The sequence below is a fragment of the Streptomyces sp. ISL-12 genome, assembly GCF_018614415.1.
Taxonomy (GTDB): domain Bacteria; phylum Actinomycetota; class Actinomycetes; order Streptomycetales; family Streptomycetaceae; genus Streptomyces.
Window position 1 is genome coordinate 1 of sequence record NZ_JAGGOO010000020.1, and the last position, 56,212, is coordinate 56,212.

Consider the following 56,212-nt stretch of genomic DNA (forward strand, 5'->3'; position numbering starts at 1 on the left):
CCCGTACCGGCGCCCCTGCCGCCCCGACCCGACCCCCGCCCCCGATCCCCGATCCCCGGCACCGCCCCGCCGAGCCGGACTCGTTCGCGAGCATCCGGACTCATCCGCGAGTATGACGCCGGCCCCGGAAGGCCGGACGGCGATCCCGCCCCGGGACCGATGCGGCCGGCGGGGACGCCCGGCGAGACTCGGCGTGTGATTGACGTCCAGAACCTGACCAAGCGGTACGGGCAGCGCACCGTCGTGGAGGACCTCACCTTCACGGTGCGGTCCGGGGCCGTCACCGGATTCCTCGGCCCCAACGGGGCGGGGAAGTCCACGACGATGCGGATGATGTTCGGCCTCACCCGGCCGGACACGGGCTCCGTCCGCATCGGCGGCCACGCCTACCCCGAACTGCGCTATCCCGCCCGGCACGTCGGCGCCCTGCTGGAGACGTCGGCCCCGCACCGCGGCCTGACCGCCGCCGCCCACCTGCGCTGGCTGGCGCAGAGCAACCGGATCGCCCGGCAGCGGGTCGGCGAGGTCCTGGAGACGGTCGGGCTGACCGGGGCCGCCCACCGGCGGATCGGCACGTTCTCCCTCGGCATGGCCCAGCGGCTCGGCCTGGCCGCGGCCCTGCTCGGCGACCCGCCCGTCCTGGTGCTCGACGAGCCGGTCAACGGCCTCGACACCGAGGGCATCCGGTGGTTGCGCGAACTGCTGCGCCACATGGCGGCCGAAGGCCGGACCGTCCTCGTCTCCAGCCACCTGATGACCGAGATGTCCATGGTCGCGGACGACCTGGTCATCATCAACCGCGGCCGGCTCCTCGCCCAGACCGGCATGGCGGACTTCCTCCAGCGCCACGGACGGACGTACGTGCGCGTGCGGACACCGGAACCCCTGCGGCTCAACACGGAACTGGAACGCAAGGGAGCCACGCTGCGGCGCGCCCGCGACGGCAGCGTGGAGGTCGAGGGCCTGCCGGCGGCCGAGATCAGCCGGCTGGCCGCGGCGAGCGGGCTCCCGCTCGACGAACTCAGCACCCACACGGGATCCCTGGAGGACACGTTCCTCGAACTCATCGGCGACGCGGGAGGCACCACCCATGTCTGAGACCACCGCCGCCCTCCGGGCCGAGTTCACCAAGCTGCGGGGCGTCCGCGGCACGTTCACCGCGCTGCTGCTGTTCGCCCCATTCAGCGTCCTCATCGCCGCGCTGGGCGGCTGGTCCGCGAAGGGCGCGATCGAGTCCGACAGCCCGGGGCTCCGCTCCGACTTCACCCCCGAACAGGCCGGCCTGGACGGCATCCAGTACGGCCAGCTCGCCCTGATCGTGTTCGGAGTGCTCATCGTCGCCGGCGAGTACACCTCCGGCATGATGCGGGTCTCGCTGCTCGCCGTGCCCCGCCGCGGCCGGCTCTACGCCGCGAAGATGACGGCCACCGCCGTCGCCGCCGTGGCCGTGGCCATCCCCGTCACCGTCGTCAGCTACCTGGTCACGCAGGCCGCCCTCGGCTCCCACGGCGCCTCGATCGACGCCGGCGGCGTGCCCCGCGCCCTGGCCGGAGCGGTGGTCTACCTGACGCTGATGAGCCTGTTCGCGGCGGGCGTCGCGGCGACCGCCCGCAGTGCCGTCATCCCGCTGGCCGTCCTGCTCCCGATGGTGCTCGCCGGCTCCCAGATCCTGTCCGTCATCGGAGCGACGAAGGAGGTGGCGCGGTACTTCCCCGACCGCGCCGGCGCCCAGCTGCTCACCGTCGACTCGTCCGAGGCGTACACCGGAGCACTGGTGCTGCTCGCGTGGACCGTGGCGGCGCTCGTCCTCGGCTACCTCCGGCACCGGCGGTGGGACGCATGACGGGACGTCACTGAGGCGCCTGCCCCACGACCGTGGGACATGGCGGTCCGTAGGTTCCCAGGCAGATCACGGGCCGAACAGGTCGGCCCGAGCGATCCGACCCACTGGGAGGAACCATGTCCGCCATCTACGAGCCCCCCACCCTGATGGAGATCGGCGACTTCGACGAGCTCACCAAGTGCCTCGGCGTCGGGAGCTGCCAGGACTTCGCCGGCTGCGGTTACGCCATCGTCTGCTTCTGGTGATCGCACCGGTGCCGGTGCGCTCACGCGCACCGGCACCGCCCGGGGAACGAGGCGACATGGAATTCGTAGTTCTTCCGGACTGCCCGGCCGGTGCCCGCCTCGCCGCGGACCTGCGGCCGGCCCACCGGATCGACCACGCGTCGGGGCGGCCCTGGATCGTGGGTGACTGGTCCCCGGACGAGGTCACGGTGGTCGAAGCCGGACCGCGGCGGCTGGTGCTGCTGGGCCACACCCGGCTGGACGAGGCGGCCACGACGGCCGCGCTCGGCAGGATGCGCTCGCTGCACGACGTCGACACGGTCGCGTCCCGGCTGCCGGGCCTCTTCCACCTGACGGCGTCGATGGACGGCAGGACCCGGGTCCAGGGCTCGGTCGCCGGCGTCCGACAGATCTTCACCGCCGAGGTGGGCGGGGTGACGGTCGCGGCGAGCGGCATGGCACCGCTGATCCGCCTCACCGGCGCCGACCTCGACGAAACGGTGCTGGCCGCCCGCCTGCTGGCGCCCGGCGGAGCGCCCTGGCCGCTCTCCCTGCGCCCCGTCACCCGGGGCGTGGACCCGCTCGGCACCGGACACTGGCTGGAGCTCGACGCCGACGGCCGCTCGCGGCAGATACGTTGGTGGGAACTCCCCGAGGCGTCCCGCACGCTCGAACAGGGCGCGGAGGCCGTGCGCTCGGCGCTGTCCGAGGCGCTCGCCGCCCGGGTGCGTCCGGGCAGGACGATCAGCGCCGACCTGTCCGGCGGTCTCGACTCGACCTCCCTGTGCTTCCTCGCCGACGCGGCCGGCGCCGACCTGGTCACCTACCACGTCATGCCCCTCGACGGGGCCAACGAGGACAGCCTGTGGGCACAGAAGGCCGCCGCGCTGCTGCCGGGGGCCCGCCACCACACGCTCTCCTCGCACCGCGCCGAGAACCTGCTCGACGTCGGCTACACCGCCGAGTACGCCCGCACCGCCCCGGAAGGGCCCTCGACCTGGGCGTCCGGGCTCGCGCACGTCAAGGACCTGGCCGCACGGGCCACGGCGGAGGGCGCGTCGCTGCACCTGACCGGCTTCGGCGGGGACGAACTGTTCGGCCGGATGCCGGCCTGCGCCTGGTCCCTGGCCCGCGCCCACCCGGTCAGCGGCCTGAAGCTGGTCAACCGCTACCGCCTGGCCAACCGCTGGTCCTGGGGCGCGACCGTACGCGCCCTCACCGACCGGTCGACGTTCGCCCAGAACCTCACCGCCGTCGCCGCCCGGATCAGCGCCCCGCCCCCGCCCATCGACGAACCCGACTTCGGCTGGGTGTTCGCGCCCCGCATGCCCGCCTGGGCGACGCCCGACGCCGTGGCGGCCGTCCGCGAGCTGCTCACCACGGCCGCCGCCGAGACACCCGGCCCCCTGGACGCCGACCGGGCCCGGCACCAGGCGCTCGCCTCGATCGTCTTCGAGGGCAAGACGGTCCGCCAGGTCAACACGGTCGTGGCGGGCACCGGCATCGTCTGGGACGCGCCCTTCCTCGACGACCGCGTGCTGGAGGCGGCCCTGTCCACCCAGGTCGACCAGCGCCTGGCGAGCGGACGGTTCAAGCCGCTGCTGACCACCGCCGTACGGGGCGTCGTGCCCGCCGACATCCTGGGCCGCCGCGACAAGGGCGAGTTCAGCGCCGAGGCGTTCCGCGGCATCGAACGCAACCGCGCCCGGCTCCTGGAGCTGTGCGAGGACTCGCACCTCGCCCGGCTCGGCCTCATCGACCCGGCCGCCTTCCGGTCCGCGGTCCTCAACCCCGGCCCGATGTCCCACCACCTCCAGCCGATCGAGACCACCGTCGCGTGCGAGAGCTGGCTCCGGACCCACCCCCACCCCCTGGACAAGGGAGAACGCCGATGAAACTCAGCCTTGCCCGCGACGTCACCCTCACCTCCGTCGACTCCGGGGCCGTCCTGCTCGACGGCCGCCGGGGCCGCTACTTCCAGCTGAACGAGTCCGGCTCGACCATCCTGCGCCGGCTGCTCGACGGGCAGACCCCCGACGCGGCCGCCGCGAGCCTGTCCGCCTCCGCCCCGGTCAGCGAGGACCAGGCACGGCAGGACGTACGGGCCCTCGTCGACGCGCTCAGCGCGGCCCACCTCGTGGAGGTCGCGCAGTGACCACCCCCGCCGTCGCCGAACAGGCCCCCCGGCTCCCGCTGCGCCGGCAGCTCGCGCCCAGATGCGCGGCCGGGGCGGCACGCCTGCTGGTCCGCCTGCCCCCCGCCCGGCTGCAACGGGTGCTGCGCGTCGTCAGCAGGGGCACCCGGCCCGCCACGTACAGCGAGGCGGCCCGGGCGCGGCGGGCCGTCGTCTCGGTCAGCACGCGCTGCGCCGGTCTGGGCTGCCTCCAGCGTTCCGTGGCCACCCTCCTGCTGTGCCGGTCCCGGGGCAAGTGGGCCGACTGGTGCACCGGGTTCCGCACCCAGCCGTTCGGCGCGCACGCCTGGGTCGAGGTCGACGGCCGGCCGGTGGACGAGCCGGGCGAGCTGAGCGTGTTCCGGACCGTACTGGCGGTGCGCTGCCCGGACGGAAGGAGCCGCTCATGACGGCGATCCTGGCCGAGGGCCTCTACGCCTACTACGGCACCACACCGGCCGTGAACGGCCTGGACCTGACGGTCGCCGACGGCGCGACGTACGGCTTCCTGGGACCGAACGGCGCCGGCAAGACGACCACCATCAGCATGCTGACCACCCTGCTCAAGCCCACCGCGGGCCGTGCGGAGGTGGCCGGCTTCGACGTGGCGGCCCGGCCCGCGGAGGTCCGCCGCCGGATCGGCATCGTCTTCCAGGAGTCGACGCTCGACATGGACCTCACCGCGGTCGAGAACCTCCGCTTCCAGGCCGACCTGTGCGGGCTCACCCGCCGTGCGGCACGGGCCGCGATCTCCGGGATGCTCGACATGATGGAGCTGACCGAGCGCGGCGACACCCCCGTACGGCAGTTCTCCACCGGCCTGCGCCGCCGCCTGGAGATCGCCCGCGGACTGCTCGGCAACCCCCGCGTCCTCTTCCTCGACGAGCCGACGACCGGCCTCGACGCGCAGACCCGCGCGGCCGTCTGGGAGCACCTGAACCGGCTGCGGCGGGAAGAGGGCATCACGGTCTTCTTCACGACGCACCAACTGGAAGAGGCCGAGCACTGCGACCGGATCGCGATCTTCGACCGGGGCAAGGTGATCACCGAGGGGTCGCCCGCGGAGCTGAAGTCCATCATCGGGGCCGACCGCGTCGTCCTGCGCACCGAGGACGACGCACGCGCCGCGGGCGCGCTGTCCGAGCGCTTCGGCCTGGTCGCCGAACCCACCCCCGACGGTCTGCGCCTGCGGGTCTCGGACGGCGCCACCCTGGTGCCGCGGCTCTGCACCGACCTGGGCCTGGCCGTGCGCTCGGTGACCGTCACCTCGCCGACGCTGGACGACGTCTTCCTGCACCACACCGGTACCACGATCAGAGAGAGCGGATCGGGCGCCGGCACGCTCAGCAACATCGGGGAGGGACTGCGATGAGCCGGCTCGACACCGCCCTGGAGGCTCCCCCCGGCAAGGCGGCCCCGCCCGGCCCGCCGCCCGCCGGGCCGCCCAGGAACACCCTCAGGCCGTACACGCTGCTGTGGCGGCGGGAGATGACCCGGCTGCGGCACAACCCGGTACGCCTCGCCATGGGCCTGGTGACCCCGCTGCTGTTCCTCGTCGTCCTGGGCACCGGCCTCGACGCGGCCTCCTCCAGCCTCGGCAAGGCGCAGCTGAACGACTACCGGGCCTACCTGTTCCCCGGCACGCTCGTCATGTCCGTGCAGGCTCCGGCGATCGCGGTCGGCATCTCGCTCGTGTGGGACCGCCGGCTCGGCGTGCTCCGCCAGATGCTCGTCTCGCCGTTCCCGCGCTCCAGCATCGTGCTCGGTCTCGCCCTCGGCGGAGCCACCACGGGCGCGGTCTACGGCCTCATGCTCCTGTCGGTCGGCGGCATCGCGAGCATCCGGTACACGCCGATGCTGCTGGTCGTCCTGCTGGAGGTCCTGCTCATCTCCCTGATGTTCACCGCGCTCGGCCTGCTCGCGGCGGTCACGATCCGGCAGGTCGACACGTTCCAGATCGTGGTGAACCTGAGCATGATGCCGCTGATGTTCTTCTCCGGCGCGATGTTCCCGCCCAACGGGCTGCCGGGCTGGCTCGACACCGTGGTCAAGCTGAATCCCCTCACCTACGGCGTCGACGCGGTCCGCCGGACCCTGCCGGGGCCCGACGTCCTCACCTCCGAGCAGACCCGGCTGCTGCTCGGGGACTGGCACCCGCCGGTCGTCGCCGAACTGGGGCTGCTGGCCGCCATCACCGCCGCGGCACTCGGCCTCGCGACCTACCGGTTCTCCCGTACGCAGTGAGCCGAGGAGGAGTTCACACCGTGCACGTCACGAAGGCATGGGCGGGCACCGCGGCCCGGCTGCTGCTGGCGGCCGTGCTGGGCTACGCGGGCTGGGTGAAGATCCGGGACCTCACGGAGGCCGGCCGCACGGTCGCCCTCTACCGGATCGTGCCCGAGGACTCCGCCCAACTCGTCGGAGGCGTCCTGCCGTTCATCGAGGTGGCGCTCGCACTGCTGCTGATCGCCGGGCTGGCCACCCGCGCCGTGGCCGCCGCCACCGCCGTACTGATGGTGACGTACATCGCCGCCATCGCCTCCGTGTGGGCACGCGGGCTGTCCATCGACTGCGGCTGCTTCAGCAGCGGAGGGACCGTGACGAGCGGGGCCGAGCGCGGCTATGTCATCGACATCGCGCGTGACGTGGTCTTCCTCGCCGCGGCCGTCCTCCTCGTCCGCCATCCGCGGACCCGGTACGCGCTGGACCGCTGGGTCCTGGACACGAAGGAGCGATAGGCATGCACGCAACGGACGACATGGTGCGCGAGATGGTCCACAAGCGGCAACGCCGGCGGCGCGCCCTGGTGGTCTCGCTCGTGGCCGTGGTCGTGGTGGTCGGCGCCGCGCTGGTCGGCGCCGGCCTCGTCCGGGCCACCAACACCGCCCCCGACAAGGCGCCGAGCCGGGTCCCCGCCGACGTCACCGACGACAAGGCGGGACTGGCCGCCTCCACCGGCGACGTACGGATCGACCTCTACCTCGACTACCTCTGCCCGGAGTGCCGCAACACGGAACGGACCCTCGCCCCCGAACTGGAGACCCTCGAGAAGAGCGGCGACGTCAGCGTCGTCTACCACCCGGTCACCTTCCTCGACGACCGCAGCAGCCCCGAGGGCTACTCGACCCGCGCCGCCTCCGCCGCGGCCTGCGCGGCGGACCAGGGCAGGTTCGAGCAGTACTCCGCGGTGCTGTTCGACCAGCAGCCCCCGGAGGGAGGCCCCGGCCTCAGCGCGGCCCAGCTGATCGCCGCGGGCCGCGACGCGGGCATCACCGGAGACTCCTTCGAGTCCTTCGAGACCTGCGTCCAGGACAGGACGTACGCCCCCTGGGCGACGTACGTCTCCGACGTCGCCGCCTCCCGCAAGGTCGCGCTGACCCCGACCGTGACGGTGGACGGCGAACGCGTCGAGGTCACCGGACCGGACGCGGCCGACTCGCTCCGGCGCGCCGTCTCGGAGGCCCGCGGATGACCCGGCTGACCGTGGCCCTCTCCGGCGACTGCATGGCGACCCGGGGAGCGCTGATCACGTCCGACCCCGCCGCGCTCGAACTCCACGAGGTGCTGCGCGCCGCGGACTTCAGCCTCACCAACCTGGAGGTCGTCCCCGACGCCGGACGGGGTCACCCGGTACACAACGCGGCGAGCGGCGGCTGCCTCATCGCGGACCCCGGAGTGCTCGACGAGATCACGGCGGCGGGCTTCACGGTCCTCGGCTGCGCCAACAACCACGCGCTGGACCTCGGCGTCGAGGGCGTACTGGGCACCGTCGACCTGCTGAACACCCGGCGCGTCCCGTTCGCCGGCATCGGCGCCGACCTCACCGCCGCCCGGCGACCGGTCTACGTCGACCGGCCCGGCGGCAGCCTGGCCCTGATCTCGTGCAGCGCGACGTTCCTGCCCGGACAGGAGGCGGCCGCCCCGTCACCGGACCTGCCGGGCAGGCCCGGACTCAACCCCCTGAGGCACAGCGCGACCCTGCGGGTGACGCCCGCGCAGCTGGACGCGCTCCGGGAGATCGACGGCGAGACGGGACTGCGGGCCCGCCGGGCCGAGGCGCGCACACTGCTCGGCTTCGACCCCGCCATGCCCGCGCCGGACCGGCTCACCCTGTTCGGTACGCGCTTCCAGGCCGCGGACACCCCGGGCTTCACCACCACGTGCGACCCGAAGGACCTCGACGGGATCGCCCGCTGGGTGACCGAGGCCCGGCGCCGCGCCGACCTCGTCGTGGTCAGCGTCCACTCCCACGAACCCGGGCCGACCCCGGACACCCCCGGCGAGTTCCTCCGCGACTTCGCCCACCGGATGATCGACGAGGGCGCCGACGTCGTCGTAGGCCACGGCCCCCACCTCCTGCGCGGCGTCGAGCTGTACCGCGGCAAACCCGTCTTCTACAGCCTGGGCAACATCGTCAGCCAGATCGAACTAGCCGACCGCGTCCCCGCCGAGGACTACGCGAAACTCGCCCCGGGCGACCAGCGCACCCCCGGCCGCTACTTCGACGAACTCAGCGCCCACGGCCGCCGGTTCTTCGCCCCGCACCGCCAGTACTGGCAGTCACTCGTCCCGGTGCTCACCTTCGACGACGGCATCCTCGTCCACGCCCGCCTCCACCCCGTCGACCTGGGCTTCGGCGAGCCGGTCCACCGCCGAGGCCGCCCGCGGGCGGCGGACCCGGCCGAGGCCAAGGACATCCTCACCGGCTTCGCCCGCCTGGCCGAGCCGTACGGCGTCACGGTCACGACCGACGACACGGGAACGGGAGAACTGCTGCTCGCCCCCGCCGACCCCACTGACCCCCGCTAAACTCACCGCACTTGACGACCCGATGAGCAGCGTGCGAGGCGAGGAACACGGAATGGCTGAGGCGGTCCGGGTACTGATCGCGGACGACCAGGCACTGCTGCGCGGCAGCTTCCGCGTCCTCATCGACTCGACACCGGGCATGGAGGCGATCGGCGAGGCGGGCGACGGCGCGAGGGCGGTGGAACTCGCCCGCGAACTCAGGCCGGACGTCGTCCTGATGGACCTGCGCATGCCCGTCATGGACGGCATCGCCGCCACCCGGGAGATCTGCTCCGACGAGACGCTGACCGGCGTGCGGGTCCTGGCCCTCACGATGTTCGACATGGACGAGTACGTCTACCCGGCCCTGCAAGCGGGCGCGAGCGGCTTCATGCTCAAGGACGCCTCACCGTCCGACCTGGTCGCCGGCATCCGCGTCATCGCCACCGGCGAGGGCGTCCTGGCCCCCACGGTCACCCGCCGCGTCATCGCCGCCTTCTCCCACGACGAACCGCCCCGCCCGGCTCCCCGCCTCGTCGGCCTCACCAAGCGGGAACAGGAAGTGCTCGTACTGATCGCCAACGGCCTGTCCAACGCCGAGATCGCCCAGCACCTGGTGATCAGCCTCCCCACTGTGAAGACCCACGTGAGCAGCCTCCTCACCAAACTGTCCGCCCGCGACCGCGCCCAACTGGTCATCATCGCCTACGAGAGCGGCTTGGCGGAGCGGGGGATGCCGGGCTGACCGGGCGGTGACGACGGCGAAGAAGTCACCGGCTCCGACCGGCCGCCGACGCGCCGGAACTCAACCCGACCGCCGGGCAAGGGCCGCGAGCACGACCACCCGTGCCTCATCGACCGTGGCCACGAAGGCGTCCGGGTCCCGCCCGATCCGCTCGGCGCTCGCCCGCATGACGCCCGACAGCAGCTCCACCGTGAGCCGCACGTCGCCGACGTCGCGGAACTCCCCGCGCGCGATGCCGTCGCGCACGACGTCCTCCACCGCGGCCACGATGGCCTCGAACGGGTTGCCCGGCCCCTTCGGCACCTCGGCGACCAGCGGCCCCGAACCCGGCCGGAACATCAGCCGCAGGGCTTGGCCGGCGGAGGCTTCCAGCACGGCCTCGATGATCTCCCGCATCCGCTCCGCGGCCGGTTCCGCGGACCGCGCGGCGATCGCGGTCACGCGCTCGACCACGGGCCGGGCCCACCGGTGGGTCAGCGCGAGGACCAGCGCGCTCTTGTCGCGCGCGTAGTTGTAGAGCGTGTTGCGAGCGAGCCCGGCCCGAGCCGCGATATGGCCCATGGTGATCGCGTCGTAGTCACGCTCCAGCAGCAACTGCCGCAACGCCTCGCCGAGGTCGGCCCACACCATCTCGTGGTGCTCCTCGATGCTGGCTCCCCGGATCCGTGGCACCCGCTCTCCTTCCGTCCCGAAGCTTCGACGCCGCCATGCCGCTTGATTTTAACGACAGTGTGTCGTAAATTTCGCGACAGAGTGTCGTAATAAAACGCTGACGGAGTCGGCCCGAAAGTCCAAAAGCCCGAAGGCCCGAAGAAAAGAGCGCCGCATGAACCCGCCCACTGACCGCGACGAGCTAGTGGAACTGCTCAGCCGATACGCCGACATAGCCGACATGAAGGAGTACGACAAGCTCCCCGGCCTCGTCTTCACCGACCCGCTGACGCTCGACTTCTCCTCGGTCGCCGACATCCCGCCCATGACGACACCGCTGGCGCGGTACGTCGAGATCCTGCGCGGCTCCTTCGCGCCGTTCGCGGCGACCCACCACGCCATCACCGGCCACGTGATCACCGTCGACGGCGACACCGCGACGATCCACGCCCACGTCCGCGCCGAACACTGGGTCCCACGGGAACTCGCCGGCACCGGTCCCGACCGCTGGCTGGTGGTCGGCTTCTACGACAACGAGGCGGTCCGCACACCGGACGGCTGGCGCCTCAACCGGGTGAAACTCACCGCGACGCACCAGGAGAACACCCACCTGTCGAGCGCGGCCCTGGCCGCCCAGCAGGCCCACTGAGGACGAACGGCGGGGGCGGGCCCGAATCCCGCCCAGCGCCTCGCTTCGCTCTCAAGAGAGCGAGATGCTCATCCCCCCGTCGGCCATGACGACGGAGCCGACCAGGTGACTGGCGCGGTCGGAGGCAAGGAACGCGATCACTTCCGCGATCTCCTCCGGCTGCGCGGCCCGCCCGATGGGGGTGCCGCGTCCGTGTTCGGCGAGGTACTGCTGCCCGTCCGGCCGCGTGTCGTTGAGGATGTCGGTGACCACGTCACCGGAACCGACCGCGTTGACGCGCACCCCATGCTCAATGGCCTCCACGGCCGAGGCGCGGGTGAGCTGGGCCAACGCCCCCTTCGACGCGGCATAGGCGGCGATCGTCGGGAACACCTGGAAGGACGCGTACGAGGCGACGTTGACGATCGCGCCCGAGCCCTGTTCGGACATGACCCGTAAGGCGTCCCGAATGTGCAGGAAGGCGCCGACGGTGTTCACCGACAGGACGGACTCGAAATCCTCCCGGCTCATCTCGGCCACGGGCTTGTTGAGGATGATCCCGGCGTTGTTCACCAGCACGTCCAGCGACCCGAACTCGTCGCGGGCCAGCGCCACGGCACGCGCCGCACTGCCCTCCTCCGAGACATCGGCCACCAGCGGCACGATCCCTGGCCGCGCCAACTGCTCGACCTCGGGGTCACGGTCCTCGGCGACCACCTTGACACCCCGACCGTGCAGGAGAAGCGCGGTCGCCCGGCCCATCCCGCTCGCCGCTGCGGTGACGATCGCCGTCTTGCCGGCGAGATCGTTGTCGCCCATACAGGCTCCTTGATGGAACGAATGGCGTCTCCTTCCGGTGTTACCGATCGCAAGGAGGCCATTCCTCCGGTACGGACCGGCAGCTCTTCCCCTCCCGGCGAGGGCCGCGGACCACGTCCCAAAGCTCACCGCCCACGCACACCGGGACGGGCACCGACGCCTCGCCGCAGGCCCGCGTCCGGCTGCTGGCGGACCACCGCCACCTCCGGAACCGTCGGTCACGACCACGGGCAGGTCTATGGCCCCTTGCCGTGAACCGGGAGACGTCGGCGCGCGACTGGGACGGCACGGGCGTACGACAGGACCGTACTGGGCGCGGCGCGCGGCAGCTCCTACAGCAGGTGGTCGGCTTTGCCGGCCTTGATGTCGGTGATGAGAGTGCGCAGCGCTTCGAGGGAGTCGGTGAGGTAGTGCTCCTCTTGACCGTTGACGGCTATGTAGGCGTTGCCTTCGGTGTCGGTTCCGAGGCGGAAGCAGGAGCTTCCTTCGGCGCAGAAGGGCTCTTCCCAGGCGATGTCGGACACTGACGCTCCTCAGAGTTGGCGAACGAGTTCACGAATGAAGTCTCGGGACTGCTCTGGCGGCAGTGCCAGATTTTCCAACAGATCGAGTTGAGCCCGGTATTTCGCCAACTGCCCCTCGGCGTGGAGGAAGGTGGGACCGTGGGAGCTGTCTACCTGCACGGTATCGAGTGTCGGTACGCGGCCCTCCAGGTAGACGACGGTCTGCCCGGATCCCGGGAAGGAGCCGTGGCTGAAGGGAAGGACGAGCACGGTGACGTTGTCCCGCTCGGAGACCTCCAGCAAGTATTCCAACTGGGCACGGGCCACGTCGGTGCCACCGAACTGCATCCGCAGCGCCGCCTCGTGGATGACAGCTACGTAGGGGATCGCCGTGTCGCCGGTGATCACCTGCTGGCGCTCGGAACGCAGCGCGAGTCGTAGGGCAACCTCGTGCTCGGGCAGGGCAGGCACAGCGGCATGGAAGATGGCCAGAGCCTGTTCGGATGTCTGGAGCATGCCCGGCACGTGCACGGTGTTGGCGCCGCGGATGCGCACAGCGTTGCCTTCCAATTCTGCGATGTCGAGCAAGCCTTGGGGCAGGATGCCTCGATAGCGCTCCCACCAGCCTGTACTCGCCTGGGTCATCTCGACGAGCGCCTCGACGTACGCCTCGTCGGTCACATCGCAGTTACAGGCCAGGGTGCACAGGCGGTCAGCGCTGATTCCCCGGACACCCGACTCCATGTTGGAGATCTTGCCTCGGTCCACACCCAGCAGGCCCGCCGCGAACTCCGCAGACATGCCTGCCACGGTACGGATGCGCCGCAGCTCACTTCCCAGTCGCTTCTGGCGTTCCGTGGGAGTCGTTCTTGGGGGCATGAAGTTCCTCTCATCCGGCGGGCCGCTCGTCTGCATGCGGAGACCGCGTACCTCTCCGTGGTGAATCTTCCTGAGAGCGTGGAAAATTTACCACTCCCCGTTCTACTGTCAGTATCGCGCAAGTTACACACCGCGATGCCGGAAGCGCACCGCGCGAGCATGCCCATCCGCCCTGGGAGGGCTGTGCCCGCGTCCAGGGCGGCAGGCCACCGGCGACCACACAACCCCGCCACAGAGCCGAGGAGTTCGCCATGCCCGAGGTCCCTCCCGTTCCCGCCCACTGGCGCTTCCCCGCCCACCCCGCCTCCGTACGGCGAGCCCGGCACGCCGTCGCCGAAGCGCTCCCGCAGGTCCTCCGCCCCCATCTCGGCGACGACCTCAGCCTGTTGACCTCAGAGCTGGTCACCAACGCCATCCGGCACGGCGCGGTGAGCCGGGAGGACGAGGGCCTCGTCGAACTCGTCCTGTGGCCCGCCGACGGACACTACTGGCTAGCCGTCTCCGACCCGGGCAACGGCGAGCCGGCGGTGACCCACCCCGACACATACTCCGAAAGCGGCCGGGGCCTGTTCCTCGTCGACAACCTCGCAGCAGCCTGGACCATCCGCCCCCGCCCGGCACGCGGCACATCCGTGATCGCCGGCCTCTCCCTTCACCGCCGGGGCGGTTGACGAGACAAGGGGCTCGACCGGGCGTGCCGGGAACGGCAGGGAGCGGCAGGACCGGCAGGTCAAACGGTCCGATGCCCGGCACAGTGGTCGCGACTGGCGGCTCTGACACCGACGCGCGGGACGTGTGCCGCGGCGAAAGGCGGGCTACGGGCTTTCCAGTGCCGCCAGCACGAACGTCAACGGCAGCGTCGCGACAGCGAGGGCGATCCCCGCACCGGCCATCCCCGTACGTGTCGAACGCCCTGGCCGCCTCGGCCCACATCCCCATGAGCCGGACGGCCTGCGCCGCGGCCAGCGCAAACATGGCCACCGAGGCAGCCTGTCCGCCGACGGGGATCGCGTTGACGGCCTGGGCCGCGAGCAGATTGACCAGCCAGATGACGAGCAGGTCGCAGAACATCACCCGGAACGACTTGAGGAACTCGGCGAACTGGAATGCCAGCTGCGCCGCCCGCGCGTAGCAGGTCTGCAGGGACGTGAAGGACTCCTGGTTCTCGTCGAGCTTCTTGCCGAACTCGTCGAAGCAGACGAGGGCGGCGTTCGCCGCGTTGCCCTCCCATCTGGGCCCGAGGTTCTGACTGCCCTTGCACACTTGTTCCAGTCCCCGAACACCCAGTTGGTCACCTCGGCGAAGGGGGCGAAGCCGAAGAGCGGCTTGGACGCCTCCACCGCCATCGCCGACGGACTGCCCAGGTCCAGGGCGCTGCCCAGCGTCTTCTGCACCGGGTTCATGTTGTACTCGTCCACATGGCCCGAGCCGTACTTGACGAGCGGGTTGTCACTGTCGCCGCCCGGCGCTTTCAAGGCGTCCGTCACGTCGCCCGCGTCGGAGAAGTCCTGCGGGTCGCCCCCGGAGCCGCCGTCCGACACCTTCGAACCCGGATAGGTCGCGTCGAGTTCGGCAGTCTCGTTCCGGTCGGTCTCCCGGTAGTACCTGGCCGTGCCCGTCAGTTCCTTCCCGGAGGACTCCAGGACACTCTTGACCCTTTCCAGCACCTTCTTGGCCTCGCTCACATAGCTGTCGTGGTCACCCGCGACCAGGTCCCAGGCCTCTCCGTGCTCGGCGCGGAAGGGACAGAAAGCCTGGCAGGCACCCGTACGCATTTCCCGCTGGGGCACGCCGAAGGGGATCGGTACCGCGTGCGAGCGTCGATGCTCAGACCTTGATGACGGTGATGCGAGGGCCGCACAAGGCGGTCAGATCCTCGGGGTCTGAGGTGAGCACCGTCGTCGGACCGGGGGCGGCGAGGGCGGTGGCGCCGAGCATGGCGTCGATGGCGTACTTGTGGCCGTGCAGGCCGGCGCCGGCGAGGAGGGTGGCGGCGTGGCGGGCGATGGGCTCGGTGACCGGTTCGATGACGAGGCGGGAGAGGGTCCACTCTAGGGCCGGGCGGTTGATCCGGGGGTGGACCACTTCCACCAGGGTGGCCGCGGAAGTGATCACCCGCAGGTCGTCGGCGCGAGCGAGGGCGAGCCAGCCGGTGACGGCGCGGTCGCGAAGGACGGCCTTGGCCAGCCCTTCGCTGTCCAGGACCAGGGTGCCGCCGGGGGTAGCCGCGGAAGGGCGGGTCACGCGGCGTTCGCCCCGCCTTGCGTCTGCTGCTGTCGGGCCTGGTGGAGCTGGTCGCGCAGGGCCTGGATCTCTTCGTCGGTGATGGGCCCGTGCTCGGCCTCGGCGACGGCGATGAGCTCGTTGAGATTGTCCCGCTCGATCTGGCGCGCGACGGCGGCGGCGACGTAGGCAGACAGCCCCGAAGGGCCGCTGCGGGCCTTGGCGGCTTCGGCGATGTCGCGGGGCATGGTGATTGAGTACTTGCCGGTAGGGTCACTCATGCTATCCATCCTACCTTCAATCCTACCTGTGACGAGCGGGAGTGACACAGCGAACCAGTGCACCTTGTGATCTCCGGAAGACGCCATGGGCTTGCTCGCACTCCTCGACGAAGCGGTGACCGCTCTCAAGGCTCCTCTGGGCGAGGAGGACCGGGCACAGGGCCGGACCGATGATCTCCGAAGAGAAGTGCAGGAAGAGATCTCGATCAATCGCTCGATGCTCCGTCGCCACGGGACGGGCATGGTGCGGCACCTGCGTCCTCGCTTCGACGAGTGGATGGAACGCGAGGGCGTGCAGCCCGGAGGCGTCAGGGACCTGGTGGGCGACGTGCAGCGGTTGCTCGTGGAGGCTCGGGGCCATGGCGTGAGAACGCTGGCCGCCCCGGGTGTTCGTCGCCCACCGTCAGTCCACGACCAGCCCACGGCCCCCGACGTGCGGCTGCTCCGGGTGGCACACGCCTGCACATACGCGAAGACCCCGACCTCAGCGTTACCGCTGATGGCGGGGTCTTTGGGCACCTACTGAAAGGTGCCCCCGGCAGGATTCGAACCTGCGCACACGGCTCCGGAGGCCAGATGGGTTGACGGCACCCTCAGCCTCTGAGCTGCACCGGAGCCTCATCCCCTACCGTCGGCGCCAAGATCATTACGCCCCCATTACGCAGGTGCCCTGTCAGCCCCGGGTGGCGCCCCGTAAGGTCGGACCCATGATCTCGGGCAGCGACGGCGTACCGGAAGACGGCGACGAGACGGCCTTCACGGCGGAGGCTACGACCGCCATCCTCCAGGATGCCTGCCACGCCGCCGGCCTCGACCCGACAGGCGCCGAACTTCTCCGCCTCGGCTCGAACGCCGTGTACCGACTGTCCTCGGACCCGATCATCGTCCGCATTGCCCAGGACCGTACCGCCCTCCCCGAGATGCAACGCGCGGTCGGCGTTGCCCGCTGGCTGGAGACGTCGGACTTTCCGGCCAACCGAGTGCCGCGAGACGTCACCCAACCCACGACTGTCAGAGGGCGGATCGTCACCTTCTGGGAGAGCGTCCAGGAGCAGGTGGAGTACGCCACGCTGGGCGAAGTCGCCGACCTGCTGAGACGGCTGCACTGGCTGGAAGAGCCCGAACACCTCGGCCTGCCGTACTTCGACCCACACGCCAAGCTGGCCGCGTCCCTGACGGCCCTGGACGGCATCGCTGACCGGGACCGGGAGTTCCTGGAGGAGCGTGCGACCGAGGTGGGCAAGGCGTACGACCGCCTGGACTTCGTCCTCCCCTTCGGCCTGATCCACGGTGACGCGAACATCGGCAACGTCCTCCGCCACCGCGACGGACACGCCGTACTGATCGACCTGGACGGCTTCGCCCTGGCCCCGCGAGAGTGGGACCTCATCCTCACCGCGATGTACTACGACCGCTACGGCTGGCACTCAGAGGAGGAGTACCGAACCTTCGTCCACCACTACGGCTTCGACCTCATGAACTGGCCCGGCTACGAAACCCTCGCCGACTTCCGGGAACTGATGATGGTGGCGTGGGTCGGTCACCAGGCCGCGACGAGCGAGCGCTTCGCCGCCGAGTTCGAGAAGCGCATGCGGTCCCTGAGAACGGGCGAAGGACGCGACACATGGGGCGCCTTCTGAGCGCGCGGGCTGCGCGCCCGATGAACGACTCAGCGAGCGGCCGACCGACCGGCCTCCGCAGCCACCCATAGCCGATGCTCGCGAGCCTGCTCCGCGAAGACCCGAGAGGCCGCGTTGTCCCCGACGGCGAAGAGGTTCGAGCGGAACTCAGCCAGGTAGCTCACGCACCGCGCGGATTTCAGGTGCTCGCCGAGATCCAACGCGTCCAGGGCAACCCTGCACGCCTCCTCGATGTCGCCGGCACGGAGATGCGCGTCGGCCAGCACCATCGTGGCGAAGAAGTCACTCCGTACGTGGCTGCCGCTCATCGCGTTCTCCGCGTGGGCAACGGCCCGTCGGGCGCTGTTGACATCACGGAAGCAGTGCGCCGCCTCGGCCGCCAACTCCGCCTCATCGAAGTAGGTGATCCACTCTGGCTCCTCCTCGTCGTTCCGGCTTGCCAATGCACGCATGGCGGCCGTCAACGCAGCTTCACAGGCACGTACGTCTCCGGTACGAGCGAGCGCGCGGGCCTCCATCGCGTGGAACTGCGCCCGAAGGGTCGGGGTCGCCACCTGGGCGATGCCCATCAAGGCGGCGCGGGCGAGCGTGGCCGCTTCGGTGTACCGACCGAGGAACGTCGCCTGGTGGCTCATGGCAGAGAGGATGCTTCCGGCAAGCCGCCGGTCGTTGGCGTCCTGGGCGAGCCGGAGGGCCTGGAGGAAGTAGCGCTGCGCGAGACCGTGATGGCAGGCGTCGTACGACATCCAACCGGCCAGGAGAGTGGCCTCGGCGACGGTCGAGTACAGGGCCCGTCCGACGGCGTCGCTGTAGCTGCCGCGCAGGAGCGGAACGACATCGTTGCTGAGGTACTGGATCACGGACCGCCGAGCATGGTCCCCGCCGAACCGGTCATCGAGCTGGGCGAACATGTCGGCAGTGGTCTTCACCGCGGCCACGTCCCCCAGCCCCACGCGCAACGCCCCCGGGCGCCCGGACCGGGGAGCCGGCTCCGGGGCCACCAGCCACCGCAGGGAAGCCTCGTTCCACGCTGGTTCGGCGGCTTCCGACTGAATCAGGGGCTCATAACGGTTGAGGTCCGCGCTCCACAGCCGCTCCACCGTGCTGATAGCCGTGTCCGGACTGTCCGGGTAACCAGCGTCCAGGAGCGCAGCGTCTTCGGTGCCGCCACTGGTCAACCCGATCTCCTGGGCGGAGACGCCGTACACGTCGCCGATCAACGCCCCGTAGAACCCGTCCGGCGTGCTGTGCCCGTTCTCCCAGCTGGCGATACGCCGCTTGACGCTCTCGTCCGACGGCAACTGATGCCCGCGCTTTGTCGCTGCCTGACGTAGCTCACGCACGAGACGCGGCTGACTCCAGCCGCGTTCCGCTCGGAACTGTCGTAACCGCTCGTGGACGGGCTCGATGGGAGACGTGGCCCTTCCCTCCTCGTACCGTGCAAGGGGAGTGGTGCGAAGTCCTGTCTCATCCGAACTTACGCGTTCTGCGGCTCCCGTTGGCAGTGGTGAACACAAATCACCAGCGCCATCGGAGCTGACAGGGGATGACGCGACACGCGAATGACCGTCATCCCCCGTCACCTCTCGTCATCTGCCCAGGTGAGGGCCGTGCCCGGGAGTCTGTTGGCACTGCGGCAGAGGGGCCGTGGGCTAGCTGACCCGAGGTGAGATGACGTGCAGACGATGACCAGGAGAGGCATCGAATGGCTGTCGGCAGCAGCCAGTGACCCGGTGATGTGCCGAGCGCGGTGGGCGGATGACCCGCGTCAACCGGTCATGCTTCCCACCGGCCGCCTCTTCGACGTGGTGTCGGTCGAACAACGCCTCGGGATGGAGACCTTCGACCAACTCACCCGCCACGATCTGCCCCACGGACCGGTCATGATCGACCACAAGGCACGGAGGGTGGGTTTCTTCCTGACCTCCAACAGTTGGTACTGGTTCGCGTACTTCATCAGGCGCGAAGCCAAGAGGCCGGTCGACTACAGGTACCTGAGCGGCGACTCAGTGGTCGTGGTGCCCGGCCCGATGCCCCTGAGCGGCGACCGGTACGAGTGGCTCCGCGCCCCGATCAGGCGCCCGGAAGCGAACCCATGCCGCCCGATCGCCCTCGCGACCGTGCTGGGGGCCTCGGCCGAGCTGCTGGCCCGTGTCGACCGCTACGGGGAGAAGTTCGGTTCCCCGGCCGACGCGGTGGCCTCCTACCCGGAGGAGCCGGTTCCCGGTGCCTGACCCTTCCCACCACCTCGACGCCGCGCACTGGTCACCGCTGGACACGGACGATTGGTACGCGGCACGGAACGCGACCACGGCTCTGCGAGACGCTCTCGTTCGGGCAGGCTTGGAACGCGATTTCCCTTACTTGCGTGCCGACCTGAACGCCTTCGGCCACGGCCTGGTCGAGCTGGGCCGCGTCTCGCCGGCCACGGCGGAGCACCTGGCCGAGTTGCTGAGACTGGCCCTGGCAAGCGCGGCCGTGTCGCACCCGTCCACTGAAGCCGACCACGAACCGGGGGAGTGACCTGATGACGGACCGGCACGGAGTCATCGCCCCTCGCGCCGAGAACCTGACAGTCGGCGTGAACTATGTCCGGGGCTGGGCAGAGGCCCGACGCGGCGCCGAAAGCCTTGCCGAGCAGCTTGCAGCGTTCGGCCTGGAAACCGATTTTCCGGGCCTCGCCGCAGACGTGAACGTGTGGGGCGACGGCCTGGTACGACTGGGCGCGGTTCGCCCTGATGCGGCGCTACTGCTGGCACGGCTCATTGAGGCCGGCACGGCGGTACAGGAGCGTGAGACGCGCCCGCATCTCAGCGTCCGGAACTGATCGGCTCGAAGCCTTCTTCTCTGTGACTGAGCGGTCTGTGGTCTGCTGCCCGGCCGGGACCGGCGCCCCAGCGCCGCAGCCCGGATGGGCAGCAGACCACAACGCTGTTGCAGCCATCAGCTTGGGAAGCTGCGAGCGTTTGCGGCCAGTTGGGGTGCTGACCTGGGCGAACGTTCGGCCCGTGCGCCTTCTGGGTTGGACCCCTTTCACCGTGGTTCCCCGCTGTTCCCCGCTCGTTCTGGTGCGGTAGTGGTGCAGAGCTGCGCTGACCGTGGGGTGATCAGCTGGACACGTGCCATTCATCGAGGCGGATCTTCACCTGACGATTGTGGTCGGCGTGCCAGATCACCTCATCGGCGACGGTGGCGCCGAGGGCGGGCAGTTTCATGTGGTGAGGCATGGCAGTGATCTCGGCAAGGCCGATTGCATGCGGCGTGCCGTTGAGGAGGAGGAAGACGCCGAACGGCTGTCGGCCGATGACCCACCCGCTGACGTGAGATCCAAGGGGGAGTGCGGAGACGGTTACTGGCCAGCTCCGGTCGATGCCATCCGAGGCCGGCACCTGCGAGCGGTCCGGCCAACTGAACTCGGGCAATGGTCAATGATGGTCAGATCGTCCGAAGTTGTCGACAGGTGGCCGCTGTGCCGCACTGCGCAGGCCGCGAGATCAACACGCTTTCCAACTGTGGTGGTGGTCCCGGGAGCATCGGACGGGTCCGTTCACCTGCGTTCATGAGAGGTCGACTGGTGGGGCAAGCACCGTGAGCGGTCCCCGCTGAACGGCCGTGAACGTGACTGAATGAGACGGAAACTGAGACGGCTCGGCTGGCCACTGATACGGCTCCGTACCTCGTTCTGGTGCTGCCGCTGCATGGGAGTATGTGGGCGTGGATACCGTGGCGGACCTGCGAGTGATGCTTGAGTCGTTGGCCAAGGAGGACGGTGTCTTCGGCCGGGTCGAGAGCGAGGATGCGGGCTCCGTTGAAGAGCACGTGTACGGCTTGGTCCTTGTCGCCCAGAGAGCTTGGGCGCCTTATGCGATCGAGGGTTCTCGGGGGCCGACCCGCCCCGCTGACATCTCCGATGCCCTGACGGCCATCGACAGGGAAGAGGCGACAACCGTCATGACCTACCTGTCTGCGGGTGACCTGGTCTTTCCGGGTCGGCTGCGTCGTGATCGTGAGCACGCACATCGAGCGGCACAGCGAGTGGTGAAGCTGCTGGGACGGGACTCCACGTGGTGGACGAACATCGAACTATCGGGTGCGGGCCACGGGTGGAATCCGGTATCTCGGTTCTCCTTCGATGGAATGGTCGCAGGCACGGGCAACGGGTTTGTCGTGGCCCTGCTCCAAGTCGGAGAAGACTGACGCGTGGCGCTTCGCGGTTCTGAACACCGCTTTAGGAGAGAGGCGGGGTGATCTGAGGGCTGAGCTGCGACTTCGCCGGCCGAGGAAGCGGGCAACTACTCGACTGCGGGGCACCGGTTTTGACCCTGGCTGACCCCTGCATCTGGCACGGTTGTGGCACGAACCTCAGCCGACGGCAGCCAGCCACGACGGTGGGTGCGCCGGCGGACCAGGCGCGCGTGTGCCTCGCTGCACCCCCACCGGCCTCAGCCACGCTACCGCCTTATGTCGACGACTAGAGCCAGACGCGAAGCTTGGCCCGCAACGTAAATTGAGGGTGCGCTGGACCCTCTTGGGGTGCGAGTCAGCTCCGCTGACCTGGGATACGGCACTGGTGCAAGCTCAGTACATGCCCCACAGCAAGAGGTACGTAGATGCAAGGGTGCCATACCGGCCGATAGCGACTATTTTCAGCCATGCTTGGAAACTTCGCCTCCCACGTTAACAACCCTTGCCACGATGACAAAGATCGTAGTTGGTGAAGCAGAGGAGTGGGAGATGCAAGATCCCATGGAACGGGTCGAACTTACCGCTGCCGTCCAGGGGTTGAGAGACCAACTAATAGCGTCTGTCGACGCATCAGATGGGCAGCGCATCAAATTTGAGGTCGAGGAAGTAAACCTAGAATTCACGGTCGAACTACGTCGAGATGTCAATTCCAAAGCTGGCTTCAGGGCCTGGGTTGTTTCGGGTGATGTGCAGGCCGGAGCAACTAGGTCTTCCGTTCATAGAGTGTCAGTTAAACTGAAGCCTAAGGACTCCATTGATGGGAGGCCGGTAGAGGTGGGGAGCACGCGTGAAGTTGATATTAGTGACTTCGGAACTCCTCCCGCCGGAGGAAATAGCAGGTGAGTGTGCGAACTGCCGAGAGAATCGCGATTGTGCAAGCTGGGCGACAGGGTAGCGGTTTTCTGCTACATCCTCGCCTTATACTGACATCCGCTCACCTGTTTGACGGAATCAATACTGCCTGTGTCGCGGTACCCGGTGGCACAGGCACTCAAGTCTGCCGTATTGTCTGGTACCGGTATGACGAAATGTGTGACGCGGCATTACTGGAGGCAGATAAGGACCTAGTCGCGGATGTGTCGAAGTGTCAGGAGTCTGACCTCAAGTGGGGTCATATAACCGATTTGGCCGCCTGGGAGAGGTGTGAAGCAATCGGCTACCCGCTCATCTCGCTGCGAGAGGGAATGAGGCCAGATACTGAACAGCTAGTAGGAACCTTGAAGCCCGGGGCTTCGATCTTACGCCATCGCTATGTATTGGATAGTTCCCATTCAGCGCCCCCCAAGGGGGTTGGCGCATCTAAATCGCCTTGGCAGGGGATGTCGGGCGCCGCTGCCTTCATCGGAGAATATTTAATTGGTGTGGTCTCTGGTGACCCGACGCAATGGGGGCACGCGCGCGTAGAAGTTGTTCCCGCACACGTTCTAGTCGAGGATAAGTCGTTCAGGCTCGCGGTTCAATCAGTTACGGGGGCGCAGATTGATTTAGTGGACGTCGCAAGAAGCATTCCGTCTCCCATTTCCGGTCCTGTCAATACCTCCGAAATTCGATGGAACCCTGTTTCCGAGGCTGACGCGATTGGGTTTGGTGTTCATCGGGTTCCCGATTCTCCTGGGCACCCACCGGTTGTGGACTATATTTCACGCAGTGTTGATTCCGACTTGGATAGCCATCTCGAGTTGCTCGCAAGGGAAGGCGGTATGCTCCTTCTATCAGGAGACTCCGCAGCCGGTAAGTCTAGAGCTCTTTTCGAGGCTATGCGTCGGAATTTAGGCGATTGGTTAGTATGTAAACCAGACCCCGACGTAGATATCTCTTCCCTGCTGCACGTGCCGAGCGGTGGCAGGCGAGTGGTATGGCTTGACGATTTGCATGACTATCTGCGCTCCGGCGGGTTGACGCCTTCGTTGCTTGACGGGCTAACTAGTCGCCGGCTTGTCGTACTTGCTACGATTCGAACAGAATTTTACGAGCAATACACGGATGACAGAAGCCGCAAGTTCGCCACCCGAGGAAGCGGCACCCAATTGCCATCTTCCCCAGGTCGGGTTCTCCGTGCGGCACGCCACATCACTGTTGAGCGCATTTGGGACCCTATCGAGCGGCAAAGGGCTTCCCTCAGCGAGGACCCACGAATTGCTAACGCTTTGGAAGCAGATAGAGCTTACGGAGTCGCGGAATATTTGGCGGCAGGCCCTCAAGTGCTCAAGATGTGGCGATCCGCTTTTAGAGTGAGAGGAAATCCGCGTGGGGCGGCGCTTGTTGCAGCCGCAGTAGATCTCACACGTACCGGGGTTGGGTCTTCCTTGCCTCGTGCAGCGCTCGAGCGACTGCACGAGCACTACTTGGAGCAGGCGGGCGGTCCGGCTCTAAGGCCCGAAGGGTTGGATGATGCGTGGAACTGGGCAACTGATGTTGTGTTGGGGGTTACCGGTCCTCTAGTGCCAAGTAAGGGAGAAACATACAAGCCATTTGATTACTTGGTATCTGACATTGCACGCCGCTCTGGCCCCGACGAGCTTCCTGATCTAGTCTGGGATGAGGCATTGCGTGTTGTAGATAACTCTCGCCGTAGCCTGGTAGCAATGGTGGCTCGGAGCGCCGGCCAACTGGATGTAGCAAAAAATGCGCTTGTTCCTCTCGTGCAAGCAGATGACCAGGAAGCCTTGAATATCCTTGGGGCTCTTGAGGTATCGGAAAAGAATTGGGAAGACGCTAGGCGATACTTCGCGCGCGCTTCGAAGCTTGGTGACTCGACAGGCACTCATAATCTGGGGGTATTGTGCGCACTCAAGGATGACCTCCACGGTGCGCGTGAGTGGTACACGCTTGCTATTGAACGCGGCGAACTGCAATCAGTCGGCGCTCTCGGCGTGGTATACGAGAGACTTGGCAACCGAGATAAAGCGGTGGAACTCTGGAAGCGCGGGACCGAGGCTGGTGATCCAGGAAGCGCGTTTCACTATGCTGAGTGGTTGAGGGCAAAGTGGCAGTCGGACGAGTCAATAGAGGCGCTTAAAGTTGCGGCAGATGGAGAGATACCGTTTGCGACACTTTCTTACGCAGGTGTGTTGCTAAGGAAGAAAGACCACGAAACGGCTAATGCTTATGTAGCTAAAGCCTATAGTGAAGCAGTAAAGCAGGGAACCCTAGGGGATCCACTCGGCTCTTTGATGGCTGGCGTGACAGCCTATTCCTTTGGAAACGTTGACCTCGGGCGGAAGTGGTGGGAGCGGGCACGGAACAATGGATGTGAAATAGACTGGGCTCTATTTGAAGCTCCAGTTGATTTTCCAGGGCTGAGACACCTAGCGGTGAGTTGGGAGACTCTCGACAAGGTCGGGGAAGAGCAAGTTCGCCTACTGATGCAGACACTCTGGGCGGGTGATTGTCTCGACTGTGGATATCCGCTAGGCGGGGGAGTTCCTGCCCTTTATGTCGACGACATGCGCACTCATGCTGATGCGAAGATTTTCCACTTCGGTTTGTGTAGATTTCCGCATTGGAATGACTCCGCCTCAATCTCTATTGCTAAAGATGTGGGTATCAGTTGGAAATCTGCAAGTGCTCCGGTGGTAATAGGTAAGGATGCTTCCCATGTCATCCCTGCACTGTTTGTGAATCCCTCCTTTGAGGAAGCTCAGTTCGTCATGAATGACGATCAAACCTGGCAGGCAACCAGTCAGTACGGACCTCATTCGGTCTTGAGTTCAGCTCTCGACCTGCGGCCTCTATGGTCTGGCTTCCCATCCAAAAACGTCGACTCCAGTGCATTGGCTTTTGTGGGCGAGGAGGAGGTGGCGGTGGCGGCGCTACACCAGGTTTGGTCAGCTCCTGCGACAAGAGAGTTCCTTACGCTGGTAGGCCAGAGCGGTGGTGTTCTTCTTGTATTGAGCAGTGCGCTTGGGCCGGAAGATGTGTATACGATGGAAGCGTTAGCGGACGTGCTGCAATCTTGGGATGCGATGGTTCGGTGGGTTCCTCTTAGGCGCGAAATTGCGAATAACGCAACCTGACAACGGGTTGACTCTTTTTGCCTCGTGTTTCGTAGGTGGGTTGAGTGCCCTTACCAGAACGGCAGAACGGGTTTGAGACGTGTCATTGTGGTCCACATAGGCTCCGGCCACGTCTAGAGTTGCACGACACACCTCCCCGGTTTCAAACGGCTGCTTGCTTTGCGCGGCACGGGCGCCGGCCGGGCTGGAGCGGGGCGGAGACAGGAGCGCAGGCCCGGCCGGGGGCCGGGCCGCGCGTGGCGAGCGGAGCGAGCCGCCTTGATGAAGTAGAGAAAGTCTGAACCGCAACGCTGCTCCTGGAACTGCCGTTACAGCCGGAACGCAAGCTCCAAGTCATGCCCCGGAAGGTGGAACTCCTCCAGGGCAAGCGGCTTGTCAGCGGCCGTGAGCGTCACCCGCAAGACATGCAGCAGGGGCACCCCGTCGGCAAGCCGGAGCGCCTGGGCCTGGTCCGGCAGGGGCATGCGTGTGCGGACATACTCCGTGAAGTGCAGCTCGTGGCCCAACTCGGCCAGGGCGTTGTAGAGCTGCGGAGCCGGCGGCGGGGGCGTTTCCTCGTACTTGGTGCCGAGGAGCACCGAGAACGGCACGTAGGTGCGGTGCAGTTGGCGTAGGCGGCCCTGGTCCGCGGTCTGCAACGCGTCGTACGTGAACAGTGGCTCCCCCGGCGGGATGCGCAGCAGGTCGGCGAGTGCGAGGGGGGCGTCCGTGCGGGTGGCCGTGGGCTTCTCGGCGTCGGCCCAGCGGATGCCGTCAGCCTCTGTGTACTGACCGTCGGGCGAGAGGCGAACGCCCCGGGGGTAGGTGAAGCTGGGGCGGTTGTGGGGGGAGCGGGCGAACGTGCCCCGGCCCATGATGGCCTCGACCAGGCCGGATGCCCGTAGCTCGGTGAGTCCCTGACGGACTGTGGGGCGTGTCACGCCGAACTGCTTGGCCAACGCTTCCTCCGACGGGAGCGGCTGGCCGGCGGGGAAGGTGCCGTCAAGGATGCCTTCGCGCAGGTAGTCGGCAATCTGCCGGTACTTCGGCTGCGTGTTCTTCGGCGGCATGCCCTGTCCTCCGTGGCCTTGGCCTCTGCGGCCTGCTCGTCGTCGTGAACGCTCCATCCACGAACGTGGACAGCTTCTCCCATCCCCAACCCGGTTGACAACCCGTACTACGGGTCGCCAATCTGGACCCACGCCACCCGTACTACGGGTGGTCTAGCAATCCGTAGGGCTGTCCTGCGGTTGCTCGTCATTCAGATGTGAGGAGTCCAGAACTGTGGCAACCCTTCCGATCGACACCGCGAAGTACACGGGGATCATCTGCGCCGTGCCCCCGGCTCCGCGGCTCGTGAACCGTGAGTCCGGGCAGGTGCGGGTCGACCGTGACACCGGCAAGACGCTGTACCAGGTGGGTCTGTGCCTGATGGCCGGCACCTCGGCGGACGTGGTGAACGTGAGCGTCCCCGGTGAGCCGTCCGGCGTGCAGGTCGGCACCCCCGTCACCGTGCGGGACCTGGTCGCCGTTCCCTGGGAGAACGAGGGACGGCACGGCATCGCCTACCGCGCCGCCGAGATCCGTCCCCTCCACGCGGCTTCCGCCGCCAAGGGGGCCGGACAGTGATGATCCTGGCGTCCTCCGACCCGTCGGTCGGGGTCACCTGGCCGGGGTGGTTTCTCGTGGTCGCCGCCGTCGTGGTGTCGGGCCTGCTGATCGTGGGCCCGGCGCTGCGCCGGAGGTCCCCGGCGGCCTGGTGGTTGTTACTCGGTTACCCGGCGTCCGCCTTCCGCGTCGCCCGTACCTGGCGGGCGCTGATGGCCGGGTGCGGGCTTGCCGTGAGCCGTCGCCCGGCGCTGACCGTGGTGTCCGGGCTCGTCGGGAACGGCGCTCCTCCGCCCCAACCGCGCGTCCCCCGGCATGGGTTCATCCGACCGACGGCGGCAGGCTTCGAACTCGTGGCGCGGCTGCTGCCGGGGCAGTTGCCCGACGACTTCGTGAAGGCGGCCCCCGCTATGGCGGAGGACTGGCAGGTTCACGCGGTCCGCGTCACCTCCCTACGGCCCGGCGTCGTACGGATCGCCGCCCAGTACGCCGATCCACTCGCCGCACCTCGGGCACCCCGCACCCGGGGGCCGGGGCGACTGCTGCGGGTCGTCGTCGGGACGCTGGAAACCGGGGCGTCCTGGGTCATCGACCTCGGCCGCATCCCGCACTGGCTGATCGTCGGCGCCACGCGCTCCGGCAAGTCCACGCTGATCCACGCCCTCGTCGCCGGACTCGCCCCGCAACCGGTCGCCCTCGTCGGCATCGACTGCAAGGGCGGGATGGAACTGTCCCTCTACGGCCCCCGCCTCTCCGCCCTCGCGACTGACCGGGCACAGGCGGTACGGCTGCTGTCCGCGCTGGTGGACCTCACCCTTGCCCGCATGACGGTCTGCCGCACCGCCGGGGTCCGCAACATATGGGGCCTCCCGGAGAAGGAACGACCGGTCCCGGTCGTCGTCATCGTGGACGAGATCGCGGAACTCTTCCTCGTCGCCGGACGCCACGAGAAGGACGAAGCCCATGCGGCCGGCACCGCCCTGATCCGGCTCGCCCAGCTTGGCGCGGCCCTCGGCGTTTTCCTGGTCGTCGCCGGGCAGCGCGTCGGCTCCGACCTGGGGCCAGGCGTCACCGCGCTCCGAGCCCAACTCGGCGGCCGGGTCTGCCACCGCGTCGCCGACCCCGGCACGGCGGAAATGACCCTCGGTGACCTCAATCCGGACGCCCTCAAGGCCGCTCAAGCCATCACCCCCGAACAGGCCGGCACCGCCGTGCTCGCCTCCGGCGACGGCTGGGAACGAGGCCGGTCCCACCTGGTCACCGAGGCGGACGCCGAAGCCGTCGCCACCGCCCACGCGTACCTGACCCCCGCACTGCCCAAACTGTCCGCCGCCCTGGCCTGACAAGGAGCGTCACCGTGCTGGTCACCACCTCGGCCGTGCTGCTGCTCGGCCTCGCGATCTGGTTCCTCCTGCGCATCCGCTACCTGCGCTGGCTGGACGTGCTGCTCTGCGGCGCCTTCGGCTTCCTGCTCTCCCGCACCGTCGCCGCGCCGCTGGTCTCGCTCCTGCTCTCCGGGGTGAACGGCCTGCTCGGACAGATGCGCTTCTGAGCCCTCCACACCGCGCCGCGACGTGTCCCGACGAACGACCCGAACGAAAGGTATCCGTCCGTGTCCGACTACACGATCCGCTCCGGTGACCGTGCCGCCTTCCTGGCCGGCCTGCGGGAGCTGACCGACTTCCTGACCGCCAACCCGACCGTCCTCGTGCCGCGCCGCCCGTCCTTCGCCGTCCTGGTCGACGCGGACGACTCCGACGCCCGCCGGGCCGGGGTGGAGTCCGCTGCCTCCGCGCTCGGCGTCCCGGTCGCCGACATCGGCATGGGCTACTTCGACGCCCGCCGTGAGTTCGGCCCTATCTCGTACCTGGTCATCGGCGTTCCGCCCCAGGACCGGCAGTGACCACCCGTTCCGCGGGCTCCCGACGGGGCGCGAAGTCGCCAAACCCGACCCCGCCAGGAGCCCACTCCCTCCGCCACATGAGCAGTGAAAGGAGCACTCACACTGTGTCCACCGCCCACCGTCCGCGCAAATCCCACGCGCCGGACTGCGACCTCCGGGCTCCCGACGACCACCCGGCCATCTGCGCCGGCCACGAACCGGTCGTCCTGGTAGCCCTCGACAACACCGAACGCCGCCTCTGCCCCGGCCACGCCGCAGCGGTCTGGCTGACGGACCCGACGTACCGGTTCAGTGCCAAGACCCGACCGGAGACCATCGCCGCCGTCATGGGGTACGCCTTCGGCCCCGGGAACGGAGGGCGCCGATGAACGTGCCGCCGCCGCTCCCGCCCACCGTGGCCGCGCTGCTGGACCGTGCGGCCCGGCCCGACTTCCCCGACTGGCGCCGTTCCGTCATCCGCCTCGGCGGCTGCACCAACCCGGTCCACCTCGTCGGCTCCGCCTTCCTGGTCGATACGGCGACGGGGGAAGTCCTGACCGACGTCGACGGCTCCGACCCGAACGGCAGGCGTCTGCTGACCGCCTGCGGCAACCGCCGTGCCTCGGTCTGCCCCGCCTGCTCCCGCGTGTACCAGGCGGACACCTACCAACTCGTACGCGCCGGCCTCGTCGGCGGCAAGGCGGTACCGGATTCGGTGAGCGAGCACCCCCGGGTGTTCGCCACCCTCACCGCTCCCGGCTTCGGGCCGGTCCACACCCGCCGGGAGCAGTCGGGCCGCGTACGCCCGTGCCGTCCCCGCCGGGATGCGAAGAACTGCCCGCACGGCGTGCCCCTCGGCTGCTCCGAGCGGCACGCGCCGGATGACCCCCGCCTCGGCGAACCCCTCTGCCCCCGCTGCTACGACTACGCCGGGGCCGTGCTCTGGCAGTCCTGCGCCGGCTTGCTCTGGCACCGCTTCGGCATCGAGCTGCGGCGGGAGATCGCCCGCAGGGCCGGGCTGTCCCGTGCCGAGCTGGCGGACGTTGCCCGGCTCTCGTACGCGAAGGTCGCCGAGTACCAGCGGCGCGGCCTGGTCCACTTCCATGCCGTGGTCCGCCTCGACGGCCCGGACGGGCCGGACTCGCCACCGCCCTCCTGGGCGAGCGCCGCTCTGCTCGCCGATGCCGTCCCTGCGGCCGTCGCCCGGGTCCACTCCCAGGCGCCTGGCTCGGCGGTCGTCGGGATGCGTGTGCTGCGCTTCGGCACTCAGGTCGACGTACGCCCGGTCGCTGCCTCACCTGCGGGGGAGCGGCCTGCGTCGGGCGCGGTGGCCGGGTACATCGCCAAGTACGCCACCAAGGGCGCCGAGACGGCCGGCGCGGTCGACGGACGTATCCGGTCGGCCCGAGAAATGGTCCTTCTGCCGGTGCGGGCGCACGTGCTGCGCATGATCGGTACGTGCTGGTGGCTCGGCGGCCTCCCCGCCTTCGCGGGCCTCGGCCTGCGCCGCTGGGCGCACATGCTCGGCTACGGCGGCCACTTCTCCACCAAGTCCCGCCGCTACTCGACCACCCTCGGCGAACTCCGCCGGGCCCGCGCCGAGCACCGCGCCCAGGAGCAGCGCGCCGCCTTGGGCCTGGAGGGCCATCCCGTGGCCTATGTCGGTCAGTGGCGGTACGCCGGACGCGGCTACTCCCCGGAAGCCGCCCTCCTCGCGGCCTCGGTACGGGAGGACGGTGTTCCCCGTGGCGCGTGACCGGACCGGCATCGAGCTGCTCACCGTGCGCCAAGTGCTGGAGGAACTAGGCGGCGTCTCCCGCCGCACCTTCTACCGCTGGCGTGAACTCCACCTCGCCCCCGCCTGCATCCGGCTCCCGAACGGCGAACTCCGGGTCCGGCGTGACGCGCTCGACGCGTGGGTGGAGGAGCGCGCGGAGGACACGGGCGGTGGTATCCGGTGAAGTCGTACAAGGTCGTCATCTGGAAGCTGAGCGTCAACCGGTCCGCCAAGAAGCCGACCCACCTCGTGCGCTGGTCGGTCGACGGCGTGCCCTTCCACGAGTCGCACAGGACCAAGGCTCTCGCCGACCGCTTCCGCGCCAAGCTCCTACGCGCCGCCGACAAGGGCGAAGCCTTCGACACCGTGACCGGGCTGCCCGACTCCCTCCGGGGCGGCAAGATCGCGCTCAGCTTCGTAGAGCTGGCGGTGAAGTACCTGGATGCCCGGTGGGCGGAGGCGTCGGCGAAGCAACGCGACAGCATGACCGATGCGCTCTCCACCGTCCTGGCGGTGCCCGTCAAGGCTGTGCGCGGACGGCCGACGCCCGCGGTCCTGCGCCGCGCGGCACGGTCCTACCTGCTGCCTCCTCCTCGCCGGGAGAGGGAGCGCCCCAAGGAGATCGCCGCCGCACTGACGTGGCTGTCCAAGGCGTCCCTCCCGGTGGCGGAACTGTCGGAAGGGAGCCGCGCACAGGACTTGGTGGACGCCCTGACCCGTCGCCTCGACGGCAAGCCGGCCGCGACACAGACCTACCGGCGTCGCCGGGCGGTGGTCTTCAACGTGTTGCAGTACGCGGTCGAACTGGGTGCCCTGAACGCCAACCCGCTCTCCCAGGTGCGCAGGAAGCGAGGCAAACGGGCCGTGCAGGAAGTCGACCGGCGGGTGGTGGTCAACCCCCGGCAGGCACGGGAGCTGCTGACCGCCCTCACCTACGTCGGTGGCTACGACCGGGCGAGCGGTCGACGGCTGCGGGCGTTCTTCGGTTGCCTGTACTACGCGGCCATGCGGCCCGGTGAAGCGCTGGGCCTGCGCCGGTCGGACTGCACGCTCCCGGAGAAGGGATGGGGCCGTATCGAACTGGCGGAGACACGGCCCACAGCCGGTAAGGCGTGGACGGACTCCGGGGAAGCGCACGACCGCCGGGGCCTCAAGCAACGGGAAGCGGGCGAAGTACGGACGGTCCCCATCCCGCCCCCACTCGTCCGCCTGCTCCTCGACCACGTCAAGGAGTTCGGCACGGCGGAAGACGGTCGGCTGTTCTCCAGCGAGCGGGGCAACGTCATCGCCGCGTCCTCGTACTCCCGCGTGTGGAAGCAAGCGCGGGAACTGGCTCTCCTGCCACATCAGGTCGGGTCCGTGATGGCGGCCCGCCCCTACGACCTCCGGCACGCCGGAGTGTCCCAGTGGCTCAACTCCGGCGTCCCCGCACCGGAGGTGGCAGCTCGGGCCGGGCACTCGGTGGACGTGCTCCTCAAGATCTACGCCAAGTGCATCGACGGCCAGGAGGCGGAGATGAACGACCGGATCATGCAAGGTCTGGGGGAGGACGACGGCATGCCGTGAGAGGCGTACGCGCCTGACTCGGAGGCCCTGGGGCGGTGTCGTGCTCCAGGGCCTCCGCCGCGTCCGCGCGGGCAGTCCGGAAACGGCGCCCCACCTGCGCGAACGACGCCCAAGATCATTACGTCGTCATTACGTGATCACTGGCAAACGACTGCTTTCGGCGGCATCCGCCTGCACATACGCGAAGACCCCGACTCCAGCGAACTCGCTGATGGCGGGGTCTTTAGGCACTTCCTGCGAAGTGCCCCCGGCAGGATTCGAACCTGCGCACACGGCTCCGGAGGCCGTTGCTCTATCCCCTGAGCTACGGGGGCGTGTCGGCTGCGGTGGTGTTGCTCGCGGCGACGGGTAGAACACTACCAGCTCGTCCGGGGTGTTCATGAACGGGTTTCCTGGGGTGGGGGAGGAGCCGGACGGCGGATGGTTCCCCGCACGGGGTGGAAGTGGGGAAAACCCGGACGCGATGGCCGGTCCCGACCTACTCTCGAGGTGTGCCAGGCGCGTCGGGCCGGGTCCTTGTCGTCGACGACAACAAGGTCATCCGGCAGTTGATCAGGGTCAACCTCGAGCTGGAGGGCTTCGAGGTCGTGACCGCGGCCGATGGTGCCGAGTGTCTGGAAGTCGTTCATCAGGTGCGGCCCGACGTCATCACCCTCGACGTCGTCATGCCGCGTCTCGACGGGCTCCGCACCGCCGGGCGGCTGCGTGCCGATCCGCGGACCCGGGATCTTCCCCTCGCCATCATCAGCGCGTGCAGTCAGCACGAGGTCGATGCCGGGCTCGGTGCCGGCGTCGACGCCTTCCTGTCCAAGCCGTTCGAGCCCGCCGCGCTCGTCGGGCTCGTGCGGAGGCTGGCCGAGCGGGGGGCTGGGGGCGGTGACGGCCGGGGGAGTGCGGTCGGTTGCCGTGAGGCGGAGGGCGGGTCCGCGCCGCCACCGGCCAAGCGCGCCGGGTAGCGGCAGCGACCACAGCGCCGGGGCACCGCATCACCAATACCAACACCAAGGGGCAGAGCCCCCCCGTCCACATCCCGGAACACCCCCCAAACCAGTTCGCCTACCCTCCCCCCTCCTCCCCTACGCTGGTCCCGTGACCCCCGTCGAGCTCTCCCGCACCCTGCTGTACGCGGTGCGTCGCGCTGTCGATGACGGGAAGCTCACCGTGACCGTTCCGGAGCGGGTCGTGGTCGGGCCGCCGGGGCCGGGGGGATGCGGGGACTACGCCAGCAACCTCGCGTTGCAGCTGGCCCGGCCGGCCGGGCAGCCCCCTCGCCTGGTCGCCGAAACGCTGCGGTCCTACCTCGCCGGCGTCGACGGGATCACCGACATCGTCGTCACCGGGCCCGGGTTCCTCAACCTCTCCCTCAGTGACGCCGCCCCCGGCGCCCTCGTCGCCGACATACTGCGCCGCGGCCCCCGCTACGGGTACGCCGACGGGCCAGGCACCGGCATGGTGTCGCTGCACTGCCCCCGCGAGCTCCGCGCCCTCGTCGTCATGGACAGCGTCGCCCGGCTGCTGCGCGCCCAGGGGGTGACCGTGCGTACCAGCTGTGAGGCCCTCCCGCCGTCGGAGTGGGCGGTGCTGCTGGGTGATGCCCCCATCGACGTCACGCCCGAGCACCTCGACGCCACCATCCGCCCCGTCCCCGCGACCGACCCCCCCGCCGTACTGGCCCTGGGCCCCGACGCCGGACGCTGGGCCCTGCTCCACCCCGCCCCCCACGACCGGCCCCGCCCCAGTGCCGGAGAGCACCTCGCCCAGCGCGAGACGAACCCCCTCTTCCGCGTCCGGTACGCCCACGCCCGTACCCGCGCCCTCCTCCGCAACGCCGCCGACCTCGGCTTCGCCCCCGAGCCCGGTACCAGCGCGGGTACGGAAAGGCTGACCGGCGCCCTCGCCGACCACCCCCGCGTCCTCGCCGCCGCGGCCCGCGACCACGCTCCCGACCGGCTCGCCCGGCACCTCGTCGCCGTCGCCGATGCCGTACTGCCGCTGCTCCCCGCCGTACTGCCCGTCGGGGACGAGAAACCCTCGGCCGCCCACCGTGCCCGGCTCGCGCTCGCCGAAGCCGCCGGGGTGGTGCTGGCCGGCGGCCTGTCCCTGCTCGGCATCGACGCGCCCGACCATCTCTGATCCGAGAGACCACAGAGACCCGAGAAACCCGAGAGAGTCACCAGAGCCATGAGCCGTTCCGCACACCCCGCCGGACCCCGCCACGCGGACGTCCTCCCCGAGGGCCACTACTCCGCACCGCCCGCCGACCTCAACGACCTCGACGCCAAGGTCTGGGCCCGCACGGTCGCCCGGAACGCCGACGGTGTCGTCACCGTCGGCGGCGTCGACGTGAAGACGCTCGCCGAGGAGCACGGCACCCCCGCCTACATCCTCGACGAGGCCGACTTCCGGGACCGGGCGAGGGCCTGGCGCGGCGCCTTCGGGGACGACGCCGACGTCTTCTACGCCGGAAAGGCGTTCCTGTCGCGGGCCGTCGTGCGCTGGCTGGCGGAGGAAGGGCTGAACCTCGACGTCTGCTCCGGGGGCGAACTCGCCACCGCGCTCTCCGCCGGCATGCCCGCCGACCGCATCGCCTTCCACGGCAACAACAAGTCGCACCAGGAGATCGAGAGAGCCGTGCGCGCCGGCGTCGGGCGGATCGTGCTCGACTCCTTCCAGGAGATCGTCCGCGTCGCCCACATCGCGCAATCCCTGAACAAGCGCCAGAAGGTGCAGATCCGTATCACCGTCGGCGTCGAGGCGCACACCCACGAGTTCATCGCCACCGCGCACGAGGACCAGAAGTTCGGCATCCCGCTGGCCGGCGGGCAGGCCGCCGAGGCCGTGCGGCGGGTGCTCCAGCTGGACGGGCTGGAGCTGGTCGGCATCCACTCGCACATCGGGTCGCAGATCTTCGACATGTCCGGGTTCGAGGTCGCCGCGCACCGGGTCGTCGGGCTGCTCAAGGACATCCGCGACGAGCACGGGGTCGAGCTGCCCGAGATCGACCTCGGCGGCGGGCTCGGGATCGCGTACACCAGTGACGACGATCCCCGCGAGCCGCACGAGATCGCCAAGGCGCTCACCGAGATCGTCGACCGCGAGTGCCACGCCGCCAAGCTGCGCACCCCCCGGATCTCCGTCGAGCCCGGCCGGGCCATCGTCGGGCCCACCGCCTTCACGCTCTACGAGGTCGGCACCGTCAAGCCGCTCGACGGGCTGCGTACGTACGTCTCCGTCGACGGCGGCATGTCGGACAACATCCGCACCGCGCTCTACGACGCCGAATACAGCGTCGCCCTCGTCTCCCGCGCCTCCGACGCCGAGCCGATGCTCGCCCGCGTCGTCGGCAAGCACTGCGAGAGCGGGGACATCGTGGTCAAGGACGCGTTCCTGCCGGGCGACCTGGCCCCCGGTGACCTGATCGCCGTACCCGCGACCGGGGCGTACTGCCGGTCCATGGCCAGCAACTACAACCACGTGCTCCGGCCGCCCGTCATCGCCGTCCGGGACGGTGCGTCGCGGGTCATCGTCCGGCGGGAGACCGAGGAGGACCTGCTGCGCCTCGACGTCGGATGAGCAGCGCGGCAAAACCAAAGAGGGCCGGAGATCTTCACGTCTACCGGCCCCCGCAAATGAAATAAATGTCTCACGATCCGGACGAAGGGCAGAAAGTCCCGTCCGGTGAGTGAGACTGGTTCCACCGCATACGGTATGAGGAAACGAGGTCGGATGATGCGTACGCGTCCGCTGAAAGTGGCGCTGCTGGGCTGTGGAGTGGTCGGCTCAGAGGTGGCGCGCATCATGACGACGCACGCCGACGACCTCGCCGCCCGGATCGGGGCGCCCCTGGAGCTGGCGGGTGTCGCGGTACGGCGGCCCGACCGGGTGCGGGCCGGCATCGACCCGGCCCTCGTGACCACCGACGCGACCGCCCTCGTCAAGCGCGGGGACATCGATGTGGTGGTGGAGGTGATCGGGGGTATCGAGCCCGCCCGGACGCTCATCACCACCGCCTTCGAGCACGGTGCCTCCGTCGTCTCCGCCAACAAGGCGCTCATCGCCCAGGACGGCGCCGCCCTGCACGCCGCCGCGGACGCCAACGAGAAGGACCTCTACTACGAGGCCGCCGTCGCCGGCGCCATCCCGCTGATCCGGCCGCTGCGCGAGTCCCTCGCCGGGGACAAGGTCAACCGGGTGCTCGGGATCGTCAACGGGACGACCAACTTCATCCTCGACGCCATGGACACCACCGGCGCCGGGTACCAGGAGGCGCTCGACGAGGCCACCGCGCTGGGGTACGCGGAGGCCGATCCGACGGCTGACGTGGAAGGGTTCGACGCCGCCGCCAAGGCGGCCATCCTCGCCGGGATCGCCTTCCACACCCGCGTACGCCTCGACGACGTGCACCGCGAGGGCATGACCGAGGTCACCGCCGCCGACTTCGCCTCCGCCAAGGAGATGGGGTGCACCATCAAGCTCCTCGCCATCTGCGAGCGGGCGGCCGACGGGGGGTCGGTCACGGCCCGCGTGCACCCCGCCATGATTCCGCTCAGTCACCCGCTGGCCAATGTGCGCGGGGCGTACAACGCGGTGTTCGTGGAGTCCGACGCCGCCGGGCAGCTCATGTTCTACGGGCCCGGCGCCGGCGGTGCGCCGACCGCCTCCGCCGTCCTCGGCGACCTCGTCGCCGTCTGCCGCAACCGGCTCGGCGGCGGGCGCGGGCCCGGTGAGTCCGCGTACGCCGCGCTGCCCGTCTCGCCCATGGGCGAGGTCGTCACGCGGTACCACATCAGTCTCGACGTCGCCGACAAGCCGGGCGTGCTCGCCCAGGTGGCCACGGTGTTCGCCGAGCACGGGGTGTCGATCGACACCGTCCGGCAGTCCGGGAAGGACGGCGAGGCCTCTCTCGTCGTCGTCACCCACCGCGCGTCCGACGCCGCCCTCGGCGGCACCGTCGAGGCGTTGCGCAAGCTCGACACCGTGCGGGGTGTCGCCAGCATCATGCGGGTTGAAGGAGAGTAACCAGCAATGACCCACCAGTGGCGCGGAATCATCGAGGAGTACCGGGACCGGCTGCCCGTCTCCGACAGCACGCCCGTCGTGACGCTCCGCGAGGGCGGCACGCCGCTCGTGCCCGCGCAGGTGCTCTCCGAGCGCACGGGCTGCGAGGTCCACCTCAAGGTGGAGGGCGCCAACCCCACCGGGTCCTTCAAGGACCGGGGCATGACCATGGCCATCAGCAAGGCGAAGGAGGAGGGGGCGCAGGCTGTCATCTGCGCCTCCACCGGCAATACGTCCGCCTCCGCCGCCGCGTACGGGGTGCGGGCCGGGATGGTGTCCGCCGTCCTCGTGCCGCAGGGCAAGATCGCGCTCGGCAAGATGGGCCAGGCGCTCGTGCACGGCGCCAAGATCCTCCAGGTCGACGGCAACTTCGACGACTGTCTGACGCTTGCCCGCGCGCTCAGCGACAACTACCCCGTCGCGCTGGTCAATTCGGTCAATCCGGTGCGGATCGAGGGGCAGAAGACCGCCGCCTTCGAGATCGTCGACATGCTCGGCGACGCGCCCGACATCCACGTCCTCCCGGTCGGCAACGCGGGCAACATCACCGCGTACTGGAAGGGGTACAAGGAGTACGCCGCCGACGGGATCAGCACGAGGACGCCCCGCATGTGGGGGTTCCAGGCCTCCGGCTCCGCGCCCATCGTGCGCGGCGAGGTCGTCAAGGACCCGTCCACCATCGCCACCGCCATCCGGATCGGCAACCCGGCCTCCTGGGACTTCGCGCTCGCCGCCCGGGACGAGTCCGGCGGCGCCATCGACGAGGTGACGGACCGTGAGATCCTGCGCGCCTACCGGCTGTTGGCCTCCCAGGAGGGCGTCTTCGTCGAGCCCGCCTCGGCCGCGTCGGTCGCCGGTCTGCTGAAGGCCGCCGAGCAGGGCAAGGTCGACCCGGGGCAGAAGATCGTGTGCACCGTCACCGGCAACGGTCTGAAGGACCCCGACTGGGCCGTCGCCGGCGCCCCGCAGCCCGTCACCGTCCCGGTCGACGCGGCGACGGCGGCCGAGCGGCTCGGCCTGGTCTGAGGCCGCAGCACGACAGGACACCCGTCTCCCCGGCGTGGCAGGCGTAAGCGCCGCGCGCCGGGGAAGTGTCCTGACGGGCCCCTCGCGGGGCCCCGGAAGCGGGGGGTTGCACGGGGGGCTTGCGACACGCATCGTGCGCCTCCTGTGCGCCCTATGTCGTCACAGAACCTTCCTTCGATAGGCTGTACCGAACCCGCCCGCCGCATATGCCGCGGTGCCGCGCCGTCTCCGCGGCCGGAAAGCGGACGGAAGCGGCCGGGGGTGCGGTCGCCCGTCCGGGAGGAAGCGGCGGCCCCGGGTTCCCGTACGTCATCGGATGTTCATCGACGGTCATGCGACAACGAAGGTCAAGAGACATCGAAAGTCACTGACATCGACAGCCATTCGACCATCACGCAGCTCAAGGAGAGTCAACGAGCGATGGCCGGTCCCGCCTTCCGCGCCGCCGCCGTCCGGGTGCGCGTCCCCGCCACCAGCGCCAACCTCGGTCCGGGCTTCGACGCCCTCGGCCTGGCCCTGGGGCTCTACGACGACGTGGTCGTCCGGGTGGCCGACTCCGGGCTGCACATCGACATCGCGGGGGAAGGCAGCGAGACGCTGCCGCGCGACGAGAAACACCTGCTCGTACGCTCCCTGCGCACCGCCTTCGATCTGCTGGGCGGACAGCCGCGCGGCCTGGAGATCGTCTGCGCCAACCGCATTCCGCACGGCCGCGGCCTGGGTTCCTCCTCCGCCGCCATCTGCGCCGGCATCGTCGCGGCGCGCGCGGTGACGATAGGCGGCGAGTCCCGTCTCGACGACGCCGCGCTGCTCGACCTCGCCACCGAGATCGAGGGCCACCCCGACAACGTCGCGGCCTGTCTGCTGGGCGGCTTCACCCTGTCCTGGCTGGAGAGCGGCGCCGCCCGCGCGATCAGGATGGAGCCCGCCGATTCCATCGTTCCGGTGGTTTTCGTACCGGGGAAGCCGGTACTCACGGAAACGGCGCGCGGACTGCTCCCGCGCTCCGTCCCGCACGTCGACGCCGCCGCCAACGCCGGCCGCGCCGCGCTGCTCGTCGAGGCCCTGACCAGGCGTCCCGAGCTGCTGCTGCCGGCCACCGAGGACCGCCTCCACCAGGAGTACCGCGCGCCGGCCATGCCGGAGAGCGCGGCGCTGGTGGAGCGGCTGCGGGGCGACGGCATCCCCGCGGTGATCTCCGGCGCCGGACCCACGGTCATGGCGCTGGCCGACGCCGGCACCGCCGACAAGGTCGAGGCGCTGGCGGGCGGGGACTGGGCCGCGAACCGGCTGAGCCTGGACCTCAAGGGAGCCTGCGTGCTCCCGCTCGCGCCCTCCCATGACGTTTAGACGCGCACGGTTGCCGGATTTCGAGAGGGGGAATATTTGTTGGATCCGGTAGTGTTAATCTCAAGTCTGCACCCGGCGCCACCATGGCGAGGTGCCTCGTGTCCCCGTCCGGGACAGACATTCTTCCGGGAGCCCCCCAAACCGCCTTGTGCGGTGAGCGCCGTACGCGGGCAGTACGGCGTCCATCGACACTGAGCGGTCCGGAAACGCTCCGGAACCGGCGCGACCAGGCCACCTGACACAGACACCGGGTGCCACGGCCAGGGGAAGCGCCATCACCAGATATCTCTTCCGCCGATTGGGCGGACCACCGCCCCGGCACGGTTCGCACAGCAAGGACCGAAGCCGGACAGCACAACCGGTCGCCGAGCCAGACAGGCCGACGTCCGCTCCAGGGAAGGACCCTTCGTGAGCGACACCACCGATCTGATGGGCGCACGTGTCGAGGAGACCGCTGCCGCGCCCGCCACGGACGCCTCCGCGCCTGCCAGCGGTGCCGGCTCCCGGCGGCGCCGCGGTACCGGCCTCGAGGGCATGGTGCTGGCCGAGCTGCAGCAGGTCGCCTCCGGCCTGGGCATCAGGGGCACCGCGCGGATGCGCAAGAGCCAGCTGATCGAGGTCATCAAGGAAGCGCAGGCCGCGGGCGGGGCTCCCGCCAAGGCCGCGGACGGCGCCGCCGAGAGCAAGCCGAAGCGCCGCGCCACCTCCCGGACCCGTACGGGCGACGAGGGCTCCGCCGCCGGCAAGCCGGACAAGGCCGACAAGGCCGAGAAGAAGGCGGCCAAGGCCACCGACTCCGCCGAGAAGGCCGCGTCGTCCCAGCAGCAGATCGAGATCCCGGGGCAGCCCGCCGCCGACGAGGCCCCCGCAGGCCGCGGCCGGCGCCGCGCCACCGCCGACGCCGGCAGCCCGGCCGCCGCGACCGAGACGGTCGCCGCCGAGGCCAGGACCGAGCCCAAGGACGCCACGTCCGACCGGTCGCAGCAGAACAACCAGCACCAGGGCGGTCAGCAGCACCAGGGCGACGGCCGGTCCGACGCCGACGGTGGCGAGGGCCGCCGCCGCGACCGCCGCGAGCGCGGCCGGGACCGTGACCGGGACCGCCGCAACAAGGGCGACGACCAGCAGAACCAGGGCGGCGGCCAGCAGCGCCAGCAGCAGGGCGGCGGACGCCAGGACCGCAACAACGGTCCGCAGGACGACGGCTACGACGACGACGCGGGCGGCCGGCGCGGCCGTCGCGGGCGCTACCGCGACCGCCGGGGCCGTCGCGGACGCGACGACATCGCCGCCGAGCCGCAGATCACCGAGGACGACGTCCTGATCCCGGTCGCGGGCATCCTCGACATCCTCGACAACTACGCGTTCATCCGCACCTCCGGCTACCTGCCGGGCCCCAACGACGTGTACGTCTCCCTCGCCCAGGTCCGCAAGAACGGCCTGCGCAAGGGCGACCACATCACCGGCGCGGTCCGCCAGCCGAAGGAGGGCGAGCGGCGCGAGAAGTTCAACGCGCTGGTCCGCCTCGACTCCGTCAACGGCATGGCGCCCGAACACGGCCGCGGACGACCGGAGTTCAACAAGCTCACCCCGCTGTACCCGCAGGACCGCCTCCGCCTGGAGACGGACCCGGGCGTGCTGACCACGCGGATCATCGACCTCGTGTCGCCGATCGGCAAGGGCCAGCGCGGTCTGATCGTGGCCCCGCCGAAGACCGGCAAGACCATGATCATGCAGGCGGTCGCCAACGCCATCACGCACAACAACCCCGAGTGCCACCTGATGGTCGTCCTCGTCGACGAGCGTCCGGAAGAGGTCACCGACATGCAGCGGTCGGTGAAGGGCGAGGTCATCTCCTCGACCTTCGACCGCCCGGCCGAGGACCACACCACCGTCGCCGAGCTGGCCATCGAGCGTGCCAAGCGCCTCGTCGAGCTGGGTCACGACGTGGTCGTGCTGCTCGACTCGATCACGCGTCTGGGCCGTGCGTACAACCTCGCCGCCCCGGCCTCCGGCCGCATCCTCTCCGGTGGTGTCGACTCGACCGCCCTGTACCCGCCCAAGCGCTTCTTCGGCGCCGCGCGCAACATCGAGGACGGCGGCTCGCTGACCATCCTCGCCACCGCGCTCGTCGACACCGGGTCCCGCATGGACGAGGTGATCTTCGAGGAGTTCAAGGGCACCGGCAACATGGAGCTCAAGCTCGACCGGAAGCTCGCCGACAAGCGCATCTTCCCCGCGGTGGACGTCGACGCGTCCGGCACCCGCAAGGAGGAGATCCTGCTGGGCGGCGAGGAGCTGGGCATCGTCTGGAAGCTGCGCCGGGTGCTGCACGCGCTCGACTCCCAGCAGGCGATCGAGCTGCTCCTCGACAAGATGAAGCAGACGAAGTCGAACGCCGAGTTCCTGCTCCAGATCCAGAAGACGACCCCGACGCCCGGCAACGGCGACTGAGGTCACCTGTCGCACCAGCAGCGAAGGCCGCTCCCGCACCACGGGGGGCGGCCTTCCGCATGTGCGGGTCCGGGAGACCTTTCCCACACGGAGCGTGTCCGTCCGCAGGACGAGCAGACCGCCCGACACGGGAGAAAGCCCAGGTCAGCAGTGGGTCTGCCGACGAGTCCGGCCACGCACGGTCACCGGCACGGCACAGCTCGCGCACAGTGCCCCGTGCAACCCTTGCCCGGGTTTCTCCGTCTGGCCGAACGGGGTGACGATGGTGCCGTAGAGAAGACCCGGCACCGACAGCAGGGGGTACAGCCGCCGCACGAGAGTCGAGGAGCACATGTCTGCCGAGCGCACGCCGGAACCCGGCATACCGGGGGAGGCCGGCACCAGCGGGCCGCGCCACCGGGGCAAGGGACGCCGCCGCAAGCCCCGCAGCGGACGGCGCAAGGGCCTGCTGGTCGCGGCCTGGACCACGGCGGGCATCGTCGTCCTGGGCGGCAGCGGCGCCGGCTACCTCTACTTCAAGCTGAACGGCAACCTCAAGAGCGTCGACATCGACCAGGCCCTCGGCACCGACCGGCCGGCCAAGGCCGACAACGGCTCCCAGAACATCCTCGTCCTCGGCTCCGACACCCGCGCCGACGGCAACGACAAGGTCGGCGGCGGCACCGACGACGGCACTGCCCGCTCCGACACCGCGATGGTCGTGCACGTCTACGAGGGCCACAAGAAGGCCAGCGTGGTCTCCGTCCCGCGCGACACCATCGTCGACCGCCCCGAGTGCACCGACACCTCCGGCACGGTGCACGACGCCGCGAGCGGCGTGATGTTCAACTCCGCGTACGCCACCGGCGGCGCCGCCTGCGCCGTCAAGACCGTCGAGTCGCTGAGCGGCCTGCGCATGGACCACTACCTGGAGGTCGACTTCAGCGGCTTCCAGCAGCTCATCGACGAACTGGGCGGCGTCGAGATCACCACCACGCAGGACATCTCCGACCCCGACAGCCACCTCGACCTCAAGGCCGGCACCCACACCCTCGACGGCGAGCAGGCCCTCGGCCTGGTCCGCACCCGGCACGGCGTCGGCGACGGCTCCGACCTCGGCCGCATCCAGCTCCAGCAGGCGTTCGTCAAGGCCCTGGTGGAGCGGGTCAAGGACATCGGCGTCCTCACCAACCCCAAGAAGCTCGTCGACCTCGCCGACACCGCCACCAAGACGGTGACCACCGACACTGGCCTCGGCTCGGTGAACAAGCTGATGTCCTTCGCCGCCGGCCTGAAGAACATCACCCCGGCCCACATGAACATGGTCACGATGCCCGTCCAGTACGACCCGGCCGACGGCAACCGGGTCCTGGTGGAGGAGACCAAGGCCCAGCAGGTATGGGCGGCCCTGAAGGCCGACAAGCCGATCCCCAGGACGGCCACCGAAAACACGGCAGCCGGCGGAGCCAAGGGCGTCGTAAGCGCCCCGTAGGGGCGCGGGGCTGCGACATGTGCGGCTCCGCCGCGCGGCGCGACCAGCCCCCACCGGCCCGCAGGGAATATCGAACCCCCGCCCCCGTTTTGGGGGATGGCCCCAGTCCTGGCAGACTGGTACGTCGGCTCCGGTTCACGCCCCCGCATCCCGCGGCAGCGACCCGGCGCCCTCCCGAACCTAGGAGACACCTTGAAGCGCGACATCCACCCCGAGTACGTCGAGACGCAGGTCAGCTGCACCTGTGGCGCGTCGTTCACCACCCGCAGCACCATCGAGTCCGGCACCATCCGTGCCGAGGTCTGCTCCGAGTGCCACCCGTTCTACACGGGCAAGCAGAAGATCCTCGACACCGGTGGCCGTGTGGCCCGCTTCGAGGCCCGCTTCGGCAAGGCTGCCGCCGGCTCCAAGAAGTAGCGAGCCCCGATTCGCCGGTCCACGGCCGCGCCCCCTCACCGGGCGCGCCGGGACCGGCGTTTTTGGTCGCCCGCCTTCGCCCCCCCTTCCCGCAGTAGCCGTCGCAGTAGCAGGAGCCCAAGATGTTCGAGGCCGTCGAGGAACTCGTCGCCGAGCACGCCGACCTGGAGAAGAAGCTCGCCGACCCGTCGGTCCACTCCGACCAGGCCAACGCGCGCAAGCTGAACAAGCGGTACGCCGAGCTGACCCCGATCGTCGCCACGTTCCGCTCCTGGAAGCAGACCGGCGACGACATCGAGACCGCGCGCGAGTTCATCGCCGACGACCCCGACTTCGCCGCCGAGGTCAAGGAGCTGGAGAAGCAGCGCGAGGAGCTGACCGAGAAGCTGCGGCTGCTGCTCGTCCCGCGCGACCCCAGCGACGACAAGGACGTCATCCTGGAGATCAAGGCGGGCGCCGGCGGCGACGAGTCGGCCCTCTTCGCGGGCGACCTGCTGCGCATGTACCTGCGGTACGCCGAGCGGGTCGGCTGGAAGACCGAGATCATCGACTCCACCGAGTCCGAGCTGGGCGGCTACAAGGACGTCCAGGTCGCCGTGAAGACCAAGGGCGGCCAGGGCGCCACCGAGCCCGGCCAGGGCGTCTGGGCGCGGCTGAAGTACGAGGGCGGCGTGCACCGCGTGCAGCGCGTGCCGGCCACCGAGTCGCAGGGCCGCATCCACACCTCCGCGGCCGGTGTCCTCGTGACCCCCGAGGCCGAGGAGATCGACGTCGAGATCAACCCCAACGACCTGCGCATCGACGTCTACCGCTCCTCCGGGCCCGGCGGGCAGTCCGTCAACACGACCGACTCCGCGGTGCGCATCACGCACCTGCCCACCGGCGTCGTCGCCTCCTGCCAGAACGAGAAGAGCCAGCTGCAGAACAAGGAGCAGGCGATGCGTATCCTGCGCTCCAGGCTGCTCGCCGCGGCGCAGGAGGAGGCGGAGAAGGAGGCCGCCGACGCCCGCCGCAGCCAGGTCCGCACCGTCGACCGCTCCGAGAAGATCCGTACGTACAACTTCCCGGAGAACCGCATCTCCGACCACCGCGTCGGCTTCAAGGCGTACAACCTGGACCAGGTCCTGGACGGCGACCTCGACGCGGTGATCCAGGCGTGCGTCGACGCGGACTCGGCCGCCAAGCTCGCGGCCGCCTGAACCAGCACCGGACCCAGCTCAGCTTCGGAGGACCAGCGTGAACCTGCTGCTCGCGGAGGTGGCCCAGGCCACCATGCGGCTGGCCGACGCCGGCGTGCCCTCGCCGCGCACCGACGCGGAGGAGCTCGCCGCGTATCTGCACGGCGTCAAGCGGAGCGAGCTGCACACCGTCAAGGACGCGGACTTCGACGCCCGGTACTGGGAGGTCATCGCCCGCCGCGAGGCCCGTGAGCCGCTCCAGCACATCACCGGACGCGCCTACTTCCGGTACCTGGAGCTCCAGGTCGGCCCCGGGGTGTTCGTGCCGCGTCCGGAGACCGAGTCGGTCGTCGGCTGGGCCATAGACGCCGTACGCGCCATGGACGTCGTCGAGCCCTGCATCGTCGACCTGTGCACCGGCTCCGGCGCCATCGCGCTCGCCCTCGCCCAGGAGGTGCCCCGCTCCCGCGTGCACGCCGTGGAGCTGAGCGAGGACGCCCTGGTGTGGACGCGGAAGAACATGGAGGGGTCCAGGGTCGACCTGCGCCAGGGCGACGCCCTGACGGCCTTCCCGGACCTCGACGGCCAGGTCGACCTGGTGGTCTCCAACCCGCCGTACATCCCGCTCACCGAGTGGGAGTACGTCGCCCCCGAGGCCCGCGACCACGATCCCGAGCTGGCGCTGTTCTCCGGCGAGGACGGCCTCGACCTGATCCGCGGCCTGGAGCGCACCGCGCACCGGCTGCTGCGTCCCGGCGGCGTGGTCGTCGTCGAGCACGCCGACACCCAGGGCGGCCAGGTGCCCTGGATCTTCACCGAGGAGCGGGGCTGGGCCGACGCGGCCGACCACCCCGACCTCAACAACCGGCCCCGGTTCGCGACCGCCCGCAAGGCGCTGCCGTGACCCGTCCTGACACTTCTATCTCGCAGTACGTGTACGAGGAGGACCGCTAGACATGGCACGGCGATACGACACCAATGACGCGACCGACCGCGTGACGGGTCTGCGTGAGGCCGCGTCCGCGGTCCGCCGTGGCGAGCTGGTGGTGCTGCCGACGGACACCGTGTACGGCATCGGCGCCGACGCCTTCTCCGCGGAGGCCGTCGGCGACCTGCTGGAGGCCAAGGGCCGTGGCCGCAACATGCCCAGCCCCGTCCTCATCGGCTCCCCGAACACCCTGCACGGCCTGGTCACCGACTTCTCCGAGCTGGCCTGGGAGCTGGTCGACGCCTTCTGGCCGGGCGCGCTCACCCTGGTCGCCAAGCACCAGCCGTCCCTCCAGTGGGACCTCGGTGACACCCGGGGCACCGTCGCCGTGCGCATGCCGCTGCACCCGGTCGCCATCGAGCTGCTCACCGAGTTCGGCCCGATGGCCGTCTCCTCCGCCAACCTCACCGGCCACCCGGCGCCGGAGGACTGCGACGCCGCCCAGCAGATGCTCGGCGACTCCGTCTCCGTCTACCTGGACGGCGGCCCCACCCCGGGCAACGTCCCGTCCTCCATCGTCGACGTCACCCGCGAGGTCCCGGTGCTGCTGCGGGCCGGCGCGCTGTCGGCGGAGGAACTGAGGAAGGTCGTACCCGACCTCGAGGTGGCGAATTGACGGCCCCTGAGGCGGGGCGTGGCATAGGCGGTATCAACGAGCAGACGACCACCTTCGTCGGCCTGCCGCGCGACAGCTTCCGCATCCTCCACGTCAGCACCGGCAACGTGTGCCGCTCGCCCATCACCGAGCGGCTGACCCGGCACTTCGTGACGGAGCGGCTCGGCATCCTGGGCGGCGGGCTCGTCGTGGAGAGCGCGGGCACCTGGGGGCACGAGGGCGCCCCGATGGAGGCCAACGCGGAGACCGTGCTGGCCGACTTCGGCGCGGACGCCACCGGCTTCACCGGCCGCGAGCTGCTCGACGAGCACGTCATCCGCGCCGACCTGGTGCTCACCGCGACCCGCGACCACCGCGCCCAGGTCATCTCCATGGGCCACTCCGCGGGCCTGCGCACCTTCACGCTGAAGGAGTTCACGCGTCTGGTGAACGCCATCGACCCGGCCACCCTGCCCTCGCTGGAGGAGGGCCTGGTCACCCGTGCCCGCGCCCTGGTCCGGGCCGCGGCGGCGCTGCGCGGATGGCTGCTGGCCCCGACCGCCGAGGCGGACGAGGTCTACGACCCGTACGGGGCGCCCCTGCCGTTCTTCCGGTCGATCGGGGACGAGATACACCAGGCACTCGATCCCGTGGTCACCGCCCTCACCGGCGTACCCGCCCGGACCTGACGACCGCGCGCACCGGACGCGCCGGGCCTACTGTGGACTGAGCCAGACACCTCGCAGCACGTCCGGAGTGCGCCATGTCGGTCACCCACCCCCTGCACCACGAGGCCGACGCCATCGGCCGGCAGGACCCCGAGCTGGCCGAGATCCTGCTCGCCGAGCGCCGGCGGCAGGAGACCACCCTCCAGCTCATCGCCGCCGAGAACTTCACCTCGCCGGCCGTGCTGGCCGCGCTCGGCTCCCCGCTCGCCAACAAGTACGCCGAGGGCTACCCGGGCGCCCGGCACCACGGCGGCTGCGAGCTGGTCGACCTCGCCGAGCGGCTCGCCGTCGAGCGGGCCACGGCCCTGTTCGGCGCCGCGCACGCCAATGTGCAGGCCCACTCCGGCTCCTCGGCGGTACTGGCCGCCTACGCGGCGCTGCTGCGCCCCGGGGACACCGTCCTTGCCCTCGGCCTGCCGCACGGCGGCCACCTCACCCACGGGTCGCCCGCCAACTTCTCCGGCCGCTGGTTCGACTTCGTCGGCTACGGCGTGGACGCGGAGACCGGCCTCGTCGACCACGACCAGGTGCGCGCCCTGGCCCGTACCCACCGGCCCAAGGCGATCGTGTGCGGCTCGATCTCCTACCCCCGCCACCTCGACCACGCCTTCTTCCGCGAGGTCGCCGACGAGGTGGGCGCCTACCTCATCGCGGACGCCGCGCACCCGATCGGGCTGGTCGCCGGGGGAGTGGCGCCCAGTCCGGTGCCGTACGCCGACATCGTCTGCGCCACCACCCACAAGGTGCTGCGCGGACCGCGCGGCGGCATGCTGCTGTGCGGGAGCGAACTGGCCGAGCGGGTGGACCGGGCCGTCTTCCCGTTCACGCAGGGCGGCGCGCAGATGCACACCATCGCGGCCAAGGCGGTCGCCTTCGGCGAGGCGGCGACCCCGGCCTTCGCGGCGTACGCCCGTCAGGTCGTCGCCAACGCCCGGGTGCTCGCCGACCGGCTGGCCGCCGAGGGCCTGGCGGTGATCACCGGCGGCACGGACACCCACATGGTGACCGCCGACCCGGCCCCGCTCGGCGTCGACGGGCGCACCGCCCGGTCCCGGCTGGCGGCGGCCGGGATGGTCCTGGACTGCTGCGCGCTCCCGCACGGTTCGGCGGCGCCCGTCCTGGCCGCCGACGCGCGTGGCCTGCGGCTGGGTACCGCGGCGCTCACCACGCAGGGCATGCGGGAGGGCGAGATGCGGACCGTCGCCGGGCTGCTGGCCGGAGTGCTCACGGGCGGGACACGGGCCGTCCGGGCCCGCGACGAGGTCCGCGAGCTGGCCGCCGCGTTTCCGCCGTATCCGTGAAGAAGAGGGGTAGGCGCCCACAGGTGCACAGCCACCCGTGCAACCATCGTCGCTACCCGGAAGTCCTCACCCGTATGCGCGCATCGCTAGGGTGTGGGCCTGGAATGGCCAGCGAGACCTGTGGGGAAGCCCGTGCGTGAATACCTCCTGACGCTCTGCATCACGGCCGCGGTGACGTATCTGCTCACAGGGCCGGTACGGAAGTTCGCGATCGTGGCGGGGGCGATGCCGGAGATCCGGGCCCGGGACGTGCACCGGGAACCCACTCCGCGGCTCGGCGGTATCGCCATGTTCTTCGGCCTGTGCGCGGGCATGCTGGTCGCCGACCACCTCACCAACCTCAACGAGGTCTTCGAGACCTCCAACGAGCCGCGGGCGCTGCTGTCGGGCGCGGCCGTGATCTGGCTGATCGGCGTCCTGGACGACAAGTTCGAGATCGACGCCCTGATCAAGCTGGGCGCCCAGATGATCGCGGCGGGCGTGATGGTGGTGCAGGGTCTGACGATCCTGTGGCTGCCCATCCCGGGCGTGGGCAACGTGGCGCTGACCCAGTGGCAGGGCACCCTGCTGACCGTCGCCCTGGTCGTCATCACCATCAACGCGGTGAACTTCGTGGACGGCCTCGACGGACTGGCCGCCGGCATGGTGTGCATCGCGGCGGCGGCGTTCTTCATGTACGCCTACCGGATCTGGTACTCGTACGGCATCGAGGCCGCCGCCCCCGCCTCGCTGTTCGCGGCGATCCTGATGGGCATGTGCGTGGGCTTCCTGCCGCACAACATGCACCCCGCGCGGATCTTCATGGGCGACTCCGGCTCGATGCTGATCGGCCTGGTGCTGGCGGCCGGCGCGATCTCGGTGACGGGACAGGTCGACCCGGACGCGCTGAAGCTGTTCTCCGGCTCCGAGCGCAACACCGTGCACCAGATGGTGCCGGTCTACATCCCGCTGCTGATGCCGCTGACCATCATCGCCATCCCGGCCGCCGACCTGATCCTGGCCATCGTGCGGCGCACCTGGCGCGGCCAGTCGCCGTTCGCCGCGGACCGGGGGCACCTGCACCACCGGCTCCTGGAGGTCGGGCACTCGCACAGCCGGGCCGTCCTCATCATGTACTTCTGGTCGGCGCTCATCGCCTTCGGCGCCCTGGCCTACTCGGTCAACTCGGCGTCGATGTGGATCGTGCTGGGCGTGGTCTTCCTCAGCGCGGTGGGCCTCGGGCTGCTCCTGCTGCCGCGGTTCACGCCGCGCGCCCCGCTGTGGGCGCAGCGCATCGTGCCGCCGCGCTACCGGAGGCGGGCGGTGGGCGCTCCGGCGGCCGGGGCGGCGCCCGGGCAGGACGTGCCCGACGCGGAGGGCGCCGACCGCGCCGACCGCGACGCCCCCGACGACCGGGTGCCGGCGGGTGTCTCCGGAGTCCCTGGCGTCAATGGCGCAACGGCCGTCGGCCCTCGTTCGCGGCTGCCAAGGTAAGAATCTGACTAGAGCATTGCCAACTCGTGGGGGAGCAAAGTTCCCCATTACCAGACAAGTCGGCGCTGTGCTTGCACAAACGCGCACTGTCACCCTCATGTGTGACAGCGAGCACACGCTCAGGTAAAGACCTCATCAAATAGTTTGTGATACGGTTCACGAGAACTCCCGGATAGAGCCGAAGGGCCGCAGTGCGACGGTTCCTCGGCCGTGAGGACCCCACTCAGCCCGGGACTACGCTCGTCCATGACGACACCCTGCCCCCTGTGAAAAAGCGGAGTTGCCGCCATGCCGTCCAATGACGTCCGGATCCTGCTCCAGGCCGCTGTGCCCACAGCTGCCGTCGGCGCCATCGCCGCCGTCGTCAGTGGTGTGGTCGCCGGTGGCAAGGGAGCGGTCGGGGCGATCGTCGCGACGCTGGTGGTCATCCTCTTCATGGGGATCGGTCTGTATGTCCTGCAGCGCACTGCCAAATCGCTTCCGCACCTTTTCCAGGCGATGGGCCTGATGCTCTACGCGGCACAGATCCTGCTGTTGTTCATCTTCCTCGCCGCGTTCAAGAACACGTCGCTGTTCAACCCCCGGTCTTTCGCGATCACGTTGGTTGTCGGCACCCTCGTGTGGATCGCGACCCAGACCCGCGCGCACATGAAGGCCAAGATCCTCTACGTCGAACCGGATTCGGCGGACGACAAGCCCCAGAAGACGGGGCATACGTCGTGAGGGGTAGGGCCGGGATAAAGAGGCATGTGAAGTCCTGCTATCGTCCGGTGCCAACTGCGGCATCGCGGGCGCGGGCATCTCAGCTGACGCCTGCTCATTCGCGAGGCGAGATGCCCCACAGCCGCCCCCACATCCGTAACACCAGTCCCGTGCCGAACCGCGGCCCCGCGCCGCGCCGACACAACGAGGTTGCCGTACCCATGCGCCACGATGAAGGAGCCCGCGGTGAGTGCTGACCCGACGCAGGTGCTCGCCTTCGAGACCGACTGCCACCTCTTCGACGGGTGTGGCTTCGACACAGTCTCTCCGGGCCTGCACTCGTTCCTGTTCGAGCCGCTCATGGGCGACGCGGACGGCGGCGGCTTCTACTTCAACAAGCCGATGCTGCTGGCGTTGCTCGGTTCGGTCATCATCGTCGGGTTCTTCTGGGCCGCCTTCGCCCGCCCGAAGGTCGTCCCGGGCAAGCTCCAGATGGTCGCCGAGGCCGGCTACGACTTCATCCGCCGCGGCGTGGTCTACGAGACCATCGGCAAGCGGGAGGGCGAGAAGTACGTCCCGCTGATCGTCTCGCTGTTCTTCTTCGTCTGGATGATGAACCTCTGGTCGGTCATCCCGGTCGCCCAGTTCCCGGTCACCTCGATCATCGCCTACCCGATGGTCCTGGCCGCGATCGTCTACATCCTGTGGGTCTCGCTCACCTTCAAGAGGCACGGCTTCGTCGGCTTCTTCAAGAACGTCACCGGTTACGACAAGTCCCTCGGCGCGGTGCTCCCGCTGGCCATGACGATCGAGTTCTTCTCGAACCTGATCGTCCGCCCGTTCACCCACGCCGTGCGTCTCTTCGCGAACATGTTCGCCGGCCACACCCTGCTGGTGCTGTTCACGATCGCGACCTGGTACATGCTGAACGGCATCGGCATCGCCTACTCCGGCGTCTCGTTCGTCATGACCATCGTCATGACCGCCTTCGAGCTCTTCATCCAGGCAGTCCAGGCCTATGTCTTCGTCCTGCTGACCTGCTCCTACATCCAGGGCGCGCTCGCCGAGCACCACTGAGCGTCCCGGCTCGCCCCAGCCGTCCGGTGGCCAACCCCCACCGGTCCGTAAAGAAAAGGAAGAACTGGCATGTCCAACACCCTTGCCGCTGTCGAAGGTTCGCTCAGCTCCGTTGGTTACGGCCTGGCCGCCATCGGCCCCGGCGTCGGCGTCGGCATCATCTTCGGTAACGGCACCCAGGCCCTCGCCCGCCAGCCCGAGGCGGCCGGCCTGATCCGCGCCAACCAGATCCTGGGTTTCGCCTTCTGTGAGGCGCTCGCCCTGATCGGTCTCGTCATGCCGTTCGTCTACTAAGACGGCCTGACGACCGACTCTTTCGACGAAAGGCACTGATGTGAACCCCGCCCTGGTTTTCCTGGCGGCTGAGGGTGAGAAGGAGAACCCCCTCATCCCGCCGTGGCCGGAGCTCGTCATCGGCCTGATCGCCTTCGTCATCGTCTTCGGCTTCCTCGCCAAGAAGCTCCTCCCGAACATCAACAAGGTTCTGGACGAGCGTCGTGAGGCCATCGAGGGCGGTATCGAGAAGGCCGAGGCCGCGCAGACCGAGGCCCAGAGCGTCCTCGAGCAGTACAAGGCCCAGCTGGCCGAGGCCCGGCACGAGGCCGCGCGCCTGCGCCAGGAGGCGCAGGAGCAGGGCGCCACGCTCATCGCCGAGATGCGCGCGGAAGGCCAGCGGCAGCGTGAGGAGATCATCGCCGCCGGTCACGCCCAGATCGAGGCCGACCGCAAGGCCGCCGCGTCCGCGCTGCGGCAGGACGTCGGCAAGCTCGCCACGGAGCTGGCCGGCAAGCTGGTCGGCGAGTCCCTGGAGGACCACGCCCGCCAGAGCCGCGTCATCGACCGCTTCCTCGATGACCTCGAGGAGAAGGCAGAGGCGACCCGATGAACGGAGCGAGCCGCGAGGCCCTGGCCGCCGCACGCGAGCGTCTCGACGCGCTGACGGACTCCACGTCCGTGGACGCCGGCTCGCTCGCCGACGAGCTGGCCTCCGTCACCGCGCTGCTCCACCGCGAGGTGGGCCTGCGCCGGGTCCTCACCGACCCGGCGCAGACCGGCGAGGCCAAGGCCCAGCTCGTGCAGCGCCTCCTCGGCACCCAGGTCAGCGGCACCGCCGCCGACCTGGTGTCCGGCCTGGTGCGCTCCCGCTGGTCGCAGTCGCGCGACCTGGTGGACGCCCTGGAGGAACTGGCGGACACCGCCGACCTCACCGCCGCGGAGAAGAACGGCACCCTCGACGACGTCGAGGACGAGCTGTTCCGGTTCGGGCGGATCGTCTCCTCCAGCACGGAGCTGCGGGCCGCGCTGACCGACCGCAAGGCCACCGCCCCGGCCAAGGCCGCGCTGCTGCGCAGCCTGCTCGGGGGCCGGGCCAAGCCGGTCACGGAACGGCTGGTCACGCGCCTTGTGACCGCGGCGCGAGGACGTAGCCTGGAGACGGGCCTCGAGTCCCTGTCCAAGCTCGCCGCCGAACGCCGTAACCGCATGGTCGCCGTCGTCACCTCGGCGGTCCCGCTGAGCGACCCGCAGAAGCAGCGCCTCGGCGCCGCCCTCGCGAAGCTCTACGGCCGCCCGATGCACCTCAACCTCGACGTGGACCCCGGGGTCGTCGGCGGGATCCAGGTGCAGGTCGGTGACGAGGTCATCAACGGCTCCATCGCGGACCGCCTCGCCGAGGCCGGCCGCCGCCTGGCGGGCTGAACAGCAACTTCATAGCAGTACCAGCAGTACGAGCAGTACGTACGTGTACCTACGGCCCGGTTGGGCCGTGCAGAGGATTCACCTCTTTCGGGGGGGAGTCCCCATCCCCCCAAAGTGAAACTTCGGGCCCAACAAGGAGAGCAGGGAACCCAGATGGCGGAGCTCACGATCCGGCCGGAGGAGATCCGGGACGCACTGGAGACCTTCGTCCAGTCGTACAAGCCGGACGCGGCCTCGCGCGAGGAGGTCGGTACGGTCACCCTTGCCGGCGACGGCATCGCGAGGGTCGAGGGTCTTCCCTCGGCCATGGCCAACGAACTGCTGAAGTTCGAGGACGGCACCCTCGGCCTCGCGCTCAACCTCGAAGAGCGCGAGATCGGTGCCATCGTCCTCGGTGAGTTCAGCGGCATCGAGGAGGGCCAGCCGGTCACCCGCACCGGAGAGGTCCTCTCCGTCGCGGTCGGCGAGGGCTACCTCGGCCGCGTGGTCGACCCCCTCGGCAACCCGATCGACGGCCTCGGCGAGATCGAGACGTCCGGTCGCCGCGCCCTCGAACTGCAGGCCCCCACGGTCATGCAGCGCAAGTCGGTGCACGAGCCGATGGAGACCGGCTACAAGGCCGTCGACGCCATGACGCCGGTCGGCCGCGGCCAGCGTCAGCTGATCATCGGCGACCGCCAGACCGGCAAGACCGCCCTGGCCGTCGACACGATCATCAACCAGCGCGACAACTGGCGCTCGGGCGACCCGAAGAAGCAGGTCCGCTGCATCTACGTCGCCATCGGCCAGAAGGGCTCCACCATCGCGTCGGTCCGCCGCGCGCTGGAGGAGAACGGCGCGCTGGAGTACACGACCATCGTCGCCGCCCCGGCCTCCGACCCGGCCGGCTTCAAGTACCTCGCGCCGTACACCGGCTCGGCCATCGGCCAGCAGTGGATGTACGAGGGCAAGCACGTCCTGATCATCTTCGACGACCTGTCGAAGCAGGCCGACGCCTACCGCGCCGTCTCCCTGCTGCTGCGCCGCCCGCCGGGCCGCGAGGCCTACCCGGGTGACGTCTTCTACCTGCACTCCCGTCTGCTGGAGCGCTGCGCCAAGCTCTCCGACGACATGGGCGCGGGTTCGATGACCGGTCTGCCGATCGTCGAGACCAAGGCCAACGACGTCTCGGCGTTCATCCCGACCAACGTCATCTCCATCACCGACGGCCAGTGCTTCCTGGAGTCGGACCTCTTCAACGCCGGTCAGCGCCCCGCGCTGAACGTCGGTATCTCCGTCTCCCGAGTCGGTGGTTCCGCGCAGCACAAGGCGATGAAGCAGGTCTCCGGCCGGCTCCGCGTGGACCTCGCCCAGTTCCGTGAGCTGGAGGCGTTCGCCGCCTTCGGTTCCGACCTGGACGCCGCGTCCAAGGCGCAGCTGGAGCGCGGCCAGCGCATGGTCGAGCTGCTCAAGCAGAACCAGTACGAGCCGATGTCCACCGAGGACCAGGTCGTCTCCGTCTGGGCCGGCACCACCGGCCGCATGGACGACGTGCCGGTCGCCGACATCCGCCGCTTCGAGAAGGAGCTCCTGGAGTACCTGCACCGCAAGGAGCAGGGCCTCATGACCTCCATCCGCGAGGGCGGCAAGATGTCGGACGACACCCTGCAGGCCGTCGGCGACGCCGTCGCGGCGTTCAAGAAGCAGTTCGAGACCTCGGACGGCAAGCTGCTCGGCGAGGACGCTCCGGCCGCCTCCGCCAAGTGACGTAAGGAAGGGACCTGACTCATGGGAGCCCAGCTCCGGGTCTACAAGCGTCGCATCCGATCCGTCACCGCGACCAAGAAGATCACGAAGGCGATGGAGATGATCGCCGCCTCGCGCGTCGTCAAGGCGCAGCGCAAGGTGGCGGCCTCCACGCCGTACGCGACCGAGCTGACGCGCGCGGTCACGGCGGTCGGTACGGGTTCGAACACCAAGCACCCGCTGACCACCCAGGCCGAGACGGTCACCCGTTCCGCGGTGCTGCTGCTGACGAGCGACCGCGGGCTGGCCGGTGCCTTCAACTCCAACGCCATCAAGCAGGCGGAGCAGCTCACCGAGCGGCTGGAGCGCGAAGGCAAGGAGGTCGTCGTCTACATCGTCGGCCGCCGGGGTGTCGCCCACTACAACTTCCGTGAGCGCGCCGTCGCGGAGTCGTTCACCGGCTTCACCGACGAGCCGTCGTACGCGGACGCCAAGAAGGTC

General features: G+C 69.5%; 62 protein-coding genes and 1 tRNA gene (1 of these 63 cut by a window edge). 52 read left to right on the plus strand and 11 right to left on the minus strand.

The window, feature by feature from the left end; translation table 11 throughout:
* The first annotated feature begins 195 nt into the window (after positions 1-195).
* The 12 genes from J7I94_RS05690 (at position 196) to J7I94_RS05745 (ending at position 9,773) form a co-directional block, all read left to right on the plus strand.
* Complete coding sequence (locus tag J7I94_RS05690) at positions 196-1,098, plus strand: ATP-binding cassette domain-containing protein (protein ID WP_308114502.1); 903 nt, start codon at positions 196-198, stop codon at positions 1,096-1,098.
* Entirely contained in the window at positions 1,091-1,843 is a 753-nt protein-coding gene (locus tag J7I94_RS05695; protein WP_215165610.1) for an ABC transporter permease subunit, read from the plus strand. The genes J7I94_RS05690 and J7I94_RS05695 overlap by 8 nt, the downstream gene beginning before the upstream one ends.
* 116 nt (positions 1,844-1,959) lie before the next feature.
* Complete coding sequence (locus tag J7I94_RS05700; RefSeq protein WP_215165612.1) at positions 1,960-2,088, plus strand: aborycin family tricyclic lasso peptide; 129 nt, start codon at positions 1,960-1,962, stop codon at positions 2,086-2,088.
* Positions 2,089-2,144: 56 nt separating this feature from the next.
* The gene (locus tag J7I94_RS05705; RefSeq protein ID WP_215165614.1) at positions 2,145-3,962 is read left to right on the plus strand and encodes a lasso peptide isopeptide bond-forming cyclase; all 1,818 of its coding nucleotides are present in this window, start codon (positions 2,145-2,147) and stop codon (positions 3,960-3,962) included.
* Positions 3,959-4,222, plus strand: a complete 264-nt coding sequence (locus J7I94_RS05710; protein ID WP_215165615.1) for a lasso peptide biosynthesis PqqD family chaperone — start codon at positions 3,959-3,961, stop codon at positions 4,220-4,222. Before J7I94_RS05705 ends, J7I94_RS05710 begins: the two co-directional genes overlap by 4 nt.
* Entirely contained in the window at positions 4,219-4,650 is a 432-nt protein-coding gene (locus tag J7I94_RS05715; RefSeq protein WP_215165616.1) for a lasso peptide biosynthesis B2 protein, read from the plus strand. The genes J7I94_RS05710 and J7I94_RS05715 overlap by 4 nt, the downstream gene beginning before the upstream one ends.
* Complete coding sequence (locus tag J7I94_RS05720; protein ID WP_215165617.1) at positions 4,647-5,612, plus strand: ATP-binding cassette domain-containing protein; 966 nt, start codon at positions 4,647-4,649, stop codon at positions 5,610-5,612. Before J7I94_RS05715 ends, J7I94_RS05720 begins: the two co-directional genes overlap by 4 nt.
* Entirely contained in the window at positions 5,609-6,484 is an 876-nt protein-coding gene (locus tag J7I94_RS05725) for an ABC transporter permease (RefSeq protein ID WP_215165618.1), read from the plus strand. Before J7I94_RS05720 ends, J7I94_RS05725 begins: the two co-directional genes overlap by 4 nt.
* A 20-nt stretch (positions 6,485-6,504) precedes the next feature.
* A complete protein-coding gene (locus J7I94_RS05730; protein WP_215165619.1) occupies positions 6,505-6,978 on the plus strand; it encodes a MauE/DoxX family redox-associated membrane protein in 474 nt (157 codons plus the stop codon).
* 2 nt (positions 6,979-6,980) lie between these two features.
* Positions 6,981-7,712, plus strand: a complete 732-nt coding sequence (locus tag J7I94_RS05735; RefSeq protein WP_215165620.1) for a thioredoxin domain-containing protein — start codon at positions 6,981-6,983, stop codon at positions 7,710-7,712.
* Entirely contained in the window at positions 7,709-9,049 is a 1,341-nt protein-coding gene (gene mslH / locus J7I94_RS05740) for a lasso peptide C-terminal Trp epimerase (RefSeq protein ID WP_215165621.1), read from the plus strand. Before J7I94_RS05735 ends, mslH begins: the two co-directional genes overlap by 4 nt.
* A 52-nt stretch (positions 9,050-9,101) precedes the next feature.
* Entirely contained in the window at positions 9,102-9,773 is a 672-nt protein-coding gene (locus tag J7I94_RS05745) for a response regulator transcription factor (protein WP_215165622.1), read from the plus strand.
* A 60-nt stretch (positions 9,774-9,833) separates the two neighbouring features.
* Here the strand turns inward: J7I94_RS05745 and J7I94_RS05750 are convergent, their stop codons facing one another.
* Entirely contained in the window at positions 9,834-10,445 is a 612-nt protein-coding gene (locus tag J7I94_RS05750; protein WP_215165623.1) for a TetR/AcrR family transcriptional regulator, read from the minus strand.
* Between the two features lie 154 nt (positions 10,446-10,599).
* On the opposite strand from J7I94_RS05750, the gene J7I94_RS05755 reads away from it, so the two are divergent.
* The gene (locus tag J7I94_RS05755; RefSeq protein WP_215165624.1) at positions 10,600-11,073 is read left to right on the plus strand and encodes a nuclear transport factor 2 family protein; all 474 of its coding nucleotides are present in this window, start codon (positions 10,600-10,602) and stop codon (positions 11,071-11,073) included.
* A gap of 51 nt (positions 11,074-11,124) precedes the next feature.
* Here the strand turns inward: J7I94_RS05755 and J7I94_RS05760 are convergent, their stop codons facing one another.
* From J7I94_RS05760 to J7I94_RS05770, 3 genes are all read right to left on the minus strand, one after another.
* On the minus strand, positions 11,125-11,871 hold the full coding sequence (locus J7I94_RS05760; protein ID WP_215165625.1) for an SDR family NAD(P)-dependent oxidoreductase: 747 nt from the start codon (positions 11,869-11,871) through the stop codon (positions 11,125-11,127).
* Positions 11,872-12,203: 332 nt separating this feature from the next.
* Positions 12,204-12,395: a hypothetical protein gene (locus J7I94_RS05765; protein ID WP_215165626.1), complete on the minus strand. Its 192-nt coding sequence runs from the start codon at positions 12,393-12,395 to the stop codon at positions 12,204-12,206.
* 9 nt (positions 12,396-12,404) lie between these two features.
* Entirely contained in the window at positions 12,405-13,253 is an 849-nt protein-coding gene (locus J7I94_RS05770; protein ID WP_215165729.1) for a helix-turn-helix transcriptional regulator, read from the minus strand.
* A 251-nt stretch (positions 13,254-13,504) separates the two neighbouring features.
* Here J7I94_RS05770 and J7I94_RS05775 point away from each other — a divergent pair, with 251 nt between their 5' ends.
* On the plus strand, positions 13,505-13,924 hold the full coding sequence (locus J7I94_RS05775) for an ATP-binding protein (RefSeq protein WP_215165628.1): 420 nt from the start codon (positions 13,505-13,507) through the stop codon (positions 13,922-13,924).
* Positions 13,925-14,323: 399 nt separating this feature from the next.
* On the opposite strand, the gene J7I94_RS05780 is transcribed toward J7I94_RS05775, so the two are convergent.
* The 3 genes from J7I94_RS05780 to J7I94_RS05790 are packed head-to-tail and all read right to left on the minus strand — an operon-like array spanning position 14,324 to position 15,757.
* Entirely contained in the window at positions 14,324-15,043 is a 720-nt protein-coding gene (locus tag J7I94_RS05780) for a hypothetical protein (protein WP_251074711.1), read from the minus strand.
* A gap of 37 nt (positions 15,044-15,080) precedes the next feature.
* Positions 15,081-15,497, minus strand: coding sequence for a PIN domain-containing protein (locus tag J7I94_RS05785; RefSeq protein ID WP_215165629.1), 417 nt, complete (start codon positions 15,495-15,497; stop codon positions 15,081-15,083).
* Positions 15,494-15,757: a CopG family transcriptional regulator gene (locus J7I94_RS05790; RefSeq protein WP_215165630.1), complete on the minus strand. Its 264-nt coding sequence runs from the start codon at positions 15,755-15,757 to the stop codon at positions 15,494-15,496. Before J7I94_RS05790 ends, J7I94_RS05785 begins: the two co-directional genes overlap by 4 nt.
* A gap of 85 nt (positions 15,758-15,842) precedes the next feature.
* On the opposite strand from J7I94_RS05790, the gene J7I94_RS38135 reads away from it, so the two are divergent.
* Positions 15,843-16,283, plus strand: coding sequence for a hypothetical protein (locus J7I94_RS38135; protein WP_251074712.1), 441 nt, complete (start codon positions 15,843-15,845; stop codon positions 16,281-16,283).
* A 181-nt stretch (positions 16,284-16,464) separates the two neighbouring features.
* A complete protein-coding gene (locus tag J7I94_RS05800) occupies positions 16,465-17,397 on the plus strand; it encodes an aminoglycoside phosphotransferase family protein (RefSeq protein ID WP_215165631.1) in 933 nt (310 codons plus the stop codon).
* A 29-nt stretch (positions 17,398-17,426) separates the two neighbouring features.
* Here the strand turns inward: J7I94_RS05800 and J7I94_RS05805 are convergent, their stop codons facing one another.
* Positions 17,427-18,740 carry a hypothetical protein gene (locus J7I94_RS05805; RefSeq protein ID WP_215165633.1) on the minus strand — a complete coding sequence of 438 codons (1,314 nt, stop codon included), beginning with the start codon at positions 18,738-18,740 and terminating at the stop codon, positions 17,427-17,429.
* Positions 18,741-19,082: 342 nt separating this feature from the next.
* Between J7I94_RS05805 and J7I94_RS05810 the strand changes: the two genes are divergently transcribed.
* From J7I94_RS05810 to J7I94_RS05820, 3 genes are read left to right on the plus strand one after another with little or no spacing between them, the layout of a single operon-like run.
* The gene (locus J7I94_RS05810; RefSeq protein WP_215165730.1) at positions 19,083-19,631 is read left to right on the plus strand and encodes a bifunctional DNA primase/polymerase; all 549 of its coding nucleotides are present in this window, start codon (positions 19,083-19,085) and stop codon (positions 19,629-19,631) included.
* Complete coding sequence (locus tag J7I94_RS05815) at positions 19,624-19,920, plus strand: hypothetical protein (protein ID WP_215165635.1); 297 nt, start codon at positions 19,624-19,626, stop codon at positions 19,918-19,920. Before J7I94_RS05810 ends, J7I94_RS05815 begins: the two co-directional genes overlap by 8 nt.
* A 4-nt stretch (positions 19,921-19,924) precedes the next feature.
* On the plus strand, positions 19,925-20,224 hold the full coding sequence (locus J7I94_RS05820) for a hypothetical protein (protein WP_215165637.1): 300 nt from the start codon (positions 19,925-19,927) through the stop codon (positions 20,222-20,224).
* 280 nt (positions 20,225-20,504) lie between these two features.
* Here the strand turns inward: J7I94_RS05820 and J7I94_RS05825 are convergent, their stop codons facing one another.
* Positions 20,505-20,819, minus strand: coding sequence for a hypothetical protein (locus tag J7I94_RS05825; RefSeq protein WP_215165639.1), 315 nt, complete (start codon positions 20,817-20,819; stop codon positions 20,505-20,507).
* A 292-nt stretch (positions 20,820-21,111) separates the two neighbouring features.
* Here J7I94_RS05825 and J7I94_RS05830 point away from each other — a divergent pair, with 292 nt between their 5' ends.
* The 3 genes from J7I94_RS05830 (at position 21,112) to J7I94_RS38140 (ending at position 25,658) form a co-directional block, all read left to right on the plus strand.
* Positions 21,112-21,594 (plus strand): hypothetical protein, encoded by a 483-nt coding sequence (locus J7I94_RS05830; protein ID WP_215165641.1) that lies wholly within the window; start codon positions 21,112-21,114, stop codon positions 21,592-21,594.
* 498 nt (positions 21,595-22,092) lie between these two features.
* Positions 22,093-22,485: a trypco2 family protein gene (locus tag J7I94_RS05835; RefSeq protein WP_251074713.1), complete on the plus strand. Its 393-nt coding sequence runs from the start codon at positions 22,093-22,095 to the stop codon at positions 22,483-22,485.
* Positions 22,486-24,026: 1,541 nt separating this feature from the next.
* Positions 24,027-25,658, plus strand: a complete 1,632-nt coding sequence (locus J7I94_RS38140; RefSeq protein ID WP_251074714.1) for a lipopolysaccharide assembly protein LapB — start codon at positions 24,027-24,029, stop codon at positions 25,656-25,658.
* 308 nt (positions 25,659-25,966) lie between these two features.
* Here the strand turns inward: J7I94_RS38140 and J7I94_RS05845 are convergent, their stop codons facing one another.
* Positions 25,967-26,707, minus strand: a complete 741-nt coding sequence (locus J7I94_RS05845) for a GntR family transcriptional regulator (RefSeq protein WP_215165645.1) — start codon at positions 26,705-26,707, stop codon at positions 25,967-25,969.
* A 214-nt stretch (positions 26,708-26,921) separates the two neighbouring features.
* Here J7I94_RS05845 and J7I94_RS05850 point away from each other — a divergent pair, with 214 nt between their 5' ends.
* The 8 genes from J7I94_RS05850 (at position 26,922) to J7I94_RS05885 (ending at position 32,470) form a co-directional block, all read left to right on the plus strand.
* Positions 26,922-27,266, plus strand: a complete 345-nt coding sequence (locus J7I94_RS05850; RefSeq protein ID WP_215165647.1) for a hypothetical protein — start codon at positions 26,922-26,924, stop codon at positions 27,264-27,266.
* Entirely contained in the window at positions 27,266-28,588 is a 1,323-nt protein-coding gene (locus tag J7I94_RS05855) for an FtsK/SpoIIIE domain-containing protein (RefSeq protein WP_215165651.1), read from the plus strand. The genes J7I94_RS05850 and J7I94_RS05855 overlap by 1 nt, the downstream gene beginning before the upstream one ends.
* 14 nt (positions 28,589-28,602) lie before the next feature.
* Positions 28,603-28,797 (plus strand): hypothetical protein, encoded by a 195-nt coding sequence (locus tag J7I94_RS05860; RefSeq protein WP_215165653.1) that lies wholly within the window; start codon positions 28,603-28,605, stop codon positions 28,795-28,797.
* Positions 28,798-28,857: 60 nt separating this feature from the next.
* Entirely contained in the window at positions 28,858-29,148 is a 291-nt protein-coding gene (locus J7I94_RS05865) for a hypothetical protein (protein WP_215165655.1), read from the plus strand.
* Positions 29,149-29,252: 104 nt separating this feature from the next.
* Positions 29,253-29,516, plus strand: a complete 264-nt coding sequence (locus J7I94_RS05870) for a hypothetical protein (RefSeq protein WP_215165656.1) — start codon at positions 29,253-29,255, stop codon at positions 29,514-29,516.
* The gene (locus J7I94_RS05875; protein ID WP_215165657.1) at positions 29,513-30,883 is read left to right on the plus strand and encodes a replication initiator; all 1,371 of its coding nucleotides are present in this window, start codon (positions 29,513-29,515) and stop codon (positions 30,881-30,883) included. Before J7I94_RS05870 ends, J7I94_RS05875 begins: the two co-directional genes overlap by 4 nt.
* Positions 30,873-31,088, plus strand: coding sequence for a helix-turn-helix domain-containing protein (locus J7I94_RS38145; RefSeq protein ID WP_308114503.1), 216 nt, complete (start codon positions 30,873-30,875; stop codon positions 31,086-31,088). Before J7I94_RS05875 ends, J7I94_RS38145 begins: the two co-directional genes overlap by 11 nt.
* On the plus strand, positions 31,085-32,470 hold the full coding sequence (locus J7I94_RS05885) for a site-specific integrase (protein ID WP_215165659.1): 1,386 nt from the start codon (positions 31,085-31,087) through the stop codon (positions 32,468-32,470). Before J7I94_RS38145 ends, J7I94_RS05885 begins: the two co-directional genes overlap by 4 nt.
* A 242-nt stretch (positions 32,471-32,712) precedes the next feature.
* On the opposite strand, the gene J7I94_RS05890 is transcribed toward J7I94_RS05885, so the two are convergent.
* A tRNA-Arg gene (locus J7I94_RS05890) sits at positions 32,713-32,784 on the minus strand.
* A 129-nt stretch (positions 32,785-32,913) separates the two neighbouring features.
* On the opposite strand from J7I94_RS05890, the gene J7I94_RS05895 reads away from it, so the two are divergent.
* From J7I94_RS05895 to J7I94_RS06000, 22 genes are all read left to right on the plus strand, one after another.
* On the plus strand, positions 32,914-33,426 hold the full coding sequence (locus J7I94_RS05895; RefSeq protein ID WP_215165734.1) for a response regulator: 513 nt from the start codon (positions 32,914-32,916) through the stop codon (positions 33,424-33,426).
* 133 nt (positions 33,427-33,559) lie between these two features.
* Positions 33,560-34,603 (plus strand): ArgS-related anticodon-binding protein NrtL, encoded by a 1,044-nt coding sequence (gene nrtL / locus J7I94_RS05900; protein ID WP_215165660.1) that lies wholly within the window; start codon positions 33,560-33,562, stop codon positions 34,601-34,603.
* 48 nt (positions 34,604-34,651) lie between these two features.
* Positions 34,652-36,043, plus strand: coding sequence for a diaminopimelate decarboxylase (gene lysA, locus J7I94_RS05905; protein WP_215165661.1), 1,392 nt, complete (start codon positions 34,652-34,654; stop codon positions 36,041-36,043).
* 153 nt (positions 36,044-36,196) lie between these two features.
* A complete protein-coding gene (locus J7I94_RS05910) occupies positions 36,197-37,489 on the plus strand; it encodes a homoserine dehydrogenase (protein ID WP_215165662.1) in 1,293 nt (430 codons plus the stop codon).
* 6 nt (positions 37,490-37,495) lie between these two features.
* Positions 37,496-38,554: a threonine synthase gene (gene thrC, locus J7I94_RS05915; protein WP_215165665.1), complete on the plus strand. Its 1,059-nt coding sequence runs from the start codon at positions 37,496-37,498 to the stop codon at positions 38,552-38,554.
* Between the two features lie 420 nt (positions 38,555-38,974).
* Positions 38,975-39,904 (plus strand): homoserine kinase, encoded by a 930-nt coding sequence (gene thrB / locus J7I94_RS05920; RefSeq protein ID WP_215165666.1) that lies wholly within the window; start codon positions 38,975-38,977, stop codon positions 39,902-39,904.
* A gap of 408 nt (positions 39,905-40,312) precedes the next feature.
* Entirely contained in the window at positions 40,313-42,358 is a 2,046-nt protein-coding gene (rho, locus tag J7I94_RS05925) for a transcription termination factor Rho (protein ID WP_215165667.1), read from the plus strand.
* 331 nt (positions 42,359-42,689) lie between these two features.
* A complete protein-coding gene (locus tag J7I94_RS05930; protein ID WP_215165668.1) occupies positions 42,690-43,829 on the plus strand; it encodes an LCP family protein in 1,140 nt (379 codons plus the stop codon).
* A 192-nt stretch (positions 43,830-44,021) separates the two neighbouring features.
* Positions 44,022-44,246 (plus strand): 50S ribosomal protein L31, encoded by a 225-nt coding sequence (rpmE, locus tag J7I94_RS05935; RefSeq protein WP_019326867.1) that lies wholly within the window; start codon positions 44,022-44,024, stop codon positions 44,244-44,246.
* Between the two features lie 122 nt (positions 44,247-44,368).
* Positions 44,369-45,445, plus strand: a complete 1,077-nt coding sequence (gene prfA / locus J7I94_RS05940) for a peptide chain release factor 1 (RefSeq protein ID WP_215165669.1) — start codon at positions 44,369-44,371, stop codon at positions 45,443-45,445.
* Positions 45,446-45,482: 37 nt separating this feature from the next.
* Positions 45,483-46,328: a peptide chain release factor N(5)-glutamine methyltransferase gene (gene prmC / locus J7I94_RS05945; protein ID WP_215165670.1), complete on the plus strand. Its 846-nt coding sequence runs from the start codon at positions 45,483-45,485 to the stop codon at positions 46,326-46,328.
* A gap of 52 nt (positions 46,329-46,380) precedes the next feature.
* Positions 46,381-47,028 carry an L-threonylcarbamoyladenylate synthase gene (locus tag J7I94_RS05950; protein ID WP_215165671.1) on the plus strand — a complete coding sequence of 216 codons (648 nt, stop codon included), beginning with the start codon at positions 46,381-46,383 and terminating at the stop codon, positions 47,026-47,028.
* A complete protein-coding gene (locus J7I94_RS05955) occupies positions 47,025-47,696 on the plus strand; it encodes a protein-tyrosine-phosphatase (protein ID WP_215165673.1) in 672 nt (223 codons plus the stop codon). The genes J7I94_RS05950 and J7I94_RS05955 overlap by 4 nt, the downstream gene beginning before the upstream one ends.
* Before the next feature lie 74 nt (positions 47,697-47,770).
* Positions 47,771-49,036, plus strand: coding sequence for a serine hydroxymethyltransferase (glyA, locus tag J7I94_RS05960; protein ID WP_215165675.1), 1,266 nt, complete (start codon positions 47,771-47,773; stop codon positions 49,034-49,036).
* 132 nt (positions 49,037-49,168) lie between these two features.
* Positions 49,169-50,509 carry an MraY family glycosyltransferase gene (locus J7I94_RS05965; RefSeq protein WP_215165676.1) on the plus strand — a complete coding sequence of 447 codons (1,341 nt, stop codon included), beginning with the start codon at positions 49,169-49,171 and terminating at the stop codon, positions 50,507-50,509.
* 288 nt (positions 50,510-50,797) lie between these two features.
* Positions 50,798-51,232 carry a hypothetical protein gene (locus J7I94_RS05970; protein ID WP_215165677.1) on the plus strand — a complete coding sequence of 145 codons (435 nt, stop codon included), beginning with the start codon at positions 50,798-50,800 and terminating at the stop codon, positions 51,230-51,232.
* Between the two features lie 210 nt (positions 51,233-51,442).
* Positions 51,443-52,288 (plus strand): F0F1 ATP synthase subunit A, encoded by an 846-nt coding sequence (atpB, locus tag J7I94_RS05975; RefSeq protein WP_215165678.1) that lies wholly within the window; start codon positions 51,443-51,445, stop codon positions 52,286-52,288.
* Positions 52,289-52,357: 69 nt separating this feature from the next.
* A complete protein-coding gene (gene atpE / locus J7I94_RS05980; protein WP_215165679.1) occupies positions 52,358-52,582 on the plus strand; it encodes an ATP synthase F0 subunit C in 225 nt (74 codons plus the stop codon).
* Between the two features lie 40 nt (positions 52,583-52,622).
* On the plus strand, positions 52,623-53,174 hold the full coding sequence (locus J7I94_RS05985) for a F0F1 ATP synthase subunit B (protein WP_215165680.1): 552 nt from the start codon (positions 52,623-52,625) through the stop codon (positions 53,172-53,174).
* Positions 53,171-53,986 carry a F0F1 ATP synthase subunit delta gene (locus J7I94_RS05990; protein WP_215165681.1) on the plus strand — a complete coding sequence of 272 codons (816 nt, stop codon included), beginning with the start codon at positions 53,171-53,173 and terminating at the stop codon, positions 53,984-53,986. Before J7I94_RS05985 ends, J7I94_RS05990 begins: the two co-directional genes overlap by 4 nt.
* A 153-nt stretch (positions 53,987-54,139) precedes the next feature.
* Complete coding sequence (gene atpA / locus J7I94_RS05995) at positions 54,140-55,732, plus strand: F0F1 ATP synthase subunit alpha (RefSeq protein ID WP_215165683.1); 1,593 nt, start codon at positions 54,140-54,142, stop codon at positions 55,730-55,732.
* 21 nt (positions 55,733-55,753) lie between these two features.
* Positions 55,754-56,212: the start of a F0F1 ATP synthase subunit gamma gene (locus J7I94_RS06000; protein WP_215165685.1), read on the plus strand. It continues 459 nt past the right edge of the window; only the first 459 of its 918 coding nucleotides appear in the window; the start codon lies at positions 55,754-55,756; its stop codon lies off the right edge, out of view.

Coding starts and splice junctions, on each gene's coding strand:
- glyA (WP_215165675.1), top strand. CDS start 47,771: ATGTCGGTCACCCACCCCCTGCACCACGAGGCCGACGCCATCGGCCGG.
- J7I94_RS05700 (WP_215165612.1), top strand. CDS start 1,960: ATGTCCGCCATCTACGAGCCCCCCACCCTGATGGAGATCGGCGACTTC.
- J7I94_RS05735 (WP_215165620.1), top strand. CDS start 6,981: ATGCACGCAACGGACGACATGGTGCGCGAGATGGTCCACAAGCGGCAA.
- thrB (WP_215165666.1), top strand. CDS start 38,975: ATGGCCGGTCCCGCCTTCCGCGCCGCCGCCGTCCGGGTGCGCGTCCCC.
- J7I94_RS05760 (WP_215165625.1), bottom strand. CDS start 11,871: ATGGGCGACAACGATCTCGCCGGCAAGACGGCGATCGTCACCGCAGCG.
- prfA (WP_215165669.1), top strand. CDS start 44,369: ATGTTCGAGGCCGTCGAGGAACTCGTCGCCGAGCACGCCGACCTGGAG.
- J7I94_RS05755 (WP_215165624.1), top strand. CDS start 10,600: ATGAACCCGCCCACTGACCGCGACGAGCTAGTGGAACTGCTCAGCCGA.
- J7I94_RS05820 (WP_215165637.1), top strand. CDS start 19,925: ATGACGGACCGGCACGGAGTCATCGCCCCTCGCGCCGAGAACCTGACA.
- thrC (WP_215165665.1), top strand. CDS start 37,496: ATGACCCACCAGTGGCGCGGAATCATCGAGGAGTACCGGGACCGGCTG.
- J7I94_RS05990 (WP_215165681.1), top strand. CDS start 53,171: ATGAACGGAGCGAGCCGCGAGGCCCTGGCCGCCGCACGCGAGCGTCTC.
- atpA (WP_215165683.1), top strand. CDS start 54,140: ATGGCGGAGCTCACGATCCGGCCGGAGGAGATCCGGGACGCACTGGAG.
- J7I94_RS05845 (WP_215165645.1), bottom strand. CDS start 26,707: ATGCCGCCGAAGAACACGCAGCCGAAGTACCGGCAGATTGCCGACTAC.
- J7I94_RS05725 (WP_215165618.1), top strand. CDS start 5,609: ATGAGCCGGCTCGACACCGCCCTGGAGGCTCCCCCCGGCAAGGCGGCC.
- J7I94_RS38135 (WP_251074712.1), top strand. CDS start 15,843: ATGGGCTTGCTCGCACTCCTCGACGAAGCGGTGACCGCTCTCAAGGCT.
- J7I94_RS05910 (WP_215165662.1), top strand. CDS start 36,197: ATGATGCGTACGCGTCCGCTGAAAGTGGCGCTGCTGGGCTGTGGAGTG.
- atpB (WP_215165678.1), top strand. CDS start 51,443: ATGAAGGAGCCCGCGGTGAGTGCTGACCCGACGCAGGTGCTCGCCTTC.
- J7I94_RS05770 (WP_215165729.1), bottom strand. CDS start 13,253: ATGCCCCCAAGAACGACTCCCACGGAACGCCAGAAGCGACTGGGAAGT.
- J7I94_RS05855 (WP_215165651.1), top strand. CDS start 27,266: ATGATCCTGGCGTCCTCCGACCCGTCGGTCGGGGTCACCTGGCCGGGG.
- lysA (WP_215165661.1), top strand. CDS start 34,652: ATGAGCCGTTCCGCACACCCCGCCGGACCCCGCCACGCGGACGTCCTC.
- J7I94_RS05705 (WP_215165614.1), top strand. CDS start 2,145: ATGGAATTCGTAGTTCTTCCGGACTGCCCGGCCGGTGCCCGCCTCGCC.
- mslH (WP_215165621.1), top strand. CDS start 7,709: ATGACCCGGCTGACCGTGGCCCTCTCCGGCGACTGCATGGCGACCCGG.
- J7I94_RS05790 (WP_215165630.1), bottom strand. CDS start 15,757: ATGAGTGACCCTACCGGCAAGTACTCAATCACCATGCCCCGCGACATC.
- J7I94_RS05800 (WP_215165631.1), top strand. CDS start 16,465: ATGATCTCGGGCAGCGACGGCGTACCGGAAGACGGCGACGAGACGGCC.
- J7I94_RS05970 (WP_215165677.1), top strand. CDS start 50,798: ATGCCGTCCAATGACGTCCGGATCCTGCTCCAGGCCGCTGTGCCCACA.
- J7I94_RS05775 (WP_215165628.1), top strand. CDS start 13,505: ATGCCCGAGGTCCCTCCCGTTCCCGCCCACTGGCGCTTCCCCGCCCAC.
- J7I94_RS05835 (WP_251074713.1), top strand. CDS start 22,093: ATGACAAAGATCGTAGTTGGTGAAGCAGAGGAGTGGGAGATGCAAGAT.
- J7I94_RS05950 (WP_215165671.1), top strand. CDS start 46,381: ATGGCACGGCGATACGACACCAATGACGCGACCGACCGCGTGACGGGT.
- J7I94_RS05745 (WP_215165622.1), top strand. CDS start 9,102: ATGGCTGAGGCGGTCCGGGTACTGATCGCGGACGACCAGGCACTGCTG.
- J7I94_RS05720 (WP_215165617.1), top strand. CDS start 4,647: ATGACGGCGATCCTGGCCGAGGGCCTCTACGCCTACTACGGCACCACA.
- J7I94_RS05875 (WP_215165657.1), top strand. CDS start 29,513: ATGAACGTGCCGCCGCCGCTCCCGCCCACCGTGGCCGCGCTGCTGGAC.
- J7I94_RS05930 (WP_215165668.1), top strand. CDS start 42,690: ATGTCTGCCGAGCGCACGCCGGAACCCGGCATACCGGGGGAGGCCGGC.
- J7I94_RS05810 (WP_215165730.1), top strand. CDS start 19,083: ATGACCAGGAGAGGCATCGAATGGCTGTCGGCAGCAGCCAGTGACCCG.
- atpE (WP_215165679.1), top strand. CDS start 52,358: ATGTCCAACACCCTTGCCGCTGTCGAAGGTTCGCTCAGCTCCGTTGGT.
- J7I94_RS05710 (WP_215165615.1), top strand. CDS start 3,959: ATGAAACTCAGCCTTGCCCGCGACGTCACCCTCACCTCCGTCGACTCC.
- J7I94_RS05695 (WP_215165610.1), top strand. CDS start 1,091: ATGTCTGAGACCACCGCCGCCCTCCGGGCCGAGTTCACCAAGCTGCGG.